This window comes from Haloferax sp. ATCC BAA-644, from assembly GCF_000336975.1.
Taxonomy (GTDB): Archaea; Halobacteriota; Halobacteria; order Halobacteriales; family Haloferacaceae; genus Haloferax; species Haloferax volcanii.
Map to the genome: position 1 here is coordinate 439,964 of NZ_AOLF01000013.1, position 54,552 is coordinate 494,515.

61 protein-coding genes (1 of these 61 running past the window's edge) are annotated in these 54,552 nt (G+C 68.1%); 23 read left to right on the forward strand and 38 right to left on the reverse strand.

Features of this window, described 5'->3' with window-relative positions; genetic code table 11:
- Window positions 1–17 precede the first annotated feature (17 nt).
- The 7 genes from C458_RS06020 to C458_RS06045 all read right to left on the reverse strand — a co-directional run bounded on the left by C458_RS06020 (window position 18) and on the right by C458_RS06045 (window position 4,678).
- Window positions 18–224, reverse strand: a complete 207-nt coding sequence (locus C458_RS06020; RefSeq protein WP_004043580.1) for a hypothetical protein — start codon at window positions 222–224, stop codon at window positions 18–20.
- A 108-nt stretch (window positions 225–332) separates the two neighbouring features.
- The gene (locus C458_RS06025) at window positions 333–713 is read right to left on the reverse strand and encodes a helix-turn-helix domain-containing protein (RefSeq protein ID WP_004043579.1); all 381 of its coding nucleotides are present in this window, start codon (window positions 711–713) and stop codon (window positions 333–335) included.
- A gap of 143 nt (window positions 714–856) precedes the next feature.
- Window positions 857–1,876, reverse strand: coding sequence for a sulfite exporter TauE/SafE family protein (locus C458_RS06030; protein WP_008578262.1), 1,020 nt, complete (start codon window positions 1,874–1,876; stop codon window positions 857–859).
- A gap of 20 nt (window positions 1,877–1,896) precedes the next feature.
- Entirely contained in the window at window positions 1,897–2,046 is a 150-nt protein-coding gene (locus C458_RS18385; protein ID WP_004043577.1) for a hypothetical protein, read from the reverse strand.
- 491 nt (window positions 2,047–2,537) lie between these two features.
- The gene (locus C458_RS06035) at window positions 2,538–3,002 is read right to left on the reverse strand and encodes a DUF6691 family protein (protein ID WP_008574087.1); all 465 of its coding nucleotides are present in this window, start codon (window positions 3,000–3,002) and stop codon (window positions 2,538–2,540) included.
- Window positions 2,999–3,490: a YeeE/YedE family protein gene (locus tag C458_RS06040; protein ID WP_004043575.1), complete on the reverse strand. Its 492-nt coding sequence runs from the start codon at window positions 3,488–3,490 to the stop codon at window positions 2,999–3,001. The genes C458_RS06035 and C458_RS06040 overlap by 4 nt, the downstream gene beginning before the upstream one ends.
- Window positions 3,491–4,678 (reverse strand): MBL fold metallo-hydrolase, encoded by a 1,188-nt coding sequence (locus tag C458_RS06045; RefSeq protein WP_008574091.1) that lies wholly within the window; start codon window positions 4,676–4,678, stop codon window positions 3,491–3,493.
- Window positions 4,679–4,945: 267 nt separating this feature from the next.
- Here C458_RS06045 and C458_RS06050 point away from each other — a divergent pair, with 267 nt between their 5' ends.
- On the forward strand, window positions 4,946–5,197 hold the full coding sequence (locus tag C458_RS06050) for a sulfurtransferase TusA family protein (RefSeq protein ID WP_049896987.1): 252 nt from the start codon (window positions 4,946–4,948) through the stop codon (window positions 5,195–5,197).
- Window positions 5,194–5,775, forward strand: coding sequence for a DsrE/DsrF/DrsH-like family protein (locus C458_RS06055; protein ID WP_008574093.1), 582 nt, complete (start codon window positions 5,194–5,196; stop codon window positions 5,773–5,775). The genes C458_RS06050 and C458_RS06055 overlap by 4 nt, the downstream gene beginning before the upstream one ends.
- A gap of 179 nt (window positions 5,776–5,954) precedes the next feature.
- On the opposite strand, the gene C458_RS06060 is transcribed toward C458_RS06055, so the two are convergent.
- The 9 genes from C458_RS06060 to mce all read right to left on the reverse strand — a co-directional run bounded on the left by C458_RS06060 (window position 5,955) and on the right by mce (window position 16,084).
- Window positions 5,955–6,758, reverse strand: coding sequence for an N-acyl homoserine lactonase family protein (locus C458_RS06060; protein ID WP_008574094.1), 804 nt, complete (start codon window positions 6,756–6,758; stop codon window positions 5,955–5,957).
- 159 nt (window positions 6,759–6,917) lie between these two features.
- Window positions 6,918–7,580, reverse strand: coding sequence for an AIM24 family protein (locus tag C458_RS06065; protein ID WP_008574095.1), 663 nt, complete (start codon window positions 7,578–7,580; stop codon window positions 6,918–6,920).
- Window positions 7,581–7,689: 109 nt separating this feature from the next.
- On the reverse strand, window positions 7,690–9,024 hold the full coding sequence (locus C458_RS06070; protein WP_008574096.1) for a glutamate-5-semialdehyde dehydrogenase: 1,335 nt from the start codon (window positions 9,022–9,024) through the stop codon (window positions 7,690–7,692).
- A complete protein-coding gene (gene proB, locus C458_RS06075) occupies window positions 9,017–9,895 on the reverse strand; it encodes a glutamate 5-kinase (RefSeq protein ID WP_008574097.1) in 879 nt (292 codons plus the stop codon). Before proB ends, C458_RS06070 begins: the two co-directional genes overlap by 8 nt.
- On the reverse strand, window positions 9,888–10,661 hold the full coding sequence (gene proC, locus C458_RS06080) for a pyrroline-5-carboxylate reductase (protein ID WP_008578258.1): 774 nt from the start codon (window positions 10,659–10,661) through the stop codon (window positions 9,888–9,890). Before proC ends, proB begins: the two co-directional genes overlap by 8 nt.
- 105 nt (window positions 10,662–10,766) lie before the next feature.
- Entirely contained in the window at window positions 10,767–11,918 is a 1,152-nt protein-coding gene (locus C458_RS06085) for an acyl-CoA dehydrogenase family protein (protein WP_008574098.1), read from the reverse strand.
- Between the two features lie 90 nt (window positions 11,919–12,008).
- Entirely contained in the window at window positions 12,009–13,670 is a 1,662-nt protein-coding gene (locus C458_RS06090) for a long-chain fatty acid--CoA ligase (RefSeq protein WP_008574099.1), read from the reverse strand.
- 92 nt (window positions 13,671–13,762) lie between these two features.
- Window positions 13,763–15,697: an o-succinylbenzoate--CoA ligase gene (gene menE, locus C458_RS06095; protein WP_008574100.1), complete on the reverse strand. Its 1,935-nt coding sequence runs from the start codon at window positions 15,695–15,697 to the stop codon at window positions 13,763–13,765.
- 3 nt (window positions 15,698–15,700) lie between these two features.
- Window positions 15,701–16,084 carry a methylmalonyl-CoA epimerase gene (gene mce, locus C458_RS06100; protein ID WP_008574101.1) on the reverse strand — a complete coding sequence of 128 codons (384 nt, stop codon included), beginning with the start codon at window positions 16,082–16,084 and terminating at the stop codon, window positions 15,701–15,703.
- Window positions 16,085–16,138: 54 nt separating this feature from the next.
- Between mce and C458_RS06105 the strand changes: the two genes are divergently transcribed.
- Together C458_RS06105 and C458_RS06110 are read left to right on the forward strand one after the other, a co-directional pair.
- The gene (locus tag C458_RS06105) at window positions 16,139–16,513 is read left to right on the forward strand and encodes a YbjQ family protein (RefSeq protein ID WP_008574102.1); all 375 of its coding nucleotides are present in this window, start codon (window positions 16,139–16,141) and stop codon (window positions 16,511–16,513) included.
- A gap of 7 nt (window positions 16,514–16,520) precedes the next feature.
- Complete coding sequence (locus C458_RS06110; protein ID WP_008574110.1) at window positions 16,521–16,856, forward strand: hypothetical protein; 336 nt, start codon at window positions 16,521–16,523, stop codon at window positions 16,854–16,856.
- A gap of 154 nt (window positions 16,857–17,010) precedes the next feature.
- Here the strand turns inward: C458_RS06110 and C458_RS18695 are convergent, their stop codons facing one another.
- Both C458_RS18695 and C458_RS06120 read right to left on the reverse strand, forming a co-directional pair.
- Complete coding sequence (locus tag C458_RS18695) at window positions 17,011–17,295, reverse strand: hypothetical protein (protein WP_239638771.1); 285 nt, start codon at window positions 17,293–17,295, stop codon at window positions 17,011–17,013.
- 299 nt (window positions 17,296–17,594) lie between these two features.
- Entirely contained in the window at window positions 17,595–19,271 is a 1,677-nt protein-coding gene (locus tag C458_RS06120) for a methylmalonyl-CoA mutase (protein WP_008574118.1), read from the reverse strand.
- A 156-nt stretch (window positions 19,272–19,427) separates the two neighbouring features.
- Between C458_RS06120 and C458_RS06125 the strand changes: the two genes are divergently transcribed.
- The 3 genes from C458_RS06125 (at window position 19,428) to C458_RS06135 (ending at window position 21,293) form a co-directional block, all read left to right on the forward strand.
- Window positions 19,428–20,096, forward strand: coding sequence for an O-methyltransferase (locus C458_RS06125; protein WP_008574120.1), 669 nt, complete (start codon window positions 19,428–19,430; stop codon window positions 20,094–20,096).
- A gap of 82 nt (window positions 20,097–20,178) precedes the next feature.
- Entirely contained in the window at window positions 20,179–20,571 is a 393-nt protein-coding gene (locus C458_RS06130; protein ID WP_081603263.1) for a nascent polypeptide-associated complex protein, read from the forward strand.
- The gene (locus C458_RS06135) at window positions 20,568–21,293 is read left to right on the forward strand and encodes a methyltransferase domain-containing protein (RefSeq protein ID WP_008574124.1); all 726 of its coding nucleotides are present in this window, start codon (window positions 20,568–20,570) and stop codon (window positions 21,291–21,293) included. Before C458_RS06130 ends, C458_RS06135 begins: the two co-directional genes overlap by 4 nt.
- 48 nt (window positions 21,294–21,341) lie before the next feature.
- Here C458_RS06135 and C458_RS06140 read toward each other — a convergent pair whose 3' ends face one another.
- From C458_RS06140 to C458_RS06155, 4 genes are all read right to left on the reverse strand, one after another.
- Complete coding sequence (locus C458_RS06140) at window positions 21,342–21,980, reverse strand: DUF6517 family protein (protein WP_008574126.1); 639 nt, start codon at window positions 21,978–21,980, stop codon at window positions 21,342–21,344.
- 40 nt (window positions 21,981–22,020) lie between these two features.
- Entirely contained in the window at window positions 22,021–22,341 is a 321-nt protein-coding gene (locus tag C458_RS06145; RefSeq protein WP_008574128.1) for a transcription factor S, read from the reverse strand.
- Between the two features lie 93 nt (window positions 22,342–22,434).
- A complete protein-coding gene (locus tag C458_RS06150; protein ID WP_008574130.1) occupies window positions 22,435–22,692 on the reverse strand; it encodes a hypothetical protein in 258 nt (85 codons plus the stop codon).
- 118 nt (window positions 22,693–22,810) lie between these two features.
- Window positions 22,811–23,584 carry an enoyl-CoA hydratase/isomerase family protein gene (locus C458_RS06155; RefSeq protein WP_008574132.1) on the reverse strand — a complete coding sequence of 258 codons (774 nt, stop codon included), beginning with the start codon at window positions 23,582–23,584 and terminating at the stop codon, window positions 22,811–22,813.
- Between the two features lie 99 nt (window positions 23,585–23,683).
- On the opposite strand from C458_RS06155, the gene C458_RS06160 reads away from it, so the two are divergent.
- Complete coding sequence (locus tag C458_RS06160; protein WP_004043551.1) at window positions 23,684–24,184, forward strand: DUF5797 family protein; 501 nt, start codon at window positions 23,684–23,686, stop codon at window positions 24,182–24,184.
- 19 nt (window positions 24,185–24,203) lie between these two features.
- On the opposite strand, the gene C458_RS06165 is transcribed toward C458_RS06160, so the two are convergent.
- The 3 genes from C458_RS06165 to C458_RS06175 all read right to left on the reverse strand — a co-directional run bounded on the left by C458_RS06165 (window position 24,204) and on the right by C458_RS06175 (window position 26,433).
- On the reverse strand, window positions 24,204–24,803 hold the full coding sequence (locus tag C458_RS06165) for a class I SAM-dependent methyltransferase (protein WP_008574135.1): 600 nt from the start codon (window positions 24,801–24,803) through the stop codon (window positions 24,204–24,206).
- Between the two features lie 25 nt (window positions 24,804–24,828).
- Window positions 24,829–25,815 carry a DUF5787 family protein gene (locus C458_RS06170; protein ID WP_008574137.1) on the reverse strand — a complete coding sequence of 329 codons (987 nt, stop codon included), beginning with the start codon at window positions 25,813–25,815 and terminating at the stop codon, window positions 24,829–24,831.
- A gap of 162 nt (window positions 25,816–25,977) precedes the next feature.
- On the reverse strand, window positions 25,978–26,433 hold the full coding sequence (locus tag C458_RS06175; RefSeq protein ID WP_007273807.1) for a bis(5'-nucleosyl)-tetraphosphatase: 456 nt from the start codon (window positions 26,431–26,433) through the stop codon (window positions 25,978–25,980).
- Window positions 26,434–26,591: 158 nt separating this feature from the next.
- On the opposite strand from C458_RS06175, the gene C458_RS06180 reads away from it, so the two are divergent.
- On the forward strand, window positions 26,592–26,921 hold the full coding sequence (locus C458_RS06180; protein WP_004063449.1) for an uS10/mL48 family ribosomal protein: 330 nt from the start codon (window positions 26,592–26,594) through the stop codon (window positions 26,919–26,921).
- 60 nt (window positions 26,922–26,981) lie between these two features.
- Here the strand turns inward: C458_RS06180 and C458_RS06185 are convergent, their stop codons facing one another.
- Together C458_RS06185 and C458_RS06190 are read right to left on the reverse strand one after the other, a co-directional pair.
- Entirely contained in the window at window positions 26,982–27,245 is a 264-nt protein-coding gene (locus C458_RS06185) for a hypothetical protein (protein ID WP_004063445.1), read from the reverse strand.
- On the reverse strand, window positions 27,242–28,792 hold the full coding sequence (locus C458_RS06190; protein ID WP_008574152.1) for a Na+/H+ antiporter NhaC family protein: 1,551 nt from the start codon (window positions 28,790–28,792) through the stop codon (window positions 27,242–27,244). The genes C458_RS06185 and C458_RS06190 overlap by 4 nt, the downstream gene beginning before the upstream one ends.
- A 128-nt stretch (window positions 28,793–28,920) precedes the next feature.
- On the opposite strand from C458_RS06190, the gene C458_RS06195 reads away from it, so the two are divergent.
- Complete coding sequence (locus C458_RS06195) at window positions 28,921–30,204, forward strand: amidohydrolase (protein WP_008574153.1); 1,284 nt, start codon at window positions 28,921–28,923, stop codon at window positions 30,202–30,204.
- A gap of 129 nt (window positions 30,205–30,333) precedes the next feature.
- Window positions 30,334–31,530, forward strand: a complete 1,197-nt coding sequence (locus tag C458_RS06200) for a HAMP domain-containing sensor histidine kinase (protein WP_008574155.1) — start codon at window positions 30,334–30,336, stop codon at window positions 31,528–31,530.
- On the opposite strand, the gene C458_RS06205 is transcribed toward C458_RS06200, so the two are convergent.
- From C458_RS06205 to C458_RS06230, 6 genes are all read right to left on the reverse strand, one after another.
- Entirely contained in the window at window positions 31,505–32,920 is a 1,416-nt protein-coding gene (locus C458_RS06205) for a geranylgeranyl reductase family protein (protein WP_008574156.1), read from the reverse strand. The genes C458_RS06200 and C458_RS06205 overlap by 26 nt on opposite strands.
- Before the next feature lie 134 nt (window positions 32,921–33,054).
- Window positions 33,055–34,158, reverse strand: a complete 1,104-nt coding sequence (locus C458_RS06210; protein ID WP_008574157.1) for an ABC transporter permease — start codon at window positions 34,156–34,158, stop codon at window positions 33,055–33,057.
- On the reverse strand, window positions 34,155–35,414 hold the full coding sequence (locus C458_RS06215) for an ABC transporter permease (RefSeq protein ID WP_008574158.1): 1,260 nt from the start codon (window positions 35,412–35,414) through the stop codon (window positions 34,155–34,157). Before C458_RS06215 ends, C458_RS06210 begins: the two co-directional genes overlap by 4 nt.
- Window positions 35,411–36,970 carry an ABC transporter ATP-binding protein gene (locus tag C458_RS06220; RefSeq protein ID WP_008574159.1) on the reverse strand — a complete coding sequence of 520 codons (1,560 nt, stop codon included), beginning with the start codon at window positions 36,968–36,970 and terminating at the stop codon, window positions 35,411–35,413. Before C458_RS06220 ends, C458_RS06215 begins: the two co-directional genes overlap by 4 nt.
- A gap of 224 nt (window positions 36,971–37,194) precedes the next feature.
- Window positions 37,195–38,331: a BMP family protein gene (locus C458_RS06225; RefSeq protein WP_008574160.1), complete on the reverse strand. Its 1,137-nt coding sequence runs from the start codon at window positions 38,329–38,331 to the stop codon at window positions 37,195–37,197.
- A gap of 180 nt (window positions 38,332–38,511) precedes the next feature.
- Window positions 38,512–39,873, reverse strand: coding sequence for a phosphopentomutase/phosphoglucosamine mutase (locus tag C458_RS06230; RefSeq protein ID WP_008574161.1), 1,362 nt, complete (start codon window positions 39,871–39,873; stop codon window positions 38,512–38,514).
- A gap of 175 nt (window positions 39,874–40,048) precedes the next feature.
- On the opposite strand from C458_RS06230, the gene C458_RS06235 reads away from it, so the two are divergent.
- Together C458_RS06235 and C458_RS06240 are read left to right on the forward strand one after the other, a co-directional pair.
- Window positions 40,049–40,333 (forward strand): acylphosphatase, encoded by a 285-nt coding sequence (locus C458_RS06235; protein WP_008574162.1) that lies wholly within the window; start codon window positions 40,049–40,051, stop codon window positions 40,331–40,333.
- 79 nt (window positions 40,334–40,412) lie between these two features.
- Complete coding sequence (locus C458_RS06240) at window positions 40,413–40,652, forward strand: hypothetical protein (protein WP_008574163.1); 240 nt, start codon at window positions 40,413–40,415, stop codon at window positions 40,650–40,652.
- Between the two features lie 42 nt (window positions 40,653–40,694).
- On the opposite strand, the gene C458_RS06245 is transcribed toward C458_RS06240, so the two are convergent.
- The 3 genes from C458_RS06245 to C458_RS06255 all read right to left on the reverse strand — a co-directional run bounded on the left by C458_RS06245 (window position 40,695) and on the right by C458_RS06255 (window position 43,009).
- Window positions 40,695–41,138 carry a hypothetical protein gene (locus tag C458_RS06245; protein WP_004043533.1) on the reverse strand — a complete coding sequence of 148 codons (444 nt, stop codon included), beginning with the start codon at window positions 41,136–41,138 and terminating at the stop codon, window positions 40,695–40,697.
- Between the two features lie 357 nt (window positions 41,139–41,495).
- On the reverse strand, window positions 41,496–42,293 hold the full coding sequence (locus C458_RS06250) for a DUF429 domain-containing protein (protein ID WP_008574167.1): 798 nt from the start codon (window positions 42,291–42,293) through the stop codon (window positions 41,496–41,498).
- A gap of 38 nt (window positions 42,294–42,331) precedes the next feature.
- A complete protein-coding gene (locus C458_RS06255) occupies window positions 42,332–43,009 on the reverse strand; it encodes a winged helix-turn-helix domain-containing protein (RefSeq protein ID WP_049896984.1) in 678 nt (225 codons plus the stop codon).
- Window positions 43,010–43,377: 368 nt separating this feature from the next.
- Between C458_RS06255 and C458_RS06260 the strand changes: the two genes are divergently transcribed.
- The 3 genes from C458_RS06260 (at window position 43,378) to C458_RS06270 (ending at window position 45,364) form a co-directional block, all read left to right on the forward strand.
- Window positions 43,378–43,809, forward strand: a complete 432-nt coding sequence (locus tag C458_RS06260; protein WP_008574170.1) for a DoxX family protein — start codon at window positions 43,378–43,380, stop codon at window positions 43,807–43,809.
- Window positions 43,810–44,017: 208 nt separating this feature from the next.
- Window positions 44,018–44,599 (forward strand): flavin reductase family protein, encoded by a 582-nt coding sequence (locus C458_RS06265; RefSeq protein ID WP_008574172.1) that lies wholly within the window; start codon window positions 44,018–44,020, stop codon window positions 44,597–44,599.
- Window positions 44,600–44,710: 111 nt separating this feature from the next.
- The gene (locus C458_RS06270) at window positions 44,711–45,364 is read left to right on the forward strand and encodes a hypothetical protein (protein WP_008574173.1); all 654 of its coding nucleotides are present in this window, start codon (window positions 44,711–44,713) and stop codon (window positions 45,362–45,364) included.
- A 51-nt stretch (window positions 45,365–45,415) separates the two neighbouring features.
- Here the strand turns inward: C458_RS06270 and C458_RS06275 are convergent, their stop codons facing one another.
- Window positions 45,416–45,856 carry an SRPBCC family protein gene (locus tag C458_RS06275; RefSeq protein ID WP_081603262.1) on the reverse strand — a complete coding sequence of 147 codons (441 nt, stop codon included), beginning with the start codon at window positions 45,854–45,856 and terminating at the stop codon, window positions 45,416–45,418.
- A gap of 552 nt (window positions 45,857–46,408) precedes the next feature.
- Here C458_RS06275 and mvaD point away from each other — a divergent pair.
- The 6 genes from mvaD (at window position 46,409) to C458_RS06305 (ending at window position 52,756) form a co-directional block, all read left to right on the forward strand.
- Entirely contained in the window at window positions 46,409–47,383 is a 975-nt protein-coding gene (mvaD, locus tag C458_RS06280) for a phosphomevalonate decarboxylase MvaD (protein WP_008574174.1), read from the forward strand.
- A gap of 75 nt (window positions 47,384–47,458) precedes the next feature.
- Entirely contained in the window at window positions 47,459–48,592 is a 1,134-nt protein-coding gene (locus C458_RS06285) for an NAD(P)/FAD-dependent oxidoreductase (RefSeq protein WP_008574175.1), read from the forward strand.
- Between the two features lie 165 nt (window positions 48,593–48,757).
- Window positions 48,758–50,467 carry a histidine kinase N-terminal 7TM domain-containing protein gene (locus C458_RS06290; RefSeq protein WP_008574176.1) on the forward strand — a complete coding sequence of 570 codons (1,710 nt, stop codon included), beginning with the start codon at window positions 48,758–48,760 and terminating at the stop codon, window positions 50,465–50,467.
- A gap of 87 nt (window positions 50,468–50,554) precedes the next feature.
- Window positions 50,555–51,247, forward strand: coding sequence for an HAD family hydrolase (locus tag C458_RS06295; RefSeq protein ID WP_008574177.1), 693 nt, complete (start codon window positions 50,555–50,557; stop codon window positions 51,245–51,247).
- Between the two features lie 88 nt (window positions 51,248–51,335).
- A complete protein-coding gene (locus tag C458_RS06300) occupies window positions 51,336–52,340 on the forward strand; it encodes a phosphotransferase family protein (RefSeq protein ID WP_008574178.1) in 1,005 nt (334 codons plus the stop codon).
- 107 nt (window positions 52,341–52,447) lie between these two features.
- Window positions 52,448–52,756, forward strand: a complete 309-nt coding sequence (locus C458_RS06305) for a non-histone chromosomal MC1 family protein (protein WP_004063400.1) — start codon at window positions 52,448–52,450, stop codon at window positions 52,754–52,756.
- An 83-nt stretch (window positions 52,757–52,839) separates the two neighbouring features.
- Here C458_RS06305 and C458_RS06310 read toward each other — a convergent pair whose 3' ends face one another.
- Window positions 52,840–54,177, reverse strand: a complete 1,338-nt coding sequence (locus C458_RS06310) for a permease (RefSeq protein ID WP_008574181.1) — start codon at window positions 54,175–54,177, stop codon at window positions 52,840–52,842.
- Window positions 54,178–54,442: 265 nt separating this feature from the next.
- Here C458_RS06310 and C458_RS06315 point away from each other — a divergent pair, with 265 nt between their 5' ends.
- Window positions 54,443–54,552, forward strand: the 5' portion of a protein-coding gene (locus C458_RS06315) for a helix-turn-helix domain-containing protein (protein WP_008574182.1). 568 nt of this gene lie beyond the right edge of the window; 110 of the gene's 678 nt are visible here — the first part of the coding sequence; the start codon lies at window positions 54,443–54,445; its stop codon lies off the right edge, out of view.

Here is a 54,552-nt window from a genome sequence, read left to right on the forward strand (position 1 = left end):
AGCGGCGCGGGTGTCGCTCACGCGTCGTTCATGCGCTGCGACTGCGTGTTGCCACAGCGCGTACAGCGCGTGACGCGGTACGGCTCGCGGGAGAACTGACGGTTCTCGCGCTTCCGGCTCTCCGTCTTGATTTCGATGGAGACGTCGTGCGGCGTCCGCGACTCACACGACGGGCACTCTTCGACGAACTCGTTGTTTCGGGGACTGCTTTTACTCTTCGACATACGGTGGTCGTGGCAGTAGCTATGGACTCTATACCGTTGAATACGGAACCTAATCGATTTGGGACGCGGACCAATCGAGGGGCGGCGGCCGCTCGTCGGCCGAGAGGACTACTCCGCGGGGACGATTTTCTCGTCGTACTTGTCGCGGAACTCCTGGATGAGCGTGCCCATCTGGGCGTACCAGTCGTTGAGCATCCGCTGCATATCGTCCGCGACCTCGTTGGGGTCGGTCGGGTGGTAGACGTGGTAGTAGCCGCCGTGTTCGTAGTTCACCTGCTGTTTTTGGATGAGGCCCGCCTGCAACAGGCGCTGGATGGAGCGGTAGGCGGTCGAACGCTCCCGTTCGACCGCTTCAGCGACCTCGTCGACGGTCAGGCGGTCGTCGGTCTCGACGAGCACCTCGAAACACCGTCGGTCGAGTTGCTTCAGTCCGTGGAGACACTCGAGGAGCCCCTCGCACTCCATGTCCGATTGCAGGTATTCGACCATCGAGCTAGCCATTGTCGGTTCGGGCTACGTGGTCAGCCCTGAAAAGGGTTTGTATAGTTTGCACAACACCGAGGGGGAGACAGCGACCCGGTGTGGCGGATTCGTGTTCGATGCGAGTGCGGTTCGCGTGCGAATCGGTGCGGTCAGTCGGCGGTCGAACTCCCGGCAGTCGAGGGCGCGCGCATGGACTTGACGGCGCTGTAAAGCACCGCGCCGGAGACCATGAGCGCCGACCCGAGGATGAGCGCGAGGCTGACGTAGTCGAGGACGCCCATACCGAGATAGTTCCCGGCCTGCCGCACGGCGACAGCGAGCGCGCCGAGGAGCAGCATCAGGCCGAAATAAATCTTGATTTCGTCCTCGTCGACGATGGAGGTCGCCGCGGAGCCGACGCGCGCGCCGAGCGCGGAGCCGGCGAGCAGCGGCGCGACGATAGAGAGGTCGACGCCGCCGGACTGCGCGTAGAGGAACGAGCCGATGCCGCCCGAGAACATGATTTCGAACAGGTCGGTCCCGACCGCGATGGGTACGGGAACGCCGATGAGGTAGAACAGCGCGGGCATGCGGATGAAGCCGCCGCCGACGCCGAGGAACCCCGAGAGGAGCCCCGTGGCGAACGCGACGAGCAGAATCATCCACAGCGAGACCTGCACGCCGCCGCGGAGCGTTATCATCGGCGGCAGCGAGTAGCTCTGAATCTTCTTCGCCAGCTCGGGGATGTCGTCGGCGTCGATGTCGGCGTCGCCGTCTACGTCGTGGCTGACGCCGCCGCCGTCGCCGCCTTTCAGCGCCTCGTAGGTGACGAACAGCCCGATACCGCCGAGGAGCAGCACGTACGTGACGCTGATGATGTTGCCGGCGAGTCCGAGTTCTTCGAGGTAGAGGACGATTTCCTTCCCGACTTCGAGGCCGACCGTGGTCCCGATAATCATCGAGACGCCGAGTTTGTAGTCGACTTGCCCGAGGTCGCGGTGTTTCAGCGTCGCGATGACGGAGGTCCCGAAGACGAACGCGAGGCCGGAGCCGACGGCCACGCGCGAGGGATAGCCCATGACGAGCAGCGCGGGCGTCACGAGGAACGACCCGCCCATGCCGAAGAAGCCGAACAGGACGCCGATGAGAACGCCGAACGCGACGAAGAGCGCCAGCAGCCCGGCCGACATGCCGAATAGCTCCAGCACGCTCACTCACCACCGATTGCTTTCCGCACGGTCGGGCCGAGCGCCGCGGTCAGCGCGCCGTAGCCGACGTACAGCACCATCGCCTCGACGAGGACGACGCCGACGAGCGCGGCGGCCTGCGCGTTCCCGCCCAGCGTCTCGATTCCGAACATCTTACCAGCACCCCTCGGGGTGCCCGGAGTGTATTGCACTCATCATACTTTCTTGTACATGGCTGGCTAACCGGAGTGAGAATATAACGCTTTTGGGAATACTGTACAAGACCACATCGTGATTGCATACTCATAAGTTATAGAAAGAACATAGAAATACCACCTACTCTGGGAATATTTTGTATCACACGACGTTACGAACATATTTGTCCGCTATCTATGACAAAATAGCTGTTTGCTTCTTGTGCAATACTATCTCTAACCAGCTACAGTCGCAGAGCCCCGGCCGAGAGCTACTCACGACGACGTTTTCGAGTCCCGGCGGCGAGCGTCCAACGCCGACTCACGGGCGGAAACGACCACCGACTGCTCGACAGCGCGCGCGACGCGGTCCATCGGCAGCGGTTCACCAACAGGGTGAGGAGAACCCCGTCGCCGTCGCTCTGCGGACGAGGGTACAAAAAGAACGAAATCCGATTCGGCGGGGCGGCTCAGTCGGCGGCGGTGCCGGTCGCGGCGCTGTCGGCGCGGCGGGCGCGCCAGAGCCCCTGGAGGTACGCGCCGACGAACATCCCGCCGATGGCGATGAGGATTGGGTAGTTGCCGATGCCGAGGCTGGCGTAGGCCGCACCCGGGCAGATGCCGGAGATGCCCCAGCCGGCACCGAAGACGACCCCGCCGACGACGACGTTCTTGTCGAACGACTTCAGCCGGCGGCCGTAGTCGCGTCCGGTGAGGGGCGCGCGGTCACCGAACGCCTCGGCGAGCGCGAAGACGGTTCCGGTGACGACGGCGGCCCCGCCCATCACGAAGACGAGGCCGAAGTCGTCGAACTGGAGGAAGTCGAGGACGACCTCCGGGCGGGCCATGTTGCTGACGGCGAGACCGAACCCGAATATCAGGCCGCCCGCGACGACGACCAGCATGAACCCGAGTCCGCGTTCGTCGTCGCTCACGGCGACACCCCCAGCGCGCTCAGGAGCTGTGCGACCCCGATGGCGACGAGCATGAACGTGGCGACGTTGACGAGCGAGGTCCGCGAGCGCGAGCCGACGCCGCAGACCCCGTGGCCGGACGTACACCCCTTCCCGATGCGGGTGCCGACGCCGACGAGCACGCCGCCGACGGCGAAGCGCCACGGCTGCACGTCGGAGACCCACCAGCCGTCACCGAACAGGACGGTGTAGAGTGCGGCCCCGGCGACGATGCTCAGGGTGAACACGACCCGCCAGTCCCGCGAGGCGACGTACTTCGCCTTGTTGAACCGCGGGAGGTCGGAGACGTACGACAGCGTCGATTCGAGAAAGGTGCTCGCGCCGGCGATGACGCCCGTCCCGAGGTAGATGACGGCGGTCCCGAGTCCGATGAGGAGGCCGCCGAGCGCGTAGTGCGCGATACCGTTCGGGAAGAGCCCGTCGACGAGGAGCGGCGTCAGACCCGACATTTAGTTCGTCAGAGCTTCGTTGCTGGCCGCGCAGTTGTTCGGCCCGAGTTCGAGCTCGAAGGCGCGGTCGTCGTCCGACTCCTGCACGCCGAGGTTCGTCTCGATGATGTCGACGTAGTTGGCCGGTCGCGGCGGCATATCCGAGAGGATGAACTCCACGAACTCCTCTTTGGGCATCGACAGTGCGTCCATCGTGTCCTTCAGTTCCCCGAGCGTGGCGGTGTAGCTGCCGTCGTCGGCGGGGATTGCCGCGTCGCTGAAGTGCGCGGAGGCGACGATGGCGTCGTCGTCGTGCGAGAGGACGCGCTCCTGCAGGGAGTCGTAGAGCATCCCGGCCGCGTCGGGCGCGCCCTCGTCGCCGTCTTCGAGGTCGGGGCGGGCGACCGACTCGATGAACAGGCCGTCGCCCGTAAAGAGCACGTTGTCGACCTTGTAGGTCGTCATGCCGGTCGTGTGGCCGGGCGTGTGGATGGCCTCGATGTCGGTGTCGCCGACGGCGAGCGTCTCGCCGTCCGCGATTGTGTCGTAGGGCGTGTCGTAGTCGACGCCGCGGGCTTCGGCGGCCTCGGGGATGACGCCCGTGACGCCGTGGTCTTCGACCAGCGTGCGGACCCCGCTGATGTGGTCGGCGTGGATGTGCGTGTCGACGGCGTACCTGAGTTCAGCGCCGAGCGCCTTCGCGTCGGCGACGTACTCGTCGGCGAAGTAGCGGAGCGGGTCGACTACGGCCGCCTCGTCGCCGTCGACGACGAGGTACGCCAGACAGCCGCTGGAGGGGCGCTGGTACTGCGCGACGAGCGCGTCGCCGTCGGTCTCCAGTTCGGTGTACTCGTAGACGCTCGCCCAGCCGTTCATGCCGCGTTCGAGCGCCACGGCGTCGTAGCCCTCCTGAATCAGGAGCCCGGCGACGTACTCCGAGGAGTGACCCTTCGCGCAGAGGACGACGAACTCCTCGTCTTCGGGCAGCTCTTCGAACAGCGACTCGTCGAGCTCCTCGTCGAGGAACTCGAAGTAGGGGATGTTGACGTGCGAGACGTTCTCGCCGTCGATGCGCCAGTCCTCGTGTTCCGACGGCACGCGGTTGTCGAGGATGGTGAGCGCCTCGCCCTCGTCGATGCGGGCTTTCAGCGCCTCGGGTTCGATGACTGGCACGTCGACGTCGAGTTCCGGCAGGTCTGGAACGGTCATGTATGCATCACCCACTATCGGGTGGTCAGACTTAAACTTTCGGATGGTAGTTTGTGTTTTCTACAATATTCATCCCGCAGATATCGTCCAAATATAGTGCGATTTCGCACTCGCGTAAGCGCACAATGGTTCTTAAGCCCGTGAATCATCTGTTATTGCCCGGGTAGACGTAGCTGAGTAGATATTGTGTAGTCTACCCAAGAACCGACACACTTTTACGAAGCACCCTTATATTGTGGAATACACCCAACACAGGTGACTTCGAAAATGAGTACATACGAACCCACCGAGACCCTCGACGTGAAAGGACTGTCCTGCCCGATGCCCGTCGTCAAGACCCGCGGCGCGGTCGACGACCTCGAAAGCGGCGAGATTCTGCGGGTCGTCGCGACCGACTCCGGCAGCATGAGCGACCTGAAGGGCTGGGCCGACGCCACCGACGGCGTCGCCATGCTCGAACAGGAAGAAGCCGAGGAAGACGGCGACGCGGTCTTCCGCCACTTCATCCAGAAGGAATGAGCTCGGACGCCGACGCGCCCGTCGACGCGGGAGCCGCCTCCGTCGAAGACCTCCGAGCGCAGGTCCAAGCCCTGCAAGAAGAGGTCTCGGACCTCCGGGAGGCGACCGACGACGACGGCCAGAAGTCGATGACCATCATCGCGACCAAAGGCACCCTCGACATGGCGTACCCGCCGCTCATCCTCGCCAGCACGGCGGCCGCATTCGGCTGGGACGTCGTGGTCTTCCACACGTTCTGGGGGCTCGACATCCTCCACGAGGAGAAGTCGAAGAACCTGAAGCTCAGCGCGGTCGGCAACCCGAGCATGCCGATGCCGAACGCCGTCGCCGCGTTGCCCTTCATGGACAGCGTCGCCACGAGCATGATGGAAAAGAAGATTCAGGAAAACGGGACCGCGACCGTCGAGGAACTCATCGAGACCTCCCTCGACATGGGCGTCGACCTCCAGGCCTGCCAGATGACCATCGAGCTGATGGGCTACGACGAAGCCGAGTTCTACGACGGCGTCACCACCGGCGTCGGCGCGGCGACGGCCCTCCAGCACATGGCCGACGCCGACGTGCAGCTCATGATTTAGGCCGGCCCGTCGTCTCCCACAGCCAACCAATCCTCCAACCCCTCCCCCCACTCCACCCCTCCGCACTATCCCTGCGGTTCCCTTTTTGCTTTCTTCGACTGACCGAGAGCGGTCGCCGTCGGCCGGCCATCGAATGAATCCAGAAAATCAGAATCCGACGCGCGCGCCGTCCACCCGCTTCAGACGTTCCAGCCGTCGCCGAACGACTCGAAGCGGGCGAGGTCGTGGCCGAACAGCACGTCGCCGCCGGTCCGGCGTTCGAGTTCCTTCACCGTCTGGAGGCTCTCGAACCAGTCGCGCTCGCTCCACAGCAGGCCGGGGCCGAGCGGCACTTCGTCCGCGTAGTTGCCCTCGACGTAACACTCGTCGCCCGCGACGAGCACGTCGCCGTCGGGCGTTTCGATGTGCGCGCCCAGCACGCCGGGGGTGTGACCCGGCAGGTGAACGAGCCGGAAGCCGTCGAACAGCGTGTGTTCGTCGCCGTGGACGACGTGCCAGTTCAGGTCGCGGTCGAAGTCGGAGGCGAGGTACGCGATGGAGCCCTCTGTCGTCTTCGCCGAGTAGTAGGCGAACTTCAGTTCCTCCTCGTGGACGTATATCGGCACGTCTGTGCCCGCGAACTCGACGAGGCCGCCCGCGTGGTCGAGATGCAGGTGGCTCATCACCACCGCGTCGATGTCGGCGGGGTCGTAGCCGACCGCGCCGAGGTCGCCTTCGAGCGTGTGGTCCGCGGCATCGACGTGCGAAAACGCCTCGTACAGCGGGTCGGGCCAGTAGCCGTCGGCGGCGGCCGGGTTCGAGCCGGTATCCCACAGCACCGTCCGGTCGGGGCCGTCGACGACGGCGTTCCAGACGACGAACTCGCTCATCTCGTGGTCGGGGTTCGGGTTCGACGCGCTCCCCATGGAGTAGCCGTCGAGGACGTAGCCGGTGTCCGCGTGAACGCGGCCGCGGTCGACCAGGTGGACGCTGATGTCACCCATATTCCGGGGTTAGGACGGAGCCGGCATAACCGTTCAGGCAGTCAATATATCTCCGTCGGGCACTAGAGATACGCGTCGTTTCGGCCCGCGCCGTATCGGCTCGCGGGGCGAGCGCGGTCGACGAGCGACGGTGAAAAACGGGAGCGAACGGTCGCTACGCTACTGACCGGGGCCGACTTCCTCGAACGGTTGGACGATGACGAAGCCGTCGTCGCCCGCGAATTCGAGCTGGTAGGACTCGCCCGACGAGCGGCCGAGCAGGCCCTTGATGTTGATGTCGCGGTTCGACGACGGCGAGACGTTGCCGCTCCACGCGACGGTCGCGTTGGGGTCGGTCTTGACCGGCGTCGGGACGACGATTGGCTCGCCGTGGGTCGTGATGGCGACGTGGCCGGGGCCTTCGAGGAAGACGTTGAACAGGCCGCCCGAGGAGGTGCCGGCGATGCTCGTCAGCATCTTGATGTCCCAGTTCACGCTCGACTCGAACGCGAGCACGTCGTTGCCGTTGACGCTCAGCTCCTCGCCCGCGTCGAGTTCGAGAATCTGGACCTCCTTGCCCTGGTCCGCGAGGTAGAGGTGGCCGGTGCCGGTCGCCTGCATCATGACATCGCCCTCGCCGGTGGCCTTCTGCTTGAGCATCCCTTTCAGGCCGCCGGCGGACTTCCGCTCGAAGGAGATGTCGCCGGTGTAGCCGACCATCGACCCGGCTTTCGCCATGACGTGCCCGTCGAGGGCCACGTCGAGGAGCTTCGAGCTTTCGAGTTCGAAGGAGTCGCCGCCTTCGGACGGTGCGTGCGCGCTGACGAATTCGTCTAAGTCCATTGAGTCACCGAGTCGCGGCCGAAAGCGACTCTACCGGAGAGGCGACTGTCAGGGATATAGTTCTGTTTGCCGCGAAAACCGGATCCGAACCGCCGGACCGCCGGACCGGTTAGTCCCGACGGCTTCGGTGGCCGGGGTTCCAGTCGGCGTCGAGCACCTCGTGGGTGAAGGGGACGGCGTCCTCGCCGGCGTAGGTGGCGACCAACTGGCCGTCGCCTTCGAGGTAGTATTTGTAGGTCGTCAGCCCTTCGAGGCCGACCGGGCCGCGGGCGTGAATCTTGCCCGTCGAGATGCCCACCTCCGCGCCGAGGCCGTAGCGGTAGCCGTCGGCAAAGCGGGTCGAGGCGTTGTGGAAGACGCTGGCGGCGTCGACGCCGGTCATGAACGTCTCCGCGCGCTCGGCGTCGTCGGTGACGATGGACTCGGTGTGTTTCGAGCCGTGGGCGTTGATGTGATCGACCGCGTCGTACAGGTCCGAGACGACCTTGACGGAGAGTTCGAGGTCGCCGTACTCGGTGTCCCAGTCGTCGCCGGTCGCGGGGTCGATATCGACGTGTTCGCGGGTCGCCTCGTCGCCGCGGAGGACGACGCCCTCGTCGCGGTAGCGCTCGACGACCGCCGGCAGGAAGTCGGCGGCGACCGCCTCGTCGACGAGGAGCGTCTCGACGGCGTTGCAGACCGCGGGGTACTGCACCTTCGCGTCGAGGGCGATGTCTTCGGCCATGTCGAGGTCGGCCGCCTCGTCGACGTAGACGTGGCAGATGCCCTCGGTGTGGCCGAGGACGGGAATCTGGGTGTTGTCCTGGATGTAGCTGACGAACTCCGAGGAGCCGCGGGGCATCACGAGGTCGACCATGTCGTCGAGTTCGAGCAGGCGGTCGACCTCCTCGTGGGCCTCGATGAGCGTCGCCCAGCCGTCCGGCAGCTCCTCGGTGGCGGACAGAATCGTCTCGTACAGCACGCGGTTCGACTCGCTGGCCTCGCTGCCGCCCTTGAGGATGACGGCGTTGCCGGATTTCAGCGCCAGCGCGGCGATTTGGACGAGCGCGTCGGGCCGCGACTCGAAGATGGTCGCGACGACGCCGATGGGGACCGAGAGCTTGTAGAGTTCGAGGCCCGCGTCCAGTTCGCGCGCCTCCAGCGTCTCGCCGAGGGGGTCGTCCTGCTCGGAGACGGACTCGACCATCCCGGCGATGTCGTCCAGCTTCGCCTCGTCGAGTTTGAGGCGGTCCACGAGCGCCTGCGTGTACTCGCCGTCCGCGAGCATTGCCTCGGCCTCCGCGACGTCCTCGCGGTTGGCCGCGAGAATCGCCTCGCTGTTGTCGCGGATGGCGTCCGCGATGGCTCCGAGCGCGGCGTCGCGGTCGGCCGCGTCGACGTTGGCGAGGCGGAGCGCCGCCGACTGTGCCCGTTCGACCTGCGCGGTCGTGTCTCGCTCAGTCATCGAGTTCACCATCGAGGGGGAGGAACATTGTTCCCACCGATTCGCGCTCGGCTAGCTTCGCTAACACGTCGGGTTCGGTCGACCGCGCGATGACGGCGGGGATGCCGTACTCGGCGGCGTCGCGCGCGCCGCGGACCTTCGTCTGGATGCCGCCGAAGCCGCCGGTCGAACTCGCGGTGACGATGTCCTCCACGTCGCTGTAATTGTCGCCGACGACTTCGATGCGCTCGGCGTCGGAGTCCTCCTTCGGATTGCCGGTGTAGACGCCGCCCACGTCGGTGAGCGTCACGAGCAGGTCGACGCCGATACCGACCGCGATGTCCGACGAAATCATGTCGTTGTCTCCGATTTGGAGCTCTTCGGTGGCGACCGCGTCGTTCTCGTTGATGATGGGCACGACGCCCCACTCCAGAAGCGTCTCGACCGTGTTCCGGAAGTTGGTGAAGCGCTCGGGGTTCTCCAGGTCGTGCTGGGTGATGAGTATCTGGGCGACCTTCCGGTCGTAGCGCTCGAAGCTCTCGGTGTAGCGGTGCATGAGCAGGCTCTGGCCGACCGTCGACAGCGCCTGCGACGCTTCGAGAGTGTCGCGGTCCGCCGTGGGGTGGTCGAGCCGTCCGATGCCGGCTCCGACCGCGCCCGAGGAGACGAGCAGCACTTCCTTGCCGCGCGAGAGCAGCGACTCGATGTCGTCGACGAGCTTGTCGAGTTTGTCGTCGTCGAGGTTGGAGTCGTCGTCGGTCAGTGAGTTGGTGCCGGCCTTGACGATGACGCGGTCCGCCTCGGCGGCGGCCTCGCGGGCGGCGGCGACCGCATCGGGGTCGGCAGCCGCAGTCGACTCGGACGCCCCCGTCGTCTCGCTCAGTTCACTCATCAGCGAACTCCTCCGCGAGTTCCTTCGACCGGCGCTCGGCCGCGACGACCGCCTCGGTGACGGCGTCGTCGGCGTCGCTGTCCCAGAGGACCTCCATCCCCTCGATGGTCGTCCCGTTCGGCGAGCAGACCGCGTCGATGAGTTCGTCGGCGGTGCGGTCGTCCTGCACGACGGTCTCGGCCGCGCCCTTGAACGTCTGGGCGGCGAGAATCTCGGCGTCTTCCTCGGAGAGTCCGCCCGCGATACCGGCCTGCGTGACGGCCTCGATGAGATAGAAGACGAAGGCCGGGCCGCTCCCGTTGACCGCGGTTGCGATGTCCATCTGGGACTCTTCGACCTCGACGAACTCCCCCACGTCCGAGAGGAGTTCGCGGACCTCGTCGGTCAGGTCGCCGGTCGCCGCCGCCGCCATGTCGCGGGTCTCGGCGGCGAGGTTCGGCATGATGCGGACGACGCGGGCGTCGGTGTGCGCCTCGACGAACGCGGTCGGGACGCCCGCGGCGATGGTGACGAGAGTCTGGTCGGGTGACAAATCGAGTTCCGAGAGGACGGCCTCGACGATGTCGGGCTTGACCGCGACGAACACCACGTCGGCGTCGGCCGCGCGCGACACGTCGTCCGTCGTCTCTTCACAGTAGTCGGCGACCGCGGCGAGGGCGTCGGGGTCGAGGTCGCAGGCGACGACCGAGTGGCCGCCCGCCTTCCAGAGCCCGGTGAGGAGGGCGCTCCCCATGTTTCCGCAGCCGATAACGCTCGTGCGTACCATTGGTGCTGACTCAAGGTACGACGCTCAGATAGTAACTGCGTTCCGGTCAAGCCATGCCAAACCGGAAAACGAGTTGTCAGTTCCGGGGGCTGTGCCGGGGACTGCTCACAGTCCGCCCTGCCGGTAGATGAGGTTGCGTTGAATCTCGTTTGCGCCCTCGTAGATGACCGGGATGCGCGCGTCGCGGTAGACCCGCGAAATCTTGTACTCGTTGAGGACCGACCGGCCGCCGTGGAGCTGCATGCCACGCTCGGCCACGTCGACCGCCGTCTCGGTCGATTTCGTCTTCGTTGCGGCCGCCCAGAAGCCGGCGTCCTCGCCGTTCGCGACCTTCTCGGCGGCGCGCCAGTTGAGCGCGCGGGCCGCCTCGAACTCCATGCGCATATCGGCGAGGATGTGCTGGACCGCTTGGAACTCCGAGACGCTGCGCCCGAACGCCTGCCGGTCGTGGACGAACTCCCACGTCTCCTCGATGGCGGCGGCCGCGAGGCCGAGGCTGTGGCCGCCGACGATGACGCGGCCGTGGTTGAAGAAGTCCGCGAGCATGTAGAAGCCGCCGCCCTCGGTGCCGATGAGGTTCTCCTCGGGCACCTCGCAGTCGTCGAAGACGATGTGGCCCTGCTTGGAGGCGCGCATGCCCATCTTCTCGGGGATGTGTTCCGCCTCGTAGCCGGGCGTGTCGGTCGGCACGACGAACATCGAGTAGTTCGAGTAGCGGTCGTCGGTGTCGGCGGTCTTGGCGTACACCGTCAGCCAGTCGGCCTCGACGGCGTTGCCGACCCAGTACTTCTCGCCGTTGAGGACGTAGCCGTCGTCGGTCTTCTCGGCGGTCGTCTCCATGCCGGCCATGTCGGAGCCGGTCTGCGGCTCGGAGACCGCGAGCCCCGAAAGCTGCTCGTTTTCAGCGACCGGGCGGAGCCACGTCTCTTTCTGTTCTTCGCTGCCGTAGTGCTCCATAATCTCGCAGCCGAACGAGGCGAGTTGGAGCGTCAGCGCGATGCCGGCGTCGGCGCGGTAGAACTCCTCGGAGATGGCGAGCATCTGCTGGAGGTCGAAGCCCTTGCCGCCGTACTCCTCGGAGATATCCTGGGCGACGAGCCCCGCGTCCATCCCCGCTTGGAGCACCTCGTGGGGGTACTCGCCGGACTCGTAGTAGTCCGCCGCGACCGGTTCGATGTGCGCCTCTGCGAACTCGCGGGCCTCCTGCTTGAGGTCGCGGGCGTGTTCGGGCACGATGGAGTCGTCGAGAAGTTCCATACCACGCCATGGAATCGTACAGTAAAAATAGGCATGGAACCAGTCTAAACTTCAAACTTGTTTTTTGTTAAAATGTCCGTTGCCCGACGCTCATTCGTCCGACGGAGCCTCCGAATCGGGCGTCTTGCCCTCGACGAGCGACGAGTCGTCGTACTGGTCGCGGAGCACCTTCTTGTCGAACTTGCCGGTCGCGGTCTTCGGCACCTCGTCGATGAACACGACCTCGTCGGGGGCCCACCACTTCGGGAACTCGTCTTCGACGCGCGCGACGAGGTCGGCCTTGAGCGCGTCCTCGTCGACACCGCCCTTCGGGACGATAAAGGCCACGGGGCGCTCCTGCCAGCGTTCGTGGGGGACGCCGATGACGGTCGCCTCGGCCACGTCGTCGTGGGCCATGATGCTGTTTTCGAGTTCGAGCGACGAAATCCACTCCCCGCCGGATTTGATGACATCTTTCGCCCGATCGACGATTTGGACGTAGCCGTCTTCGTCCACCGTGACCACGTCGCCGGTCTTCAGCCAGCCATCCTCGTAGTCCTCCTCGTTGGCGTCGGGGCGCTCGAAGTACTCGGTCGTCACCCACGGGCCGCGGACCCACAGCTCGCCGAACTCCTCGCCGTCCCACGGGACCTCGTTCCCGTCGTCGTCGACGACGCGCATCTCCAGTCCCGGCGCGAGCAGGCCCTGCTTGGCGCGCTTTTCGTACTGCGCTTCGGCGGGGAGGTCCTCCATCCCCGGCTTGAGGTGGGCGACGGTGCCGACCGGCGACATCTCCGTCATGCCCCACGCGTGGAGCACGTCCACGTCGTACTCCTCGTCGAACCGCCGGATGACCGATTTGGGCGCGGCCGACCCGCCGATGATGATGCGTTCGAGCGAGGAGATGTCCGCGTCGTGCTCGTCGAGGTAGTCGAGCAGGCCGAGCCACACCGTGGGCACGCCCGCGGTCATCGTCACGCCCTCCTCTTCGATGAGTGTCGCGAGGTCCTCGGGCGTCGGAGACGGGCCGGGGTAGACGTGTTTCGCGCCCGCCGCGGTCGTCGAAAACGGCAGGCCCCACGCGTTGACGTGGAACATCGGGACGACCGGCATGATGACGTCTTTCGCGCCGATGTCGAGGCCGGACTCGGGGAGCGTCGCCATCGTGTGCGCCCACAGCATCTGCTGGGAGTACTCGACGCCTTTCGGCTGGCCCGTCGTCCCCGAGGTGTAACACATCCCCGCCGGCTGGTCCTCCGGGAGGTCCGGCCAGTCGTACTCGCCGGGGTGGTCAGCGATGAACGACTCGTAGTCCGTCACCGGGGACAGGCCCACGTCGTCCGGTACCTCGGAGGCCATCACGACGAACTGTTCGACGGAGGCGAAGGCGTCCTCGTCGGCCGCGCCGGCGAGTTTCGGCGCGAGCGACGGGTCCACGAAGACGATGCGGTCTTTCGCGTTCTCGACGATGTACTGGATGTGGTGGTCGGGCAGAAGCGGGTTGATGGTGTGCAACTGCGCGCCCATCGAGGGGACCCCGAAGTACGTCTCGAAATGGCGGTTGTGGTTCCAGCAGAACGTGGCCACCCGGTCGCCGTCCCCGATGCCGGCGTCCGAAAGCGCCCCCGCGAGCCGTGCCACGCGACCCTCGTACTCCGCGTACGTGTAGCGTTCCAGCCCTTCGGCGGTCCGAGAGACGATTTCGCGGTCCGGATAGAGCTTGCCCGCGCGCCACAGAAACGGCCGAAGTGTCTGGTTGGTAGCACCTACCATAGTGTCCTCTTGTGGTAAAACGTAATGATTGTTTGGAAACGACTCGGCGTGGTGCGGGCTGTGGATTCGGCGTCACCCGCGGGCGCGTTCACTCACTCGTCGCGGTCGGGAACGAACTCATCACCACGGTCGCCGCCGTCGGTATCGCCGGCGTCGGCGTCTCCGTTGTCGGTGTCGCCTTCCGCGCGCTCGGCGTCGCCGCGTTCGGCTCCGTCGACGCTCGCTTCACTATCGCCCTCGGCTTCGTCGCGGTCGGCGTCTCCGACGGCCGCGTCGTCTCCGGCGTCGTCCTCGGCCTCGTCGATGACGTCCCCGTCGGTGTCGTTCGCGGGCGTCGCCTCGCCGGAGTCGGTCTCGGCTTCGACGGATGTGTCGTCGTCACCGGCATCGTCGTCGGTGTCGTCGTAATCGGTCGCGCGCCCCGGTTCGGCCTCCGCGACGGGCTCGGCCGCGGCCAGTCGCTCGCGGACCGCCTCGCGGTCGACGGTCCCCGAGACGGTCCGCGGGAGTTCGTCCGCGGTCGCGACCAGTCGCGGGCATTTGAACCCGGCGAGTCGCTCGCGGCAGAAGTCGTCGAGGTCGTCGTCGTCCGGTGGGTTCTCCGGGTCCGCGGGAACGACGAGGGCGGCGACGCGCTCGCCCCACTCGGCGTCGGGGACGCCGAGCACGGTGGCGTCGTCCACGTCGGGGTGGTCCCGCAGGACCGCCGCGACCTCGCCGGGGTCGACGTTCTCGCCGCCGGTGATGATTCGGTCGTCCTTCCGGTTCAGGACGTACAGGAGACCGTCGTCGTCGCGGGAGCCGATGTCGCCGGTTCGGAGGCCGGCGTCGGTGAACGCCTCGGCGGTCGCCTCGGGGTTCCGGTAGTAGCCGGGCGAGACGGTCGGCCCCGACACGACGAGTTCGCCCGGCGTGCCGGGTTCGACGGGGGTTCCGTCCTCGTCGACGACCCGGAGGTCGGTGAAGTAGAGCGGCCGCCCGACGGTCCCCACGTCGTCGAACGCCTCCCGCGGGGTCGCCGTGGCGACCTGCGAGGCGGTCTCGGTCATGCCGTAGGTCGGGTGGACCGGCACCGAGTAGTTTCGACAGCGCTCGATGAGTTCGTCGGGAGCGGGCGCGCCGCCGAGGAGCACCACGCGAAGCGAGTCCGAGAGCGTCCCCCTGCTGTCGAGCATCCGCGTGAGCATCGTCGGCACGAGCGAGACGCCCGTCACGTCGTACTTGCCGATGTCGTCGGCCGCGCCGCCGGCGTCGAACCCCTCGCGGAGGACGACGGTCGTCCCGTACAGCGGGCCGCGGAGAATCGGGCCGATGCCGCCCATGTGGTGCAACGAGAGCGTGACGAGCCAGCGGTCGTCGCGCGAGACGCCGAGTCGGAACGCCCCGGCGACGGCGTTGGCGAGCAGGTTGCCCATGGTGAGCCGCACGGCCTTCGGGGTCCCGGTCGTCCCCGAGGTGAAAAGCAGGAGCATCGTCTCCGAGAGCGACCAGCCCGCGGGCTCGACCCGCTTGGGCGCGATAGACGAGAGGTTGATGACGCCCTCCCAGCGCGGGTCGTCCACGGAGACGACGGGCACGTCGGTCGTCGCCTCGACCGCCGTCGACTCGGTGGACTCGCCGCAGACGAGCGTCGTCACGTCCGCGAGTTCGACGTTGCGACCGATTTCGTCGGCGGTGAGTCGGTCGCCGAGGGGCACGAGCACCGCCCCGAGCCGCGTCGCGGCGTGGATGAGTCGGACGTAGTCGATGCCGGGGGTCAAGACGACGCCGAGGTGGTCGCCGGCCTCGACGCCGAGGGCGGCGAGCTGGCCGGCGGTCTCGTCCACGAGCGCGTCGAGTTCGCGGAAGGTCCACGAGTCGCCGGTCGCAGCGTGGATGAGCGCCTGTCGGTCGGGTGTCGCGGCGACCCGATGGGAGAGCCAGTCGCGCATCGGCCCGGCGAACCCGCGGGCGTCGGCGGCGGTTGCGTCGTCCTCGGTCGACTCGGAGTCGTCGCCACCGGCCGCGTCGTCGGGAGCGCCCGTCATCGCTCAGTGCGAGACGAACTCCACGAGGACGCCGCCAGTGGACTTGGGGTGCAGGAAGGCGACCTCGTGGCCCCACGCGCCGGGGCGCGGTTCCTCGTCGATGCGGTCGATACCGGCGGCCTCGGCGGTCCGGAGCGCGCCCTCGATGTCGTCGGTTTCGACGGCGACGTGGTGGATGCCGCCGCCGCGCTTGTCGAGGAACTTCGAGATAGCACCCTCCTCGTGGGGTTCGAGCAGTTCGAAGTAGCCGTTTTCGAGTTCGAGAAAGACGACCGACATGCCGTCGAACGTCTCCTCGTGGGCCACGGGCGCGTCGAACAGCTCCGCGAACAGCGCGGCCAGCCCGGCGGCGTCGGGGGTGGCGATTCCGACGTGGTCGAAATGCATGCCTCCAGTTCGTCGGGCGCAACGGATAAACCCAGACGGTTCGATACTCCTGTCATGATAGTAACTACAACGGAGTCGGTCGTCGGCCGCGACATCGAGGAGACGCTGGGAGCAGTCCGCGGGAACACGATTCGCGCCCGCAACGTCGGCCGCGACATCACGCAGGGGCTCCGCAACATCGTCGGCGGCGAACTCAAGTCCTACACCGGGCTGATGGCCGAGGCGCGCGACGAGGCGACAGACCGGATGGTGGCGGAGGCGGAGGCGATGGGTGCCGACGCCGTCGTCGGCGTCCGGTACGTGACCGCCGAAGTGGCCCAAGGAGCGGCCGAGATTCTGGCCTACGGGACCGCCGTCACACTCGGCGGCGGCACCGCCCCCGACGCCGACGCGGAATCGGCGTCCGAATCGAACGCCGACGTGGCGTGAGTCGACGATGACGCCGACCCGACGCGCCGACCGCGACCCGCGGCGGCTCGCACGCGGGGTCGTCCGGCTCGCCACCGACCGGACCACGCTCGCCGCCTTCGCCGCGCTCGCGGCCGTGTGGGCGGTCGGCTTCTTCGGCGTGGTGCCGATAGAAATCTGGGTCGTCGATTATCCCGCGTTGGTGGCCGCCTTCTTCTTCGACACGCTCGCGGCCAACGAGTTCGGCGTCCGCGAGACGGCGGTGTTCTACCCGGCGCTCGCCGTCTTCGGCTACCTCCAAGCGATGCTCGTCGTGACGGTCGCTCGGGCGCTTCGGCGTCGATTCGTCGAATCCGGGGAGTGACGGGAGCGGAGCGAAACGAGTCGGGGACGAGAAGAGCGCGAGCGCGGAGGGGCGCGTCAAGAGCGGGACGCGCGGGGCGAGCGGGCGTGGGGATGCGAGGGCGCGAAATCGTGCAGGCGGGGTCGGCGTGGAGTTCACGTCGTCAGGTCGGGCCTCAGTCGCGGGCGGTCCGGGCGACCGTGACCTCGACGGGGACGCCGGGCACGTCGACCGTCAGCATCGAGCGGTCGGCCCGGGTGACGACGACGCGGGCGACGGCGACGATGGCGACGACGGTGACGGCGACCGCGAGCGACGCCACGGGGTAGGTGACGACCGCGACGACCGCGGCCATCGAGGTGAGCAGGACGGCCTGCGTCGCCAGCGAGGGCGCGGGCCGGTGATGCGAGGGGTGGTAGTCGGAGCCGGTACGACTGTCTCTGGAGCGTTGTCGTGACATTCGTCTGGTGAGGGGGACAATCGGATGCGATACCGGGGGCTCTCCGGTCGAAGAGCCCCGCAACGCGACGGCCGCCGCTCGAACGTCGAGCGACTGGTGGCGCGAACCTCGCGCCGACTGACGGCGACCGGGCGTGTGACGGGTTTAGAATGCGATAAGCGGCATCATAAGCCTCGATTGTGGCCACTCGGGGGGTGACAATAAAACTGGTCATCCGGGCGAAAGTATAATTTATGTGTCTCTTTGACACGGGCCGGGGAGGTCGCCGGCGCTGGTCGTTCGGGCGTCGCGGGGGCGGCTCAGGCCATGCCGGGTTCGTACTCGCCGAACTCCTCGCGGAGGACGCCGCATATCTCGCCCACCGTCGCGTAGGCCTTGACCGCCGTGACGATGAGCGGGAGGAGGTTCTCGTCGCCGTTCGCGGCGGCGCGGATGTCTTCCAAGGCGGCCTCGACGGCCGCCTCGTCGCGGTCGTCCTTCCGGGCGTCGAGCGACTCGACCTGCTTTTGCTCTTCTTCCTCGGAGACCTCTTGGACCTCGACGGTCGGCTCCTCGTCCACTTGGTACTCGTTGACGCCGACGATGACGCGCTCACCCTCCTCTATCTCGCGTTGGCGCTCGTAGGCCACGTCCTGAATCTCCCGCTGGACCCACTGGTTCTTGACGGCGTCGAGCATCCCGCCGCGGTCGTCCACCTCGTCGAGCAGGTCGAACGCCTCGTCTTCGATGTCGTCGGTCAGCGCCTCGACGTAGTAGCTGCCAGCCAGCGGGTCGATGGTGTCGGCCGCGCCCGACTCGTGGGCGAGAATCTGCTGGGTGCGGAGCGCCGTCCGCACCGACTTCTCGGTCGGCAGCGACAGCGCCTCGTCTTTCCCGTTGGTGTGCAGCGACTGCGTGCCGCCGAGGACGGCCGCAAGCGCCTGATAGGCGACCCGGACGACGTTGTTCTCGACCTGCTGGGCGGTGAGCGTCGACCCGCCGGTCTGGGTGTGGAACTTCAACTGCATCGACTTCGGGTTCTCCGCGCCGAAGCGCTCTTCCATGATTTTCGCCCACATCCGCCGGGCGGCGCGGAACTTCGCCACCTCTTCGAGGATGTTGTTGTGGGCGTTGAAGAAGAAGGACAGCTGCGGGGCGAACTCGTCCACGTCGAGGCCGGCGTCAACCGCGGCCTGCACGTACTGGATGCCGTTGCCGAGAGTGAACGCGACCTCTTGGGCGGCGGTCGACCCGGCCTCGCGGATGTGGTAGCCCGAGATGGAGATGGTGTTGAACTTCGGCGTCTCCGCCGCGCAGAACTCGAAGATGTCCGTGATGAGCCGCATCGACGGCTCCGGCGGGAAGATGTAGAGGTTCCGCGCGATGTACTCCTTCATGATGTCGTTCTGGATGGTTCCGCGAAGCTCCTCGCGGGGGACGCCCTGCTTATCGCCGAGGGCGACGTACATCGCCAGCAACACGGCCGCCGGGGCGTTGATGGTCATCGACGTGGAGACCTCGCCGAGGTCGATGCCGTCGAACACCGTCTCCATGTCGTGGAGGCTGTCGATGGCGACGCCCGACTTCCCGACCTCGCCGGCGGCCATCGTCGCGTCGGAGTCGTAGCCCATCTGCGTCGGCAGGTCGAACGCGAGCGACAGCCCCGACGAGCCGTTGTCGATGAGGTAGCGAAACCGCTCGTTGGTCTCGGCGGCCGTCCCGAAGCCCGCGTACTGCCGCATCGTCCAGAGCCGCCCGCGGTGCATCGTCGGATACACCCCGCGCGTGTAGGGCTTTTCGCCCGGGAAGCCAACGTCCTCGTCGTAGTCCACGTCGGCGTCGTCCGGGGTGTAGAGCCGCTTGACGACGTTGCCGCCCGTGTCGGTCGTGAACTCCTCTTTCCGCTCCCCGAAGCGGTCGAGCGTCGGCCCCAGCGTCTCGTCTTCCCACTCGGCTTTCGCCTCCCGAATCTCTTCGAGCTCGTCGGGATCAAACATGGTCGAAGATGCGGTTTGTCCCTACTTAAGCGTACGCGGGTCGGCGGATATCGGTCGCTGTCTCCGGCCGTGAGCGCGCGACCGAGAGCGTGACGGCGTCCCCGCGAACGCGGCCGCGGCGACCGATTTTATGTCGCTCGCGCGCCCTGCTTCGCCATGGACATCCTGACCGACGAGACGCGGCGGTTCCTCGCGGCGACCGCGCCCGAACACGACGCGGTGCAGGCCGAGATGGCCGCCTACGCCGACGAGCACGGCTTTCCCATCATCGGCCCCGAGGCGGGCGGCGTCCTCCGCGTCCTCGCGCACCTCGCGGACGCGACGCGGCTGTTCGAGTTCGGCTCCGGCTTCGGCTACTCCGCGACGTGGTTCGCGGAGGGGATGGCCGACGACGCCGAGCTCTACCTGACCGAACACGACGCCCACGAACTCGACATGGCGCGGGACTTTCTCGACCGGGCCGGCCTCGCCGGCCGGACGACGTTCCTCGAAGGCGACGCGCTCGACCTGTTCGAGGGCGTCGACGGCGAGTTCGACCTCGTGTTGTTGGACCACCAGAAACACCGCTACGCCGAGGCGTTCGACCTCGCCTCCGACCGCGTCGCGGTCGGCGGAGTCGTCGTCGCTGACAACGTGATGCGCGGCCCGGTCGATTTCGGCGCGCTCACCGACTGGAGCGAAGGCCGGGCCGAGGCCCTCGACGGAGCCGACGCCGACACCCGCGGCATCGCGGCGTTCCTCGACGCGGTGCGGGCCGACCCGCGATACGAGACCATCGTCCTCCCGGTCGGCAGCGGCCTCGCGGTCAGCACGCGGGTCGAGTGAGCCCGCGACCGCCGGGACGCGCGCCGACCGCCGCGCACCGACGTTCGCCACGCTTTTGAGCGCCCACCCCGACCGTTCGGGTATGTTTGGAGGCGGCGGGATGAACCCGCGAAAGATGAAGCAGATGATGAAGCAGATGGGCATCGACGTGACGGAGCTCGATGCCGAGGAAGTCGTCATCAAGACGGGCGACGAGGAGCTCGTCTTCAGCGACGCGCAGGTCACGCGCATGGACGCGCAGGGCCAGGAGACCTATCAAATCGTCGGCGAGCCCGAGACGCGCGAACTCGGTGCCGGCGACGACGGCGGCGACGAGTCCGTTGAGTCCGTTGAGTCCGCCGAGGCAGCCGACGCCATCCCGGCCGACGACGTGGCTATCGTGGCCCAGCGCGCCGGCGTCCCCGAGGACGAGGCCCGCGAAGCGCTGGAGGCCGAAGACGGCGACCTCGCCGCGGCCATCTCGCGACTGGAGTGATACTCCTCGTCCACGGCGACCGGGAGTACCTCCGGGCGCCCGGCGACGAGCTGCACACCGACCTCGGGATGCTCACCGTCCCCGAGGACGTGGAAGCCGGCCAGACGCTCGAAACCCACATCGGCGAGGAGTTCCTCGTCCGCGAGCCGCGCGGCCCGGACCTCTTCAACCACTTCGAGCGCACCGGCGCGCCGATGATGCCGCGCGACATCGGCCTCATCGTCGGCCACACGGGTATCGCGGCCGGCGAGCGGGTCCTCGACGCGGGCACCGGCACGGGCGTCCTCTCGGCGTACCTCGGCCGCCTCGGCGTCGACGTGACGACGTTCGAACGCGACGCCGAGTTCGCGGACGTGGCTCGCGAGAACATGCGTCTCGCGGGCGTCGAACAGCGCGTCGACGTTCGAACCGGCGACATCACCGACGAACTCGACGACCTCGCGGACTCGGGGTTCGACGCGCTCACGCTCGACACCGAGAACGCGCCCGAGGTCGTCCGCCACGCGCCCGACCTGCTCGTGACCGGCGGCTACGTCGCCGTCTACTCCCCGTTCGTGGAGGGCACGCGCGCGGCCGTCGAAGCCGCCAGAGAGGCGGGCCTCTCGGACGTGGAGACGTTCGAGACGATTCAGCGACAGATGGACTTCAACGACCGCGGGTCGCGCCCCTCGACCGCCGGCGTCGGCCACACCGGCTACCTCGTCTTCGCCCGCAACGAGTGAGCGAGTCCGACGCAGTCGGGCCACGCTTTTTGGCCCGTTCGCGTCCCCTCACCCGACGCGGCGAATCACGCGAAACAGCTCTTCTCTGAACCGCTCCGGGTCGATTGCCTCGCGGAGCGCCGCCGCCGTCTCCGCATCGCCGCCGCGGACCTCGCGGGGGTACGCCCCGCCGGTCAGGAGGAACTCGCCGTCGACCGGCGTTACCGCGAGGTAGGCGTCGGCCGCGAGTTCGACCCCGGCGAGTTCGACGGTCGCGGCGTAGCGAATCACGTCGGCCTCGGCTTCGGTCTCCGCGTCGTTGCTTCGGTCGTCATCGTCCCGGGCGTCATCGCGCTGGCCGCCGCCGACTCGCACCCGGAGCGTCCGCGACTCGACGCGCCGAACGTCGGAAAAGCCGCGGGCTTCGAGGCGCGACCGGAATCCGGCGCTCGCGCGCTTGCCGACGAGTTTCGTCAGCGACTTCGACGGCGGCGCCCGCGGGCGGATTTCGAGACGGCTGGCGAACAGAAAGCGCCACGGGCCGTCGGCGGTCGCCGGCACGCGCTCGCGGATGGCGGCGTCCTCGTAGACGACCGTCCGGGCGACGACGCTGACGGGACCGAGTTCGAACGGGCGGTCGGTCGCGTCGTCGACGCGGACCCAGCCCTCGAGCGGCGGGAGCGTCGGCGGGGCGAGCGCGTCGGGCATACCCCGCGTTACGGACGGAGGGCTGAAAAAGGCGAGTCGCTCAGTGGTCGTCTTCGCGCCACTTGTGGTCGCACTCGACGCAGGTGAAAAAGCGCGTCTCGGACTCGTCGGCCGAGCGAATCTGCTTCATCTCGTAGCGCGCCACGTCGTGGCCGCACTTCGGGCAGATGGCCTTCGTCGTCGGGCCGATGTCGGCGTTGTCCACGTCGGACATGTCGACGACCTCGCTGGACTCTTGGCCCTCGGTCGTGACCATCGACTTCTCCTTTTCGCTGTCGCGGGCTTTCTCGTGGCCGTTCGGACAGACCCAGACGCCGTCTTGCGGCGTCATCAGGGACCCGCAGTCGTCGCAAAACTCCATGATAGTACGTCCTACCGCTTGAGGGACTTAAGCGTCAGGATTGCGCCGCGCTCGCGGGGTGAGCGCTGAAAAAAGTCGGCGCGAAACGGCGGTTCAGGCGTCGCCGTCGGACTGCCCCGGCTCGCCGAGCGCCTCGATGGGCATCGCGTTGTTCAGTTCGTAGTACAGGTCCTTCGCGTCGGAGAACTCGCTCGTGAGGCAGTTCCGCACTAACTCACCGAGGTCGGCGTTCCCGTCGGCCATGAGCACCGTCACACCGTCGAGAGAAGTCGCGGCGTCCCGGCGCGAGACCGGGTACGACAGGTCTTCGAGGAGGGATTCGACGCGGGCGAGCGTGATTGATTCTTGCACGATTATTCATTATACATAGGGCGTATTAGCAGTTGTAGGAGCCGTGCTAGCACGGCTATGCGGGAGAATCGGTGACTCGAATCGACCGAATTGACCGGGCAAGAGTTCTCTATCGGTTCTATTCGAAGTCGGGGTCGCGCTTGTCGAGGAACGCCTCCATCCCCTCGCGCTGGTCGTGGGTGCCGAACAGGCCGCTCCAGACGCGGGCTTCGAAGTCGAGCGCGGCGTCCCGCGGCGCGTCGTGGGACATGTTGATGGCGGCTTTCGCGCCCGCGAGGGCGTGCCGCGGCTTCGACGCGAGGTCGGCGGCGAGGTCTTCGACGTGCGAGTCGAGCTGGTCGTGGGCGACGACCTCGCCGACGATACCGTACTCGTGGGCGTCGCTGGCGTCGATGCGCTCGCCGAAGAAGATGAGCCGCCGCGCGACTTCGTCGCCGACGAGCGCCGGCAGGCGGACGCTCCCACCCCACCCGGGCGTGATGCCGAGGTCGATTTCGGTCTGGCCGAGCAGCGCGCGCTCGGAGGCGACCCGGAGGTCGCACGCCAGCGCGAGTTCCATGCCGCCGCCGAAGGCGTAGCCGTTGATGGCCGCGACGGTCGGCGCGGGGAACTCCTCCAAGCGCGTCGCGATGCGGTGGCCCTGCTCGGCGTAGTTCTGCGCGGCGGGCGTCCCGATGTCCTTCATGTAGCTGATGTCCGCGCCCGCGATGAACGCCTTGTCGCCCGCGCCGGTGAGGACGACCACCCGCGCGCCGCCGTCTTCGGCCTCGTCGAGGGCGTCTTCGAGCGCGTCGAGCGTATCCGCGTTGAGCGAGTTCATCTGCTCGGGGCGGTCGATGGTGATGGTCGCCACGTCGCCGTCCCAGTCGAGTCGGAGGGTGTCCCAGCTCATACTCGGGGCGACGCGAGGCACAGGGATAATAATTAACGTTCGCCGGTCGCGCCGAAGAATCCAGAACAACGTTATAGCCCCTCCGTCGAATCCACCGATATGACGCTCTCCGACGAGGCGGAAGAACGCCTCGCCGACATCGTCCGGCTCCAGCCGACGAAGAACAAGGAGTTACAGAACCGCTGGGACCTCGAAAGCGGGAGCGAGGTCCACCGCTACCTCGAATCCGAGCTGAAAGACTACTACTACCGCGACGATAACAGCCTCATCCGCGCGACGGCCGAGGCGGCCGAACTCGTCGGCGTCGAACCCGGCGTCGAGGGCGACGACGAGGCGGAGTCCGTGCCGAGCGTCATCCGCGTCCCCTCGCTCGAAGCCCGCGTCTTCGAGGTCGTCGCCGGCCCCGACGAGCGCTCCGAGAGCGTCGTCAGCGTCCTCAACAAGCTCCGCGACGAGTTCGACATCGACCCCGACGTGGACGACGTGCGCCGCGCGCTCCAGAGCCTCCGCCGCAAGGGCGTCATCGAAGTCGTCTACCGGACCGTCCCCACGTTCCGCCTCGCCGTCGAGCGCGACGAGGTCGACGTGGAAGTCGTCTAACCGCCCGCCTCCGCGGCCGCTACGGTCCGCGCTCGAACACCAGCGCGTAGTGGTACGGCGGGATTTCGATTTCCCCAGTCACCGCGAGGTCGGTCGCATCTTCGACCATCGCCGCGGTCTCCTCCGGCCCGAGCCGCAGGTCGGTCGGCGGGCCGCGCGGTTCGCCCGCGACGGTCGTCTCCGCTCGGGGGAGCGGCCGCCAGTTGACGACGACGAACCGGCCGTCGTCGTCGAGGACCGACTCGACTTCCGTCAGGAACTCGTCGCGGTCGTCGACCCCGTGGAACGCGTTCGCGAAGAGCGCCACGTCGACTGGCTCGGAGACGTGCGCCGAAAGCTCGCGGGCGTCGCCGCGGACCGACACCACGTTGTCGATGCGTTGCTGGGCGGCGAGATGGCCGAGTTCCGCGAGGAGGTCGTCGTCGAGGTCGACCGCGTACACCGTGGCCGGCGCGACGATTCGCGCCGCGGGGAGCGCGAAGTAGCCGTTTCCGCAACCGATTTCCACGACGGTGTCGCCCGCCGACAGCCCGAGGTCCCGAAGCGTCTCGCCCGGCGTCGGCCAGAGCTTCCCCCACCAGTCCCAGTCCGGCAGGCTCGTGTTCTGGAATCGTTCCATATCGCTCGGTCAGAGAGGCTCGGATTTAGGCGTTCTCACTGCCGCGCTCGGCGCGGTCTCGTTCGCGCTCGCGCCGCGCCTCCAGAATCCGGCGGACGCCTTTACCGGGGCCGCCCTCGATGGGCCAGCCGTTCATCCGCCACGCCGGCGGCTCCGGCTCGAACGACGGACACGAGTGGGCGCACTCGCGCTGGCTCTGATGGCAGTCTTTCGCGGCGCACCGCGGGACGAGCGCCCGGCCGCGCCGGGCGAGTTCGAACTGTCGGCAGTCGGGTCGCATCGTGTCCACGTAGTTGCGCCAGCCGCGGTCGTAGGCGCGCTCGGCGAGGACGAGTCGCCGCCGGGCGTCCGCCGGGTCGGGCGACAGCGAACTCGGGTGCCACAGCACCTCCGCCGAGTCGCCGTCGACGCCGAGGATGCCGACCTCGACCGGGAGGTCTTCCAGCAGAGCCGGTTCGACTCGTCGCCCCGTCACCTCGGTGGCGACCCAGACCTCGTCGGCGAGCGCCCGCGACACGTCGTGATCGAGTTGGTCAGCGAGCGCGCGGGCGGCGCTGGCGTCGAGGTTCGGCTTGTTCTCGATGGCGACGACGCGCTCGACCCAGTCGGGGTACGGCGCGGTCCGCCGGTACTCGACGCGGTTCCGCGAGCCGCGGCGTTTCTCGACGAGGCCGAGCCCCGCGGCGCGGTGGACCGCGGGCACGACGTGTCGCCACGGGAAGTCGGGTTCGGGGATGGCGTCTCTGTACCACGCCCACTCGGCGGGCGCGTGACGGACGACGCGCAACAGGTCCGAGTCGAAGCCGTCGGTCGAGAGGGCGCGCCGGGCGGCGAACGCCTCGGGGTCGACCTCGACGACGACGGTGTCCCAGCGGCGCTGTCGGGTGCCGAGCTGTCGGGCGACGAACGCGGGGCGCGGGCCGTCGGGATGCCACGCGCGCTCGGCCCAGCGGCAGACCCGTAGCTCGAAGGCGAACTCGGGGTCGCGGTCGCTGTCGGCGGCGTCGCTCACGACCGGGAGTTGCGGCGGGAAGCCGAAGGCGTTTCGGTCGGGCGGCTTCGGGGTGCGGCCCGACGACGACGCAGACGACGCCGCGGGTGTTGCCCCCGCGCCGACGCGCGGCGCTGTCGCTCGCTCTCGTCGCGTCTCGGGCGTCGGTCGGCCCGACCGACGCTACTTCAGGTACTTGTGTTCGCCCTCGTTTTTCGCGGCGAGCTCGTCGAGGAACTCGTGGGCGCGCTCGAATATCTCGCGGGGGCCGTCCTGCGTGATGGTGTTGATGGCCTGCTCGTAGTCGCGCCACTGGAGGTCGCGGTGCTCCGTCGAGAGCTCCGCGGACGCCTCGAACGACCGCGCGATAAAGAGGTGGACCGTCTTGTGAATCGTCGTCCCGTTCGCCTCGAAGACGTAGCTGTAGTCCTCGCGGAAGCCGTCGATGAGGCGGAAATCCTGGATTCCCGCCTCCTCTTTGACCTCCCTGATTGCCGTTTGCTGAAGCTCCTCGTCCCCTTCGACCCCGCCCTTCGGGAACTCCCAGTCCCCGGGACGGCTCTTCAGGAGTAAGTACTCCCTCCGGCCGCGGGTGTCGCGGAAGAGAATGGCTCCAGCGCTGACCGCTTCGACTGCCATTACCCGAAATAAACGTGCCACCCTTTAAGAGGGTATCGGAGGATGTAGCGCGTTCGCACGGTTTTTCACTCGGGATTCGGGGCGTGGGACCCCGAGTCCCCGGTTCGTGTAGATGCGCTTTTACCGTCGGAGCGTGCAACAAGGAGTAGTACCCAGCTATGGCCTTCGTCACGAAACTCACCTTTCAAAGCGGTGATAAGGCGGTCCTCGACCGAGTGGTCGACGACCTCAAGCAGTTCATCGAGCGGAAGGGCGCGGAGTGCCGCGGCCCCCACTCCGACCAGCCGAAACAGGTGAGCGTCCCGCAGTACCGAACGCTCCAGCCCGGCGACCAGTTCTCGTCGTGGTCCTACCCCGTCTACACCCGCCGGCTCGAAATCCACGGCGCGGACCAGATTGCCCGCGAAGTCGGCCTCAGGGAGTTCCCCGACAGCGTCCACGTCGAAATCGAAGTCGAACAGAAAAAGCCGCTGGGCCACCGTCGCTGACGGCGGCCGCGGAACGCGAACGAAGACGCGGGTCCGCGCTTTTCCTCCGTTTTTCGTCGCTCAGGCGTCCGGCCCGAGCAGTTCGACCACGTCGCCGGTGCCGACGTGGTTGGTCGCGTCGAACGACGTGACCTTCAGCCGAACCTTGTCCTCGACGGCCGCCCCTTCGCCGTCTTCGACCCGGATAACCGAGTCACCGATGCGGACGGTGAGGCCGTCGCCGTTGCGCTCGCTGATGTAGGCCGTGATGACCTCGCCGGGTTCGAACGTCGGCGTCGCGGTGCGGAACGTCCAGCCGGCCAAGAGCTTGTCGAGGCGGCTCATACGCGGCTCACCTCCTCGCTCGTGCGGTCGGAGACGTACTCGCGGCCGTAGCCGGTCCACGCGGCGAGCAGGAACACCGCCACGAGGAACCAGCCGTGGAACACGTAGGGGAAGACCGACGCGGGGTTCACGAGCATCTCGGCCGTGAACCACGGCGTCGCCTCGCCGCCGACGAGACCCTGCATGGCCCCGTAGCCGGCGAGGAGGCCGCCGCCCCACGGGAAGATGTAGCCGAGCGCCGAGGTGTTGGCGTCGAGGATGTTGGCGCGGCGGTAGCCGTTGATGTTGAAGCGCTTGCCGAGCGTGGCGATGTACGGCGCGATGGCGATTTCGGCCGCCGTGTTGATGGTGACCGTCGCGTTGACGAGCGCCGTCCCGACGACCATCGTGGTCTCCGCGCGGCGGACCGTCGTGGCGACGCGGTCGATGACGAGTTCCTGAATCGCGTCGAAGCCGCCGCCGGCGCGCATGATTTCCGCGCCCGCGACGAGCAACAGCGTCAGGACGATAAGCGGGAAGAAGCCGGCCGCGCCGGAGTAGACGCTGCCGCCGACGCCGACCTGTCCCGCGGGGACGGTCTCGACGACGGCACCGAGGAGCGGCAGCGCCTCGACAGCCTGCGTCAGGCCGTTCTGCGGCGCGCTGAACAGGAGCATGCTCCCGGCCGACACGTCCACGAGGTTCGCCGCGCCGAGCGCGACGTTGAACGCCGCCGCGAGGAGCAGCCCCCACGAGACGGCCTCGATGATGTGTCGGCCGCGGACGGCGAGGACGATGACCACGGCGATGTCGAGCAGGTGGACGAGCCCCCACGGCGACACCGACGCCGAGACCTCGCCGGCCACGTCGACGTGCGGCATGCCGCCCCAGACGCCGGGGATACCGAAGCCGGCGACGAGGTACGCCGCGATTGCGAGCGCCGCCGCGACGACGGCGTACTTCACGCGGGAGGCGACGACGCCGCCGATGTCGGCGTCCTGCGTGACCGCGGAGACGATGGTGGTGTCGCTGACGGGCGCGAGGTTGTCCCCGAACACCGCGCCGGAGAGAATCGCGCCGAACAGCAACACGGGGTTCGCGCCGAGGAGGAGCCCCGCCGGGAAGACGAGGCTCGTGAAGGCGATTGCGGTGCCGTAGCCGGTGCCGATACCGGTCGCCAGGAGCGCCGCGAGCAGGAACGTCACCGCCGGGAACAGCCCCGGACCGACGTTCAGGACCGTGGCCGCCCAGACGAGGCCGTCGACGAAGCCGCCGACCTGGATGGTCTCTGCGAACATGCCCGCCCAGAGCCACGCGACGACCGCCGTCGCGGCGACCCGGCGGGTCATGCCGGCGAAGATGACGTCCGCGTAGTCCTTCCAGTCTCCCCGGACGAACAGCAGTCCCGCGATGAGTCCTGTCAGCATCCCCGCGACGAGGCCGGTCGTATCGCCGATACCGAGGATACCGCTCTGGAAAATCGCCCACGCGATGAACAGGGCGATGGGCAGGGCGCTCACGAGGCGCCCGCCACGGAAACTGAGCTCGATGTCCGGTTCTTCTGGCATCGTTTGTCAGAGATTGACTGGGATATATAATAGGCACGAATTTCCTCCAACTATTTCTTCCAAACTTGCGTTTCTTGCCCACGAAACGTCGGGAGCGTTTATCATCGCCGGGGGAAAAGAGTCCAGACATGAGCCACCGAGCGACGATGGACGACCTCGTCTCGCTTCGCCGCGACCTGCACCGCCACCCCGAACCCGCGTGGTGCGAGTTCTACACCACCGCCCGCCTCGTCGACGAACTGGAGACGCGCGACCTCGACGCGCTCTACGTCGGCCCCGAGACGCTCGACGCCGACGAGCGCATGGCCGTCCCCGACGACGCCGAACTCGACGCGTGGGTCGATCGGGCCCGCGAGGCCGGCGCGCGCGAGGACGTACTCGACCGCCTCGCCGGCGGCCACACCGGCGCGGTCGCGGTCGTCGAGCGCGGCGAGGGGCCGACCGTCGGCCTCCGCGTCGACATCGACGCGCTCCCCATCCCCGAGTCCGAGGCCGACGACCACCGCCCGGCCGCCGAGGGGTTCCGCTCCGAGAACGAGGGGTTCATGCACGCCTGCGGCCACGACGCCCACGCGACGATCGGCCTCGGCGTCCTCGACGCCGTCATCGACTCCGACTTCGAGGGGACGTTCAAGCTGTTCTTCCAGCCGAGCGAGGAACAGGTCGCCGGCGGCAAGGCCGTCGCCGAGGGCGGCCACCTCGACGACGTGGACTACCTGCTCGCGCTCCACGTCGGGCTCGACCACCCGACCGGCGAGGTCGTCTGCGGCATCGACGGCTTCCTCGCGGTCTCGCACTTCCGCGCCGAGTTCACCGGCGCGCCGGCCCACGCGGGCGCGAAGCCCGAGGAGGGGAAGAACGCGAACCTCGCGGCCGCGGCGGCCACCCAGAACCTCTACGGTATCTCCCGGCACTCGGACGGCGCGACCCGCGTCAACGTCGGCCTGATGGGCGGCGGGACCGCCACGAACATCGTCGCCGAGGAGGCGTTCGTCGAAGGCGAGGTGCGCGGCGCGACGACGGAGCTCATGGAGTACATGGAAGACCGCGCCCACACGGTCATCGAGTCGGCCGCCGCGATGCACGACTGCGAGGTCGAAATCAACGTCGAGGGCAAGGCCCCGAGCGCCCGCAGCGACGACGCGCTCGCGGCCATCGTCGGCGGCGTCAGCGAGGGGGTCGAGGGCGTCACCTCGATTCTCGACCGCGACGACCTCGGCGGCAGCGAGGACGCGACCTACCTCATGCAGCACGTCCAGGACCGCGGCGGGCTGGCAGCCTACGTCGGCGTCGGCACGGACCACCCCGGCGGTCACCACACCCGGACGTTCGACGTTGACGAGGAGACCATCCGCATCGCCGTCGACGTGCTCGCCGAAAGCGTCGACCGAATCGCGACCGAGCGTCCCTGAGACGCACCGAGCGCGTCGTTCGGGGCGTCTCAGACCGCGTCACCGCGGCGGGAACGGCGCACGACCGACCGAACCGCCCGCGACGAACCGCCAGCGGTTATTTGTCCCCTCCGTGCATAGCCGGCAGCGATGGGGTTCCTCGGCGGTGAATCGACCGAAGACACAGACCTGCGTCCGGGCCTCGCAGTCGTCGGCATCGCCGTCGGCGTCGCGGTCGTCCAGGTCGCCGTCTTTCCCCACAGCTCCGAGGTCCACTGGCTCCGGTTCGCCGTCGAACTCCTCTTGATTCCGATTCCCGTCGCCGGCGCGTTCGTCGTCGGCGGCGTCCGCCACGTGCCGGCGGTTTGGCGGCCGCTGTACGCCGGGACCGCGCTGTTCGCCGTCTACGCCGTCACCGACGCGGTCGACGAGGTCGTCGCCCAGCCCGAGGCGGTCACGCTCGTCTTCGAGGACGGGGCGCTCCTCGTCGGGTCGGTCGCACTCGCGGTCGGCGCGGTCCGGTGGTCCATCCACCGCGACGCCCGCGAGACGGAACTGCGCCGCCGCAACGACCGGCTCGACCAGTTCGCGTCGGTCGTCACCCACGACCTCAGGAACCCGCTGAACGTCGCCCAGATGCGACTCGAACTCGCCCGCGAGGGGCACGGAACCGAACACCTCTCGACGGTCGCTGACGCCCACGACCGGATGGAGGCGCTCATTCAGGACGTGCTCCAACTCGCCCGCGTCGGTGAGGAGGTCGGTGAGGTCGAACCCGTCAGCCTCGCCACCGTGGCCGCCGACGCGGTGACGAACACCAGTCTCGGGGCGTCCGGACTCACCGTCGAGGCCGACGCGAGGCTGCTCGCCGACCGGGGCCGGCTCACCGCCGTCTTCGAGAACCTGTTTCGGAACGCCGTCGAACACGGCTCGACGAGCCGCCGGGAGTCCCCAGACGAGACCGCGAGCCGCGACGTTCCGACCGAGACCCCGTCTCCCGCCGCCGACAAGAGCGCAGCCGACGCGAGCGGCCGCCGGGCAAGAGCCGACGCCGACGGGGGGATGCCGGGCGTCAACGTCCGCGTCGGCCCGCTCGAAGACGGCTTTTTCGTCGAGGACGACGGCCCCGGCATCCCGCCGGAAGAACAAGACCGCATCTTCGAGTCGGGATACAGCACCGACTCGCGGGGGACCGGTCTCGGTCTCGCCATCGTCGCCGGCGTCGCCGACGCTCACGGCTGGGAGGTGACGGCGACGACCGGCAAAAACGGGGGCGCGCGGTTCGAGTTCCGGGGCGTCTCGTTCGCGGCGGCGTCCGAGGTCAGTACTTCGGGTCCGCGCCCGTGAGTTCGTAGATGTCGTCCATGATGCGGTCCCGCTCGACTTTCCACCCTTCGAGGGCGCTCGGCCGACTCGGATAGCGGCCGTAGTGGGCCAGCAGCTCGTCGGCCAGACGCTTGATTTTGAAGAACTCGTAAATCTGGCTCCAGTGGCCGTAGCTCGACGCCGCGGTCTGCGCGAGGAGGACCGGGCCGAACGAGGTCGTCCCGGAGTAGAGCGCTTCCGCCAGCTTCTCGCCGGGAATGGAGGCGATGAGACCCATCAGGTCGTCCACGTCGACGGCGGTCGAGAGGATGTTGTACACGTCGAGGCTGGCGTAGCGGCCGCCGAAGTGGTCCATGACGCGCTGGTTGTACCGCCACAGCAGCTCCTCGCTCACGTCGCCCGCGTCGAGCGCGATAGCGGCCTGCTCGCCGGCGTACTTGCCGGCGTAGGCCGCGCCGGCGATGCCGCCGCCGGTCGTCGGGTTGACGTGGGCCGCGGCGTCGCCGACGGCCATGTAGCCCGGCGCGGTCGCAGAATCGTAGGGGCGGCGGGTCGGGAGGGCGGCACCGAGCTTGTCGACGACCTCCGCGCCCTCGAACTCGGGGCGTTCGCGGAGGTCCTGCTTCAGGTCGTCGACGAGCTTCATCGGCTCTTCGGTCATCTGGAAGCCGAGGCCGGCGTTGATGGTCGTCTCCGTCCGCGGGAAGTACCAGACGTAGCCCGCGGCGACCTCGGCGGGTTTGAACACGAGCGCGTCCGACCACTCGACGGGCTCGGGGACCTCGACGACCTCGCGGTACGCCGACGAGAAATGCTGGTAGGAGACGTTCGTGTCGAAAGTGGCCCCGGAGAAGTCCACCTTGTCCTGCAGGAGCGACAGCGAGCCCGCGCCGTCGATGACGATGTCGGCGTCGTACTCGACGACTTCGCCGTCGTGCTTGGCGACGATGCCGGTGACGGTGCCGTCGTCGGCCTGTTTCACGTCCTGGACGACCGTGTCGTAGTGGAGGTCGGCACCGGCTTCCTCCGCGCCCTCGATGATGAGGCGGCCGTACTCCCAGCGGTCGATGACGGCGAGTTCGCCGGGGACCGGGATGTCGAGGACGGTGTCCTCCTGCGGAATCTCGAAGCGGCCGTGGTCGACCTCGGTGTTGGTGAACGCCGGCTCGATTTTCGACTTCGGAATCGCCTCGGGGAAGGCGTCTGCGCCCTTCAGGGCGTCGCCGCAGGCGATGTGGCCCGCTTCCTCCTCGGGCTTTCGCTCGACGATGGTCACGTCGTAGCCCGCGTTTGCGATGGTGGCGGCGGCGTAACAGCCGGAGGTTCCCGCGCCGACGACCACCACGTCCACGGACTGGGTCCGTGGGCTCGCCGAGGAGTCCTCGGCGGTGTCGTTCTCGTCTGTGGACATGGTATCACCTCCATATCGCGGGCTGAAAACTCTTTACTCCCGCACCGACGCCGGAGCGAGTCGGACGGCGGTCGGGCGCGGCGAGACGCGGCGCTTACCGGGTGAAAAAATAGCGAAACCGGGGGTCGGGTCGCTCAGCGGTTGTCGTCGCCAGTGTCGTAGTGCTCGCCGGAGGCGGCCGGGATGCGGGTGCGGCCGACGAGCGCGAGGACGACGAGCACCGTCACGTACGGAATCGTCTGGATGAGCGAGTCGGGAACGCCGTAGCCGGGCACCTGCTGGAGGCGAATCTGGGCGGCCTCCAGCCCCGCGAAGAGGAACGACGCGCCGAACGCGCCGACGGGGTTGTAGTTCCCGAAGAGGAACGCCACGATGGCGATGAAGCCCTTCCCGTTGACCATCGTCTGGTTGTTACCGACGAACTGGCCGAGGCCGAGCGACAGCGCGGAGCCGCCGATGCCGGCGAGGAAGCCCGAGAGGAGTACGCCCGCGTAGCGGACGCGGCTCACGTCGACCCCGACGGTGTCGAGCGCCTTGGGGTTCTCGCCGGACGCGCGGACGTGGCGGCCGAACGCCGTGCGGTTCAGGACGTACCACGACGCCGGGACCGCGACGAGCATCATGTACACCGCGGGGTCGGCGTCGAAGAACGCACCGAAAAACGGGATGTCCGAGAGGACGGGAATCGTCCACGTCCCGAGGGTCGTCCCGAGGTTGTCGGTGTTGACGCCGCCGTAGTAGACGGTCGCCGCGAACGGCGCGAGGCCGAGCGCGATGAGCCAGACGGCGAGGCCGGCGATAATCTGGTCCGCCTTGAACCGGATGCAGACCACGGCGAACAGCGCCGAGAACAGCACCGACGAGAGGACGCCGGCGAAGAAGCCGATCCAGATGGCCGGGAGGCCGAGGACGGTCATCTCGGGGCCGACGATGGCCGTCGTGATGACCGCGGTGAACGCCGAGATGATGAGCAGCCCCTCGAGTCCGATGTTCACCACGCCGGCCTTCTCGGAGAAGATACCGCCGAGCGCGGCGAACGTGATGGGCACCGAGAGCCGCAGCGCCGACGAGAGCGTGCTCCGACTCGTGAGGATAGCGAGGAAGTTGCCCCAGATACTGCCCGGGAACGCGAGGCCGAGCAGCGCGATGAGCAGGAAGACGCTCACCGCGCCGCCGACGAGGGTCGCTCTGTAAGACAGTTCGGCGTCGCGGAGTCGGTCGATGGTGGTCGTGCTCATTCGTCGTCACCTCCGAGGCGGCCGCCGTCCGTGGCCACGGTCTCGCGGTCCGGTTCGAGGTCGATGGCCGAGCCGAGCATACGGAAGAACTCCGGCATCGCGACGAACAGGATGATGAGGCCGCGGAGGACGCCGACGAGTTGTTTCGGGACGCCGGTCCCGAACTGGACCGCGAGGGAGCCGGACTTGAGCGTCCCGAACAGGAGCGCCGCCGGGACGACGCCGAACGGGTTGTTCCCCGCGAGGATGGAGACGGTGATGCCGTCGAACCCGAGCGAGGGGACGCCGGCCTGCCACTTGCCCATGACCATGAGCACCCAGATAGCGCCGCCCATCCCCCCGAGCGCGCCCGAGAGGAACATGCTCGTAACGGTCGTGCGCTTGGCGTCGACACCGCCGTACTCGGCGGCTTCCGGCTGTTCGCCGCTCGTCCGGAGGTCGTACCCGAACGAGGTCTGTTCGAGCAGGAACCAGACGGCGACGACGAGCGCGAGGCCGAACGCGAGCGCGAGAAGCGAGAAGTCGCCGCCCTGCGGGAACGCCACCGGGAGGAGCGTCGCCCAGTCGGGAAGCGGCGTCGTCTCGACGACCTGCGAGTCGGGGTTGCCGAAGAACTCGCTGACGAGGACGAACGCGATTTGCGCCGCGATGAAGTTCAGCATGATGGTCGTGATGACCTCGTTGGCGTCGGCGTACGCCTTGAGCGCTCCCGGAATCGCCCCGTAGAGACCGCCGACGAGCGCGCCGACGATGACCGCGAGCGGAATCAGGACGAGGCCGCCGACGAGCCCGGACGGGAGCAGCGGCGCGACGAAGAACGAAAACAGCGCCGTGGCGAGGCCGCCGAGGACGAGCTGTCCCTGCGTCCCGATGTTGAACAGGCCCGCGCGGAAGGAGACGGCGACCGAGAGGCCGGTGAAGATGAGGAGCGTCGTCTCCTTGAGCGTGAGCGCGAACCCGAAGTTCAGCGGGTTCCAGTTGGGGTTGAACAGCGCGGGGTCGTTCAGGAGGAACGGGTCGCCGAGCGCCCCGTTGAACAGCACGAGATACACTTCGACGGGGTCGTAACAGAACCCGGTTCCGAACAGCGTCGTCGCCGCGGTCTGGCACGTCGTGACGCGGCCGGAGACGAGGATGATGACCGCGCCGACGAGGACCGCCAGCACGAGCGCGGCGAAGCTGATGAGGATGCGCTCCGTCGCGGAGGCGGCCGTCAGCCGTCGGAGGACGGCCTTCGCGTTCTCGGCCGCGCTCATGTGGCGTCACCCACGGGCGGTTCCGCGTCGGTCCCGTCGGCGTCGGGGCGTTCGCCGGCCATGAGCAGGCCGATCTCTTCTTCGGTGGTGTTGCGTGGGTCTACGATGTCCATGAGTTCGCCGTCGTGCATGACGCCGAGGCGGTCCGAGAGGCCCTGTACCTCGTCGAGCTTCGAGGAGATGAGGAGAATCGCCTTTCCCTCCGCTCGGAGGTCCAAGAGCCGCTCGTGGATGAACTCCATCGCGCCGATGTCCACGCCGCGGGTCGGGTGGGTGGCGACGACGAAGTCCGGGTCGCGTTCGAACTCGCGGCCGACGATGAACTTCTGTTGGTTGCCGCCGGAGAAGGACTCGGCGTCGGCGTCGGCGTGCGGCGGTCGAACGTCGTACTCGTCGATGATTCGCTCGGTGTGCTCGCGCGCGTCGGACCAACGTATCCGGCCGTCGGCGGCGAACGGCGGGCTGTGCTGGCTGCCGAGGATGCCGTTCTGGACGAGGTCGAAGTCCATCACGAGCCCGCGTTCGTGGCGGTCCTCGGGGACGTACGCCATCCCGTCGTCGATGCGGGACCGACGCGAGGCGTCGGTGATGTCCCGGCCCTTGTAGGAAATCGAGCCCTCGGTCGGCGTCCGCAGGCCGGTGATGGCCTCGACCAACTGCGACTGGCCGTTGCCGTCGACGCCCGCGATACCGAACACCTCGCCCTCGCGGATATCGAACGACACGTCCGAGACGGCGGGCACGCCGCGGTTGTCCGTGGCCGAGAGCCGCTGCACCGAGAGCACCTCGTCGCCCGGCTCCTGCGGTTCGGCCTTCGGTTCGAGGAGGACTTCGCGGCCGACCATCAGTTCGGCGAGCTCCTCGTTCGACGTTTCGTCGGCCTTCACGGTGCCGACGTTCTTCCCGTTTCGGAGGACGGTGATGTCGTCGGCGGCGTGCATAGCCTCACCGAGCTTGTGGCTGATGAAGATAATCGTCTTGCCCTGTGCGGTCAGCTCCTCGAAGACGCGGAACAGCTCTTCGACCTCCTGCGGGGTGAGGACCGCGGTGGGCTCGTCCAGAATGAGGATGTCGGCCCCGCGATAGAGTGCTTTCAAGATCTCGACGCGCTGTTGAACGCCGACGCTCACGTCCTCGATGGCGTCGTCGGGGTTCACGTCGAATCCGTATCGGTTCGAGAGGTCGATGACCTCCTGGCGCGCACGCTCCCGGTCGACGGTCGTGCCGAACCACTTGCGCGGTTCGTTGCCGAGGACGATGTTCTCGGCGACCGTCATGGGGTCGACCAGCATGAAGTGCTGGTGAATCATACCGATTCCGGCGTCGATTGCGTCCGCGGGCGAATCGAAGTCCCGCGGTTTTCCGTCCACGTGGACGGTCCCCTCCGTGGGTTCGTAGAGCCCGTAGAGGATGTTCATCAACGTCGTCTTGCCGGCCCCGTTTTCTCCCAGAAGTGCGTGCACCGTGCCGCGCTCGACGGTCAGGTCCACGTCGTCGTTCGCCACGACGCCGGGGAACCGTTTTGTGATTTCGTCGAGATGAACAGCGGTGCTCATCTTGAGCCTTTTTTCGGGGGGGTTCGCTTAAACTCGTGGGATTCGACTCGACGCGGGAGTGGTCCACACGGAGCGTTGCGGCGGTTCTCGGGGAGTTCGAACCGTTCAACCCGCGAGCATATTCGACCGACTGCGGTATGAAAGCGGCAACATTGTCCTCGATATTCGGGAGCCCTGTCGCTCGGCGCGCGGCGTCGAAAGAACTGCGTGTGTCGAGTGTGGCGTTACTCGGTCGTCGTCGGAATCTCGATGTCGCCGGCGATGATGGCTTCGCGGGACTCCGAGAGCGAATCCTTCACGTCCTGCGGAATCTCGGACCCGAGTTCCGCGCCGTAGACGGCGGCGACGCCGTCCTCTTCGAGGCCGAGGGTCGTCGTGGAACCGCCGTTGAACTCGTCGTTGACGACGTTCTCGACGGAGGTGTACACCGCCGACTCGACGCGCTTGACCATCGAGGCGAGGATGACATCGGCGTAGTTCGGCTCGGTCTGCGACTGGTCGGAGTCGACGCCGATGGCGAACTTACCCTGCTCTTTGGCCGCCTGGAAGACGCCGAGGCCGCTGCCGCCGGCCGCGTGGTAGACGACGTCCGCGCCGTTGTCGTACATCGAGGTGGCGATTTCCTTCCCCTTCGCGGAGTCGGAGAACGACCCGACGTAGGCCACGTCCACGGATATCTCCTCGTCCGCGTGCGCCACACCGGCCTCGTAGCCGGCCTGGAACTTGCGGATGAGGTCGGTCTCGGTGCCGCCGACGAAGCCGACGCTCTTCGAGTCGGCCGTCGTCGAACCGGAGCCGGCCGAGAACTCCTGGGTCGTGATGAGGCCGGCGAGGTAGCCGACCTGGAACGAGCCCTGCTCCTCGCGGAACAGGTAGCTCGCCACGTTGTCCTCGTCGACAACGTCGTCGACGATCATGAACTGCTGGTCCGAGAAACTCGGCGCGGTTTCGGAGAGCGCGGAGCGCTGCGCGTAGCCGATACACGACACGAGGTCGTAGTCCGGGTTCGACGACTGCGCGAACCGGCGCTGGAACTGCGGGAACTCCTCGGCCGCCGAGGGCTGTGCCTCGTCGTAGGCGATGCCGAGTTCCGACTCCGCCTGTTCGATGCCGCGCTTCGCGGCGTCGTTGAACGACTTGTCACCGAGACCGCCGAGCGCGTAGACCATGCCGACGTTGGCCGCCGGACCGGACTCCTCGGTCGTCTGCTCGCTCGTCGTGGTCTCCTCGCCGCCGGAACCCTCGGTCGTCTGCTCGGCCGTCGTCGTCTCTTCGCTGCCCTCTGACGGACCGCCCGTACAACCTGCGAGGCCCGCGATACCCGCGACCCCTGCCGCTTTAACAAAAGAACGTCTGTCCATATCTATGAACTCCTATTGAGACAGGGGCCTCGAAAATTGCATAAAGGTGTCGTTTCGCGGTTTCAGCGGCGTCGCATCGCCACGTTTGCACATCCCAGTCGAGAACCGTCGGCTCACGGTCGCGGGCGTCGGCCCCCGACCGTCGGCGGCGTCGACCGCGCCGAAGTCGCTCGGCGTCCGTCAGGCGGCCTCGATTTCGCCCTCCACGACGGCCGTCACCTCGTCGACGAGCGCGTCCACGTCGTCGGCCTCGGCGTACACCCGGATGTATGGCTCCGTACCGGACGGGCGGACCAGCGTCCACGACGCGTCGGCAAACTCCAGTCTGACGCCGTACTCGGTGTCGACCGACTCGGGGGCCATCGCCTCGGGGAGCGAGGTTTCGAGCGCCGCCATCGCAGCCTGCTTCTTCTCGTCGGGGCAGGAGACGCTTACCTTGCGGTACGGGCGCTCCGTGACCGGTTCGCGCAGGCCGGCCATGCCGGACTCGGCGGCGAGGCGAGCGACGAGCGCCGCCGACGCGACGCCGTCTATCCACCCGCCGAGGGACGGGTGGATGTGCTTCCACGGTTCGGCCGCGAACACCACGTCGCCGCCGTCGGCGCGGGCGCTGGCGATGCCCTCGTGGAGCGCGCCGAGGCGGACCCGCTCGACGCGACCCCCCGCCTCGCGGACCCGCTCGTCGATGCGGCCCGAGGCGTTCGGCGTCGTGACGACGACCGGGTCGTCGGCGTCCGAGTCGCGGACGTAGTGCTCGGCGACGATGGCGATGACGGTGTCCTCGTGGACGACCTCGCCGTCCCCGTCGATGATGACGATGCGGTCGGCGTCGCCGTCGTGGCCGATACCGAAGTCGAAGTCGCCGTCGGCGACGAACGCGATGAGGTCCGCGAGCGTCTCGGGCGTCGGCTTCGACTCGCGCCCGGGGAAGTGGCCGTCTATCTGCCCGTTGAGCGTGACGACGCGCGCGCCGAGGTCGCGGAGCACCTGCGGCGTGCCGAGCGCGGACATCCCGTTGCCGCAGTCGACGGCGACGGAGAGCCCGTCGAGGGCCGCCCCGTGCTGGCCCGCGAACTCGACGATTGCGTCGCGGTAGGCGTCGAGGACGCCGCTCGTCCCCGTCGCGCCCCAGTCGTCCCAGTCGGTCGGGGGCGCGTCCGCCTCGACCCGCGTCTCGATGTCGCGTTCGAGGTCGCGGTCGTACTCCTGCCCGTCGACGAACATCTTGATGCCGTTGTCCGTCGGGGGATTGTGGGAGGCGGTGAGCATGACGCCGCGGCGACCACGCGAGGCGAACGCGAGCGCCGGGGTCGGGACGACGCCGACGCGGGTCACATCCGCGCCGGCGGAGAGCAGGCCGGCCTCGACGGCGGCGGCGAGGCCCTGCCCGGTCGTCCGTCCGTCGCGGCCGACGACGAACTCGGCGGAGGCGTCCGATTCGAGCGCGGCGCGGCCGGCGGCGCGGCCGACGCTGAGGGCGAGTTCCGGCGTGACTCGCTCCGTCGCGCTCCCGCGGATACCGGCGGTGCCGAAGAGTTCCATAGTCCAGCGTTGACGGGGTCGTACTTAGATGCTGACGGTTCGGGGGACGCGTGCGAGGCGGCCGCACGGGGCGGTCGGGGGGACGCTTCGGAGACGAAAATCGGCTCCCGGACGAACCGCCGAATCGACCGCCCGAGGCAGCACGCCTTTGAGGGCGGGCGTCGAATCGGGAGCCATGAGCGAACACGGTCGAACCCGCGCGCACGTCTACGTCTCGGGACACGTACAGGGCGTCTACTACCGGGCGACGACCCGCGACACCGCCCGCGACCGCGGCGTCGACGGCTGGGTGAAGAACCTCTCGGACGGTCGCGTCGAGGCCGTCTTCGAGGGCCCCCGCGACGACGTGGAGGCGATGGTCGAGTGGTGCCACGAGGGGAGTCCGATGGCGACCGTCGAGGACGTGGACGTCACCTACGAGGAACCGGACGGCGAGACCGGGTTTCGCATCGAGCGCTGACCGGGGGAACTCGACAACCGCGCGATAACATCAGCGAGACGGCCAAATCGTTCAAGCGGGGTTCGGGGGACGTGTCCCCATGCGCTTCCGGACCGACACGCGGGGACTCGGCGTCGCAAAACTGTTCTTCACGCTCGTCACGAGCGCCGGCCTCGGCCTCTCGATGGGCACGTCGTTTCTCATCGTCCGCGGGCCGTTCCTCGGCGGACCGTCGCTCGACCCGTTTCCCATGATGGCGGCGCTGGCGGTGTTCGTCGCCGGCATCGTCGTGCTCTCGTGGGGGTCGACGCGGCTGTTCGGCGTGGGAACCGGCGCGTAAACTCGGCGCGTGAACTCGGCGCGAGACACGGCACGGCACGGCTCACGCGGGGCGGTCGACGCCGAGTTCGGCCATCGCCCGGACCACGACGTGGGCCTCCACGAGGTCGCGTTCTTCGACCATCGGGTCGTCGGCGTCGTCGATGACGGCGCGCGCCTCGGCGAGCAGCCGGTCTTCCTGTTCGGTCTGGTCGGGTTCGTCGCGGGTGCTGTTCAGGAGCGCCTCGAAGTCCTCGCGGATGCTGAAGTCCGCGCGGGCGACGTTACACCGCGAGAGGGGGTGCATGCCGAGGTCCAACACCAACTCGGTGACGAGCTCCCAGTCGCTCTCGCAGAACTGGAGCGTCACGTCCCCGACGATGTCGCGCCACGCGATGGGCGCGGCGTTCTCCATGAGTGTCACCGCCCGCGGGGGGACCGCGATGCGAGCGACGGTCTTCGGGTCGTCGCAGAGACAGCAGGGCTGGTCCGTCCTGCCGGTGTACATATGCGGGGTTAGGATGGGTCGTAGATGTAGCTTCGGGCTGACCGCGAACGCTCGCGTCGGGACGGCGACCGGGAGGCTTCCGACCGCGGCGGCCGCTCGGGACGTTGAAACGGTCGGGTTCGAGCCCGGGGCGGGGTCGTCGAACCCGAGTAGAGGCAGCGGGAGGCGCGGCCGACTGCGTGCTGGCACTGAATCACGCATTGGGCTGGGCTGGGTATTCTGTGGTGGCGACAGTAGCCGCGCCACTTGTTCGATTGAACACCGTGCATAAATATCTTATCCTCGGAGGATACCACACACTATTGTTGACTATATACTAGTGTGTTTCAAGATATCAGAGATACTTGTGCAAGATTGTCAAACTCCGAATTCGCTCGCGAGACGGCTCGTCGGGACGCGAATCGCCAACTCCAGTCCGCGGGCGTCCGTCGGCGGGTCGCTCGGGAGCGTCGTGAGGGGGCGGCGGGCCGCGGCGGCGAGGACGAGCGCGTCGAGCACGTCGTCGCGGGCCACATCGCGGCGGAGCGTCCGGTCCAGCGTCTCGCGGTAGGCGCGTTCGGCGTCGAACTCCCGGTCGTCGGTCGCGTCGGCTTCCGAACCTCGGTCGGTGGACCCGCATCCGACGAACGCCGTCCTGAGCACGTCTAGACGGCGGGCGCGCCCCTCGGGCGTCGACTTCGGTTCCGGGAGGGGTTCGCCGGCGAACGCGGCGAACGCGAGTTCGGGATGGGATTCGAACACTCGGGTTCGGGCGCGCGGCGCCTCGCGGAGAACGGCGTCGGCCTCGCGAATCTTGGGCACGAGATGCCACGCCTGAATGGAGAGGCCCGCCCCGGTCCGCTCGCGGTTCGCCGCGCTGGCCGCCTCGTGGGACTCGGCGTCGAGGACGGACCGAACGGGCGCGAAGAAGACGGTTGCGGCCCGAGAACCGAGTCGTTCGCGAGCCTCCCGGTCACACGCCCGGCGGGCGGCGTCGGGCAGCCCGATGGGGATATCGACGAGCACCCGCCGGGCGCCTCGCTCGCGGGCGAGGTCCCAGACGGCGTCGAAGTCTGCGACGACTCGCACGCTGAGGCCGTCGCCGGCGACGGCGCACAGCCAGCCGGCCCGACAGCCGTCGACGCCGACCGCGGGGGAAACGCATCGCTGTGGCACGGACCGAGCTACGTCGTGGAGCGAGAGAAAAACTGGGGTTATGAATCGAGCACCGCGGCCGTCATCTGCCGGCAGGTGTCGCGGAGTTCGTTGAGCGTCACGTCGATGCTCGCGTCGAGCGAGACGAGCAGTTTCACGCCGTCGTCGAGCGGCACCCGGACGATGAGCGTGTTGTCGATGGCGAACGCGACGAGCTCCGGCCCGCCGATAGGTAGGTCTTCGAGCGGTTCGTCGATGGCCTCCTCGTTCGTGAGCGTCGCGACGAGCGCCTTGACGGTGTCGTCGTCGTAGCGGTCGAGAAGCGACTGCTCGAAGAAGCGAATCCGCGTCTGTACCGGCTCACACCACGCGACTGCTCGGAGTGCGTCCCCGTACGCCTCCTGTAACTCCGAGGTCAGTTCGGGCGCGGGAAACTCGCCGTCGTCGACGACGGTAACCTCGGCCTCCTGGTCGAGGGCGACCCGCTCGTAGGCGAGTTCACCGAGGTCCGTCAGCCCGTAGAGCCGCCCTTTCTGTTGCGACTCGGGAACCAACAGTTCGACGATGCCCCGCTCCCGAAGTTCGGAGAGCGCCCGAGACACATGCGGCTGTGCGAGGTCGGACTCCGCCGCGATTCGAGACGGCAGTCCCGAACCGTGCTCCGAGAGATATCGGCACACGGCCAGTCGGTACCGTGAGCTTGCGATATACCCCGCGGAATCCCACGTCTCGGTCATATACGAGACTCTCCGCTGGTCGTTTTCATCATGGTTGACACGTCCCGCTTTGATATCCAATGGCAAGCGTGGTATATCTTTCGAGGGTCGGGAAAGACGACCATATATGTACCATATACGGCCCGAGAACGGAACGTTCAGACACTCCCGAACCCCGAACGTGCCTCGACCGGGACGCACCGTCGGTTCGCAGCGCGCCGTCTGACCGACGGGTGACGCCGCCGTAACCGGATGCCTGTGCGGTTACCCGGTGACGTATATGTCAGCAAACACATATGGCGGTTCGGTATCGTACCAAGTAACGCGATGATAGTAAAACTCCGGACGACGGACCGCCACACGACCGCCCTCGCGACGGAGGTTCCGAGATGAGCGTCGCGCTCCAGTTCGCGTCCCCCGGCACGGATATCGCGTTCCTCCTCGCGCGCGTCCTCTTCGGCGCGGTGCTCGCGTTCATGGGACTCAACCACTTCCTGAACCTCGACCACATGACCGGCTACGCGGAGATAAAGGGCCTGCCCGCACCCCGCCTCGGCGTCGTCGTCTCCGGCGGGATGCTCGTCTTCGGCGGCCTCGGCATCGCGCTCGGCGTCTTCCCCGCGCTCGCCGCCGGGGCTGTCGCCGTCTTCCTCGTCGTCGGGACGCCCGTGTTCCACAACTTCTGGGCCGTCCCCGAGGACCAACAGGAGTCCGAGATAACCGGCTTCCTGAAGAACCTCGTCATGCTCGGCGGCGCGCTCGTCTTCCTCGCGCTCAGCGGGACGACGTGGTCATACGCCGTCGGTCTGACGCTGTTCTGACCGCGCCGACGCGCCCGTGGCGCGAGTCCCGACACGACCCGACGCCGACACGAACCCGAACTCGACACCCGAACCGACGCCGTCCCACAGATTCATCGGCCTCCGAACCCACCACACACTCATTCGTGACCGACCCAAGACCGGATTCGACACGCCCTCGTCGCCCGCCGAATAGTCGACCACGCCCGCCCGCGGAGGCGAGCCGGTGATGGACGGCGCGCCCGACGCCTTCGGCTCCCCGTACCGCCTGCTTTCGGGAGCCGTCGTCCCGCGGCCCATCGCGTGGGTGAGCACCCGCGGCGACGACGCCGACAACCTCGCGCCGTACAGTTTCTCCACCGTCGCCAGCGTCGACCCGCCGGTGCTCGTCTTCGCGCCGGTCGGCCGCGGGCCGTCGCTGAAGGACACGCCGCGAAATGCCATCTCGCGCGGCGAGTTCGTCGTCAACGTCGTCACCCGCGACCTCGTGGAAGCGATGAACGAGACCGCCGCGACGGTCCCGCCGGGCGTCGACGAGTTCGACCACGCCGGCATCGAGAAGGCCGAGGCCGTTCGAGTCGACGCCCCGCGCGTCGCCGACGCCACCGTCGCCTTCGAGTGCAGCCTCTACGACAGCGTGGAGGTCGGCTCCTCGACGCTCGTCCTGGGGGAGGTCGTCCACGCGCACGTCGCCGACGAGGTGCTGACCGACGGCAAACTCGACACGAGGAAACTCGATGCGGTCGGCCGCCTCGCGGGCAACGAGTACGCGACGACCGACGACCGGTTCGAACTCGTCCGCCCGGACTGACCTGTTCCGACGAACCCGCCCCGACGAACCCGCCCCGACGAACCCGCCCGGTATCGTAGATTGATAATGGGGCACGAAGCTTTATCGCGGGATACGGAGTCTTTCGAACCAATGAGCGACGTGTCGTTGTCGAGCGTGCTTTCGTTTCTCGATACTGATGACGCGGCAACCGTCGTCGAGCGGGTCCGTGCGACCCGCGGGGAGCGGACGAAACGGAGCGACCGCGACGGGCGGACGTTCCTCTTTTCGGCCCCCGGAGACGAGTCGCAGCCGACCGAAGTCGTCTGGATAGACGTGGAAGCCGCGTTCGACGCCCGGAGCGTCGAGGCGTTCGCCGAGCGCTGCGCCGACCGCGGCATCGACGGGACGCTCCTGACGACCGGCGACGAGGAGCAGGCCGCGGAGACGCTCGCGCTCGCGTTCGCGACCGACGAACAGCTCGACGAGCCCGACGAGGACGGCGACCGGGCGCTCCTCGTCGACCCCGCGGAAGTCGAGCGCCCCATCGACCTCGTGGCGCTTCCCGACCTCGTGGCTGCGCTCGAAGACGCCGACCTCGACGAGGACGTCATCGACGAGTATCACGAGCCGCACGAACCGGAGTTCGAGGAGATTCTCGACGAGATAGACGCCGAGGAAGCCCGCGCCGCGGCGGAGGCGGACGATGCCGAAAACGCCGGCTCCGGTCGGGCGCTCGCGCTCCTCGTCGCGGCCGTCGTCGTGGTGGCGGTCGTCGCCGCGCTCGTCCTGTTCGCCCCGTTCTGAGCGGCTCTAGCTCGGTTTCGAACTCACGCGCCCCCGTGTTCTCGACCCGCCTCACCCGCGGGCGCGCCGCTTCGCGAGTCGCTCGATTCGGCGCAGCGCGACCGCACAGACCGCGGCGTACGGCCCCGCGAGCACGGGAACTTCGAACGAAACCGAACATCGTTCGGGACCGACCGGGTCGACGCGGTGCCCCGTCGCCGGTACGCCGGCCACGCGCCACGTCCACCGACGGGACTCGTCGTCGCACGTCTCGATACTGAACGGGACCCAGACGCCGGCGACGCGGACCTCGCCGCGACTCCCCGCCTCGATTCCTCCGTCGACGCCGCGGACGCCCGACACGCTCGGTCCCCAGTCGGGCCAGTCTGCGACCGACACCAACACGTCCCACGCCGCCGCCGCGGGAGCCGAAATCCGCCGGGAGACGACCAGACGACGCCCGTCAGGCGTCCGCTCCACGCGCGTTCGGGTCCGACTCGACGCTCCCCTCATATCTCCTAGTATGCTAATAAGTCGTAATATAACACCGCCGAAATCTTTATCCACGAATCGTGGTAGCAACTACCAAGGCAACACATGAGCAACACAAGTGACCGCCCGAATGCGACGATGCGAGACGTCAGCCACACACCACCCACAGGCGAGAGCGTCACGAACGTCTGGGAGCGAGGACACGAATCCGAATCCACGGAATAAGCCGGCAGACTCGGCCGACGCGACGAACAGCAACGAACCGACTGCACCGTAACGAACCGACCGCATCGTAACGAACCACCCGCATCGAATCCGACCGACTAACCAACCAATCGGAGCGAATCCAGCTACTCGACCACGATACGAGACACACATAACCGACCGACTGCATCGAACTCGACCGTCTCCCGCGGGAGAGGGAGACCGTGCCACCTTCCTGCGCACCGATTGCGACCGACCGCGCCGGCCGTCCCGCCGGCGCGCACTCGATTTCCGACCGATTCTTTCCGTGAGCCGCCGGAGCCGACGCCTATCGGGACGTTTAACCCCGAGTCCGACGGGCGTTCGAACATGAAGGCCACCGCCAAGGCCCACCCGATTCAGGGCCTCGTGAAGTATCACGGGATGCGAGACACGGAGCGCCGAATGCCGTACCACGACAGCATCAGCGTCTGCACGGCACCGAGCCACACGCAGACGACGGTCGAGTTCCGCCCCGACGCCGACGAGGACACCTACGTCATCGGCGGCGAGGAAGTCGAGGGCCGCGGCGCGGAGCGCATCCAAGCCGTCGTCGACCGGGTCCGCGAACTGGCCGGCTTCGACCACCGGGTCCGACTGGAGAGCGAGAACTCCTTCCCATCGAACATCGGGTTCGGGTCGTCCGCGTCCGGGTTCGCCGCGGCCGCAATGGCGCTCGCCGAGGCGGCCGACCTCGACATGACGCGCCCCGAAATCTCGACTATCGCCCGCCGCGGGTCGGCGTCCGCCGCCCGCGCCGTCACGGGTGCGTTCTCGCATCTCTACTCGGGCATGAACGACACCGACTGCCGCTCCGAGCGCATCGAGACCGACCTCGAAGACGACCTGCGCATCGTCGCCGCGCACGTCCCCGCCTACAAGGAGACCGAACAGGCCCACGCCGAGGCCGCCGACAGCCACATGTTCCAGGCGCGGATGGCCCACATCCACGCCCAGATAGACGACATGCGCGACGCGCTGTACGACGGCAACTTCGACGCCGCCTTCGAACTCGCGGAGCACGACTCGCTGTCGCTCGCGGCGACGACGATGACCGGCCCCGCCGGCTGGGTGTACTGGCAACCGCGCACCATCGCCGTCTTCAACGCCGTCCGCAGGCTCCGAAACGAGGAGGACGTGCCGGTCTACTTCTCGACCGACACCGGCGCGAGCGTCTACATTAACACGACCGAGGAGCACGTCGACCGCGTCGAGGAAGCCGTCGCGGACTGCGGCGTCGAGACCGACGTGTGGGGCGTCGGCGGCCCCGCCGAAGTGCTCGACGAGTCCGAGGCGCTGTTCTGAGCGCGCGGCCGACCGCCGCGTACCGCGCCCGCGACCGCCGTCACCCTCTTTTCGCTCGCGCCCGACGGAACAGCTATGCGTGTCCTGGTTCTCGGTGCCGGGTACGCGGGCCTCACGCTCGCCCGCGACCTCGAACGCCGACTCCCCGCCGACGCCGACCTGACCGTGGTGAACGACACCCCGCACCATCTCGTCCAACACGAAGTCCACCGCGCGATTCGGCGGCCCGCGGTCGCCGAGGCGATTCAGGTCCCGCTCGACGAGGCGCTCGACCGCGCCGAGGTCGTCGTCGACCGCGTGACGAACGTCGACCACGACGCGCGGACCGTCGAACTGGCCGACGGCGACGCGCTCGACTACGACTACTGCGCGGTCTGTCTGGGCGCTGAGACCGCCTACTACGGCATCCCCGGCCTCGAAGCCCACTCGGTCCCGCTGAAGCGCGTCGCGGACGCCGAAACCATCCGCACGCGCTTCTTCGACGACTGCGACGAGGGCGGCACCGTCGTCGTCGGCGGCGCGGGGCTGTCTGGCGTGCAGGTCGCGGGCGAACTCGCCGCACTCCGCGACGAGGAGGGCGCGCACGCCGATATCGTCCTCGTCGAGCAACTGGACGCCGTCGCGCCGTCGTTCGACGCGTCGTTTCAGCGGGCGGTCCGCGACGAACTCCTCGACAGGGGCGTCGAGATTCGGACCGAGACGACCGTCGAATCGGTGACGGACGCGACCGTCGAGGCGGACACCGGCGACATCGACTACGACCTGCTCGTCTGGACCGGCGGCATCGCCGGCGACGACGCGATGGGCGGCGAGCGCCCCGCCGTCAGGGCGGACCTCCGACTCGACCGGCGGGCGTTCGTCGTCGGGGACGCGGCCCGCGCGGTCGACGCCGACGGCGAGCCCGTGCCGGCGAGCGCCTCCGCGGCGCTCCGCGAGGCGAAGACCGTCGCCGGCAACATCGCCGCGCAGGTCGAGTTCGAGACCGGCGGCGACGAGGACGAGTTCGCCCCGCGGCCCGACCCTTATCGCTTCGCAGTCCCCGGCTGGATCGTCTCGGTCGGCGACGGCGCGGTCGCGCAGGTCGGCCCGAGCATCTTCCGCGGGAAGGCCGCGAAGGCGATGAAAGCCACCGTCGGGGCGGGCCATCTCACCTCGGTCGGCGCGATTTCGCGGGCGGCCGACCTCGTCGACGAGGAACTGCACGCCTGACGGGTCGGCGGCGGGCGACCCGCTCCCGCGGTCCGCCGGCCCGACCCTGAGAAGTTCTTTATCCGATGCCGGAGTATCTCCAGCTATCACCGACGATACCGGGAACGACCGAGACTGCGCCAGCGATGCCGCGATTCGAGACGTGACCGCCGAGCGAGGCGCTCGATGAACTGGCAGCACAGCGTGTACGCCTACCCGATGGTGTTCGCGGCGGTCGTCGCCGCCATCCTCTCGGGCTACGCGCTCCAGTCCGTCCGCCGCCGGGGGCGGACCCCGACGGTCGTCTCGTTCGCCGTGCTGACGGCCGCCGTCGCCTTCTGGACCGCGACGACGGCGGTCAAGCTGTTTCTGGTCGCCCCCGGCGCGAAACTGCTCGCGTACAAGCTCCTCCACGTCGGCGCGATGACGGCCGCGCCGGCGTTTTTCGTCTTCGCCCTCGCGTACACCGACCGGCGCGAACTGCTCGACCGGCAGGTCGTCGCGGCGCTGTACGTCGTCCCCGCGGTGTTCCTCGTCGTCCTCTTTACCAACCCGCTGGAACTCGGCTACACCGGCTGGGAGCTGTCGGCCGTCGACGGTGGGGTGACGCTCTCCGTCACCGACGGCCCGGTGAGCGTGTTCGGCCTCGTCTACGCCTTCGTGCTCCTGTTTCTCGGGCTCGGCGTCATCGGCCAGTACGCCCTCGAACTCGACCGCCCCTACCGGACGCAGGCGACGCTCCTCCTCGTCGGGATGGTCGTACCGTCGGTCGTCGCCGCGCTCGAACTCACCGACTCACCGCCGCTCGCCGGCGGCGTCAACCTCATCCCCGCCTCGCTAGCGGTCCCCGCGGTGACGTTCGGCATCGCCGTCTACCGCTACAAGCTCCTCGACATCCTCCCGCTCGCCTACGCGGCCGCCGGCGCGCATTCGACCGACGGGCTCGTCGTCCTCGACGCCGACGAGGTCGTCGTCCACGTCAACGACCACGTTCAGCCCCTCTTGGGGACCGACGACCCGCTCCTCGGCCGCCCGGCGGGCGAGGTCGTCCCGAACTACGACGACCTCGCCGGCGACCCCCCGACGTGCGACGCGCTCGTCGCGGGCGAGCGCTACGTCGAACTGACGCGCATCCCGCTCGAACAGGCCGGCGAGCCGCTCGGGTGGGTGGTCTCGGTTCGGGACGTGACGCCCCGCAAGCACTACGAACTCGCCTTGGAGTCGAGGAACGACGAGCTGGAGGTGCTCAACCGCATCGTCCGCCACGACATCCGAAACGACATGCAGCTCGTGACGGCGTACATCGACATCGTCCTCGACCGCGAGCCGCTGTCCGACGAGGCGCGGTCGCAGTTGGAGACCGCGCTCCGGCGGGCGCTCAACACCGTGGACCTCACCGACGTGCTCGGACAGTTGATGCGCGCGACGAACGACGACGAGCGCCGCCGCGCCCTCGACGTCGGCGACGCGCTCCGCGAGGCCGTCGACGACGTGCGCGAGAGCTATCCGAACGCGGCGTTCACGGTCGATAGCCTCCCGCCGGCGACGGTGCTCGCCAACGACCTGCTCGACTCCGTGTTCGTGAACGTCCTGAAGAACGCGGTCGTCCACAGCGACCGCGACGAACCGTCGATTGCCGTCTCGGGCGCGGCGGACGACGAGTGCGTTACCGTCCGCATCGCCGACGACGGCCCCGGCGTCTCCGACGACCGGAAATCGGTCGTCTTCGGGAAGGGCGCGAAGGGACTGGGAAGCCCCGGCACCGGAACCGGCCTGTACCTCGTCGACACCATCGTCTCGAACTTCGGCGGCACCGTCCACATCGAGGACAACGAACCGCGGGGAAGCGTCTTCGTCATCGAACTCCCGCTCGCGACCGTCGAGGCCGCGGACTGAGCCGCCCCGTTCGACTCGCGGACCGTCGCCGCCGCGGTCGGCGTCGCTCGTGGACGAGGTTTTATCGCCGCCGCTCCAAGCGTAGGTGTGGCACCGTTCGACGCGATTCTCTTCGACCTCGACAACACCCTCTGTACGAACGACCAGAGCGGCGAGACCATCTACGCCGGCGCGTTCGACGCCGCCGGTCTCGACCGCTTCGGCGAGCCGTCGGACCTCTGGGCCGCGCTCGACGGCCCGCCGGACCACGACGACCACGAGGGCTACCTCGCCGACGGCTTCGAGCGCGTCGCGGCCAAATACGACCGCAAGGGGGTCGACGTTCGGGCGCTGGCCCGCGGGTTCGTCGAGACGGTCGACCACTCGGCGGTCTCGTTCCGCCCCGGTGCCGAGGCCGCGCTCGACGCCGCCCGCGACCACGCCGCGGTCGGCCTCGTCACCAACGGCCCCGAGCGGCGGCAGTCTATCAAACTCGACGCGCTCGGCATCGCCGACGCGTTCGACGCGGTCGTCTTCGCGGGCGATATGCCGCGGCGAAAGCCCCATCCCGACCCGTTCGACCGGGCGCTCGCCGCCCTCGACGCCGAGGCGAACGCGAGCCTCCACGTCGGCGACTCGCTGGAGTTCGACGTGGACGGAGCCCACCGCGCCGGTCTCGACGCCGCGTGGTGCCCGGTCGAAACGGGTGGCGAAGGCGACCCGGACCCGACCTCGTACGCGCCGGCGTACGTCCTCCGGTCGCTCACCGAGTTCTCGACGATTCTCGACGGCAGGCCGTGACTCGGCTCCCGCGGCGGCGTCGCCATCGCCATCGGCCGCCGCGAGCCGCCCGCTGGACCTTTGTTCGCGTCACCCGTAGCGTGGTTCCATGAACCCCGTCGAGGGCGTGCTCGCCCGCGAGTTTCCCGAGCGCCGCGTCGCGGCGACGGCCCGCGTTCCGAACGGGAACCACAAGCGGACCGCGGTGGCGACGTTCGCTGACGGCGGGGAAGTCGTCGTCCAAACGGCGGCCGACGCCGCGGCACTGGCCCTCGAAGCCGCCCTCTCGCGGGCGGTCCGCGAGCGCACGTCGATTCCGGTCCCCCGCGTCCTCGCGTCGGGCGCGCTCGACGGAGTCGGCTACGTCGTCACAGAGCGCGCCGCCGGCGACGAACTCCACGAGCGGTTCGTCTCGCTCGATGCGACGGCCCAGCGGCGGGTCGCCCGGTCGTTCGGCGTCGGCCTCGGCCAGCTCCACGAACAGTTCACTTTCGACGGCTACGGTCGGCTTGCGGGCTCTCCTCGCGGCGGACAGCGAGCCGACGGTGGCGAAGCGACCGCGGGCGGAGCCGCGTTCGAATCGGAACCGGCGACCAACCGCGGATTCGACGCCGCGAGCGCCGACGACAGCGATTGGGAGGCGTGGTTCTCCGCCTACGCCCGCGAGGGAATCGCCGCGCTCCCGGCCGCGTTCGACGGGTGCCGAAAGCGGTTAGCGGACGCCGTCGCGGCCGCATCGCTTCCCGCGAACCCGCCGGCTCGGCTCTATCCGTGGGACTTCAGACCGGGGAACGCGCTCGTCGAGGACGACCGGGTCTCGGCCGTCCTCGACTGGGGACAGCCGATGGCCGCCGCGCCGGGACTCGCCGTCGCCAAAGTCGAACACCTCGTCGCTGACTGGTACGTCGAAGACGGCGCGCCGCTCCGCCGGGCGTTCCGCGCGGGCTACGAGTCGGTCCGGCCGCTCCCGCCGGTCCCGCGCGCCTATCGGGTCGCCGCCGTCGTCCACTCGGCCGTCGATTCGGCGGGCGAGGTGACCCGCCCCGGCTACCCCGAGCGAACCGGCGCGGCCGCGGTCGATTTCCACCGAGCGCGACTCGACGCGTGGTTGTGAGTCGTGGGGGGTGTGGCGTCGACCGGGACGAACCGCCCCGTCGACGGCGCGCTGTGACCGTCGCGGCGACACGAACTACTAATTCGGAGTGCGTGGTATAGGCACGCATGGTACGAGAAGACGGCAAGCGAAACTTCGTCCTCGTCGAAGACGGCGAGGAGACGAGCGTGTTCAGCGGAACGTATCCCCGGCAGGCGGCGCTGAAGGCCGCCCGCCGGCTCCATCCCGCTCCCAGCCCCGACGACATCGACGGGAAGGCGACGCTCAGGCTCCGCGAGCGCGGAACCGACCGCGTCCACATCTACGAGGGCTGGGCGTGGACCGAGGAGAAAGACGACGACGCCCCCGAGTGGATGGACGACCACGTCACCCGGGCGAACGTCTCGAAGCAAGGCATCGAACATCTCGAAGCGTAAGCCGGGGGTTCGGCGGGGCCGGTGGACCCCGGCTTCGGTTTTTCGGGCGTTTCGGACGTGCGTCGCGCACGCGCTCCGACGGCTCAGTCGCCGGCCTGCGCCGCCTCGCCGTGACCGCCGTGGCCGTCATCACCAACTGACTCCGAGCGGTGGAGCCAGTAGAGGACGCCGAACAGGCCGGTCGCGAACACGTTCAACACGAGTTTGTAGTCGGCCTCGATGCTCACCGCCGCGATTTGGACGCTCTCGGGGGCCGGGATGAGCCCCGCGCCGAGGAAGACGAAGTGGATGACGACGCCCGTCAGGACCGCCGCCACGAATATCATCCCCGAGAGAATCGCCGCGAACGTCGTCCCGTAGTAGTCGCGGTAGGCGTCCACGATGGGCGGGACGATGAGGTCCGCGTAGATGTAGCTCAGGACGCTCCCGAACGGCAGGCCGTTCGAAAACAGCACCGCCCCGAACGGGACGTTCCCGACCGAGCAGACGAAGGTGGCGACGCCGATGACGGCCCCGAGGACCGCGGTCCAGAAGACGTACACCGGGAGCCCGAACGTCGGCCCCGAGAACACCGAAGTCCACACCGCATCGGGGACGAACCCGGCGATGAGGCCGGCGAAGACGAAGCCGACGGCGATTTCGTCCCAGAGCATCCCCCACTCCTTCCACTGCTTGTCGGCCAGCGCCTTCCACCCCGACAGCGACGTGGCCCGCTCGCGGACCGTCGTGTTGGCCTCCTCGGGGTCGAAGCTCTCCTTGCACGACTTCGAACAGAAGTAGAACGTCCGCCCGTCGTGTTCGACGGAGTACTCCGTCTCGTCGGGGTCGACTTCCATCCCGCAGACGGGGTCGCGGACGGTCTCGCTACCCTCGTCTTGGACGTTCTGTCTGGCCTGTTCGACCACCTCGTCTGGCACGAGGTAGACGAAGCCGAACGCCATCAGCCCGATGAGCATGAACCCGCCGAGGATGTCGGCCACGAGGAACTGCCAGCCGAGCAGAATCCAGATGACCGCGCCGATTTCGATGACGAGGTTGGTCGAGGCGAACATGAACGCTCCGAGCGTCGCCGCCGCCGACCCGCCTTTCTTAAAGAGGTTCTTCGCGGTGGCGATGGCGCTGTACGAACACGACGAGGAGACGAAGCCGAACAGCGAGCCGTAGCCGATTTCGCGCGGGCCGTGGCCCTCGAGCAGCTCAGAGACCTCCTCGCCGGAGGTCCACGCCTCCACGCCGCCGGCGATGGCGAAGCCGACGACGAGCGCCCACCACGTCACCCACGCCATGGCCGCGGTGGTCGAAAGCGCCTCTCGGGCGCTCTCGACGAGGAACGTCCCGAGCGGCTGTGTGGTCGTGAACACGCCGAGTCCGACCGTCGCGGCTGCGATGACCGCGAGTATCGCGTATTCGCTCCGGTCCATGTGGTTGGGTATGAGGGGAGCCGTACCTAACTGGGTTGTGCCTAGCAGAATCGGGGTTCCGGCGCGACGCGAGTTCTGATTGTGAACTCCGACGGGGCGGGGAGTTCAGAACGTGAGCCGGCGCGTTCGGCTCGCGCCGTCGGAGCGCCGGAGCGTCACCGGCTCGAAACTCGTTCGGGCGTCAAACGTCCCGTAGGAGGCGTAAGACGGCCCGTCTCCCGGGGGACCCAGAAAGTTAACTTCGAGTAGCACCTCCGTTTCTCCCGTGACTATCACTACGGAGATCGTTATTCGTTCGTCCGCGCTGCCGTTCGTCCGTCTCGCGAAATCGGTTCCGTCGAACCAGATCGAGTGCGTACACGGCCTCTGTCACGA

Bases quoted from the DNA above. Each gene is read 5' to 3' on its own strand.
- C458_RS06245 (WP_004043533.1), bottom strand. From the start codon at position 41,138: ATGTACACCGGCAGGACGGACCAGCCCTGCTGTCTCTGCGACGACCCG.
- menE (WP_008574100.1), bottom strand. From the start codon at position 15,697: ATGACGGGCGCTCCCGACGACGCGGCCGGTGGCGACGACTCCGAGTCG.
- C458_RS06065 (WP_008574095.1), bottom strand. From the start codon at position 7,580: ATGGACTTAGACGAATTCGTCAGCGCGCACGCACCGTCCGAAGGCGGC.
- C458_RS18695 (WP_239638771.1), bottom strand. From the start codon at position 17,295: ATGTCACGACAACGCTCCAGAGACAGTCGTACCGGCTCCGACTACCAC.
- C458_RS06020 (WP_004043580.1), bottom strand. From the start codon at position 224: ATGTCGAAGAGTAAAAGCAGTCCCCGAAACAACGAGTTCGTCGAAGAG.
- C458_RS06200 (WP_008574155.1), top strand. From the start codon at position 30,334: ATGGGGTTCCTCGGCGGTGAATCGACCGAAGACACAGACCTGCGTCCG.
- C458_RS06120 (WP_008574118.1), bottom strand. From the start codon at position 19,271: ATGTTTGATCCCGACGAGCTCGAAGAGATTCGGGAGGCGAAAGCCGAG.
- C458_RS06260 (WP_008574170.1), top strand. From the start codon at position 43,378: ATGAGCGTCGCGCTCCAGTTCGCGTCCCCCGGCACGGATATCGCGTTC.
- C458_RS06085 (WP_008574098.1), bottom strand. From the start codon at position 11,918: ATGGAACTTCTCGACGACTCCATCGTGCCCGAACACGCCCGCGACCTC.
- C458_RS06025 (WP_004043579.1), bottom strand. From the start codon at position 713: ATGGTCGAATACCTGCAATCGGACATGGAGTGCGAGGGGCTCCTCGAG.
- C458_RS06215 (WP_008574158.1), bottom strand. From the start codon at position 35,414: ATGAGCGCGGCCGAGAACGCGAAGGCCGTCCTCCGACGGCTGACGGCC.
- C458_RS06195 (WP_008574153.1), top strand. From the start codon at position 28,921: ATGAGCCACCGAGCGACGATGGACGACCTCGTCTCGCTTCGCCGCGAC.
- C458_RS06205 (WP_008574156.1), bottom strand. From the start codon at position 32,920: ATGTCCACAGACGAGAACGACACCGCCGAGGACTCCTCGGCGAGCCCA.
- proC (WP_008578258.1), bottom strand. From the start codon at position 10,661: ATGGTACGCACGAGCGTTATCGGCTGCGGAAACATGGGGAGCGCCCTC.
- C458_RS06175 (WP_007273807.1), bottom strand. From the start codon at position 26,433: ATGGCAGTCGAAGCGGTCAGCGCTGGAGCCATTCTCTTCCGCGACACC.
- C458_RS06145 (WP_008574128.1), bottom strand. From the start codon at position 22,341: ATGGAGTTTTGCGACGACTGCGGGTCCCTGATGACGCCGCAAGACGGC.
- proB (WP_008574097.1), bottom strand. From the start codon at position 9,895: ATGAGTGAACTGAGCGAGACGACGGGGGCGTCCGAGTCGACTGCGGCT.
- C458_RS06140 (WP_008574126.1), bottom strand. From the start codon at position 21,980: ATGCCCGACGCGCTCGCCCCGCCGACGCTCCCGCCGCTCGAGGGCTGG.
- mce (WP_008574101.1), bottom strand. From the start codon at position 16,084: ATGCATTTCGACCACGTCGGAATCGCCACCCCCGACGCCGCCGGGCTG.
- C458_RS06160 (WP_004043551.1), top strand. From the start codon at position 23,684: ATGACGCTCTCCGACGAGGCGGAAGAACGCCTCGCCGACATCGTCCGG.
- C458_RS06055 (WP_008574093.1), top strand. From the start codon at position 5,194: ATGAGCTCGGACGCCGACGCGCCCGTCGACGCGGGAGCCGCCTCCGTC.
- C458_RS06030 (WP_008578262.1), bottom strand. From the start codon at position 1,876: ATGTCGGCCGGGCTGCTGGCGCTCTTCGTCGCGTTCGGCGTTCTCATC.
- C458_RS06240 (WP_008574163.1), top strand. From the start codon at position 40,413: ATGCGCTTCCGGACCGACACGCGGGGACTCGGCGTCGCAAAACTGTTC.
- C458_RS06050 (WP_049896987.1), top strand. From the start codon at position 4,946: ATGAGTACATACGAACCCACCGAGACCCTCGACGTGAAAGGACTGTCC.
- C458_RS06180 (WP_004063449.1), top strand. From the start codon at position 26,592: ATGGCCTTCGTCACGAAACTCACCTTTCAAAGCGGTGATAAGGCGGTC.
- C458_RS06130 (WP_081603263.1), top strand. From the start codon at position 20,179: ATGTTTGGAGGCGGCGGGATGAACCCGCGAAAGATGAAGCAGATGATG.
- C458_RS06265 (WP_008574172.1), top strand. From the start codon at position 44,018: ATGGACGGCGCGCCCGACGCCTTCGGCTCCCCGTACCGCCTGCTTTCG.
- C458_RS06285 (WP_008574175.1), top strand. From the start codon at position 47,459: ATGCGTGTCCTGGTTCTCGGTGCCGGGTACGCGGGCCTCACGCTCGCC.
- C458_RS06255 (WP_049896984.1), bottom strand. From the start codon at position 43,009: ATGACCGAGACGTGGGATTCCGCGGGGTATATCGCAAGCTCACGGTAC.
- C458_RS06310 (WP_008574181.1), bottom strand. From the start codon at position 54,177: ATGGACCGGAGCGAATACGCGATACTCGCGGTCATCGCAGCCGCGACG.
- C458_RS06165 (WP_008574135.1), bottom strand. From the start codon at position 24,803: ATGGAACGATTCCAGAACACGAGCCTGCCGGACTGGGACTGGTGGGGG.
- C458_RS06305 (WP_004063400.1), top strand. From the start codon at position 52,448: ATGGTACGAGAAGACGGCAAGCGAAACTTCGTCCTCGTCGAAGACGGC.
- C458_RS18385 (WP_004043577.1), bottom strand. From the start codon at position 2,046: ATGTTCGGAATCGAGACGCTGGGCGGGAACGCGCAGGCCGCCGCGCTC.
- C458_RS06105 (WP_008574102.1), top strand. From the start codon at position 16,139: ATGATAGTAACTACAACGGAGTCGGTCGTCGGCCGCGACATCGAGGAG.
- C458_RS06125 (WP_008574120.1), top strand. From the start codon at position 19,428: ATGGACATCCTGACCGACGAGACGCGGCGGTTCCTCGCGGCGACCGCG.
- mvaD (WP_008574174.1), top strand. From the start codon at position 46,409: ATGAAGGCCACCGCCAAGGCCCACCCGATTCAGGGCCTCGTGAAGTAT.
- C458_RS06045 (WP_008574091.1), bottom strand. From the start codon at position 4,678: ATGACCGTTCCAGACCTGCCGGAACTCGACGTCGACGTGCCAGTCATC.
- C458_RS06060 (WP_008574094.1), bottom strand. From the start codon at position 6,758: ATGGGTGACATCAGCGTCCACCTGGTCGACCGCGGCCGCGTTCACGCG.
- C458_RS06090 (WP_008574099.1), bottom strand. From the start codon at position 13,670: ATGGTAGGTGCTACCAACCAGACACTTCGGCCGTTTCTGTGGCGCGCG.
- C458_RS06220 (WP_008574159.1), bottom strand. From the start codon at position 36,970: ATGAGCACCGCTGTTCATCTCGACGAAATCACAAAACGGTTCCCCGGC.
- C458_RS06230 (WP_008574161.1), bottom strand. From the start codon at position 39,873: ATGGAACTCTTCGGCACCGCCGGTATCCGCGGGAGCGCGACGGAGCGA.
- C458_RS06275 (WP_081603262.1), bottom strand. From the start codon at position 45,856: ATGAGGGGAGCGTCGAGTCGGACCCGAACGCGCGTGGAGCGGACGCCT.
- C458_RS06225 (WP_008574160.1), bottom strand. From the start codon at position 38,331: ATGGACAGACGTTCTTTTGTTAAAGCGGCAGGGGTCGCGGGTATCGCG.
- C458_RS06185 (WP_004063445.1), bottom strand. From the start codon at position 27,245: ATGAGCCGCCTCGACAAGCTCTTGGCCGGCTGGACGTTCCGCACCGCG.
- C458_RS06040 (WP_004043575.1), bottom strand. From the start codon at position 3,490: ATGTCGGGTCTGACGCCGCTCCTCGTCGACGGGCTCTTCCCGAACGGT.
- C458_RS06235 (WP_008574162.1), top strand. From the start codon at position 40,049: ATGAGCGAACACGGTCGAACCCGCGCGCACGTCTACGTCTCGGGACAC.
- C458_RS06210 (WP_008574157.1), bottom strand. From the start codon at position 34,158: ATGAGCACGACCACCATCGACCGACTCCGCGACGCCGAACTGTCTTAC.
- C458_RS06155 (WP_008574132.1), bottom strand. From the start codon at position 23,584: ATGAGCTGGGACACCCTCCGACTCGACTGGGACGGCGACGTGGCGACC.
- C458_RS06110 (WP_008574110.1), top strand. From the start codon at position 16,521: ATGACGCCGACCCGACGCGCCGACCGCGACCCGCGGCGGCTCGCACGC.
- C458_RS06070 (WP_008574096.1), bottom strand. From the start codon at position 9,024: ATGACTGAGCGAGACACGACCGCGCAGGTCGAACGGGCACAGTCGGCG.
- C458_RS06270 (WP_008574173.1), top strand. From the start codon at position 44,711: ATGAGCGACGTGTCGTTGTCGAGCGTGCTTTCGTTTCTCGATACTGAT.
- C458_RS06290 (WP_008574176.1), top strand. From the start codon at position 48,758: ATGAACTGGCAGCACAGCGTGTACGCCTACCCGATGGTGTTCGCGGCG.
- C458_RS06190 (WP_008574152.1), bottom strand. From the start codon at position 28,792: ATGCCAGAAGAACCGGACATCGAGCTCAGTTTCCGTGGCGGGCGCCTC.
- C458_RS06300 (WP_008574178.1), top strand. From the start codon at position 51,336: ATGAACCCCGTCGAGGGCGTGCTCGCCCGCGAGTTTCCCGAGCGCCGC.